Here is a 57,671-nt window from a genome sequence, read left to right on the forward strand (position 1 = left end):
CATGAGCACCACGACCGGACCGGCCGCGTCCGACGCGGCCAAGACGGCACCGGGGCCGGGCGGCAAGCCCGGCCCGCGGGGCCCGTCGACCACGCGCAAGGACGGCGGACGCGGCAAGCCGCGCCTGGGTGTGCAGAACCTCGCCGGCTGGCTGTTCTCCACCCCCTTCCTCGTCCTCTTCACGGTCTTCATGGCCTTCCCGATCCTCGCGACGCTCCTCATGAGCTTCACCGACTTCGGGCTGCGCAATGTGACCAACCCGCTGGACGCCGAGTTCATCGGCTTCGAGAACTACACGAAGCTCTTCAGCGACGAGAAGTTCCTCAAGTCCCTCTTCAACACGGGCTACTTCGTCGTCGTCGGTGTCCCGCTCACCATCGGGCTCGGCCTGCTGGTCGCCGTGCTCCTCAACAACGGGATCGACCGGGCGCGCACCTTCTTCCGGGTCGGCTTCTACGCCCCCGTGGTCACCTCCATCGTGGCCGTCGCCGTGGTGTGGCGCTTCGTCCTCGACCCCGCCGACGGACTGGTCGCCGGGCTCGCCTCCGAGGTCGGGCTCACCGCTCCGGACTTCCTCGGTGACGAGAAGCTCGCGATGCCCTCACTGATCCTGATGGCCGTGTGGCGGAACATGGGCACCGTCATGGTGCTGTTCATCGCCGGACTCCAGGCCATCCCCACCGAGGTGAGGGAAGCGGCGAAGCTGGACGGCGCCGGGCCCTGGCACGAGTTCCGCCGGATCACCCTCCCCCTGCTGCGGCCCACCATGCTGTACGCGACCGTGATCACCACGATCGGCTACCTCAACGTCTTCGAGGAACCCTTCGTGATGACCCAGGGCGGCCCCTCGGACAGCACGCTCACCGTCTCGCTGAACATGTACCGCGAGGGCTTCAACTTCTTCCACATGGGTTATGCGAGCGCGATGGCGTACGTCCTCTTCGTAGTGATCATGGGCATCACCGTGCTCCAGCTCCGGCTGCTGAAGGACAACACCAAATGAGCACCGCGACGCGTCCCCCCGCCGCTCCCCCACCGCCCGCCGCCCCCGGGCCCGGCGCCTCCAAGGCCGCGGGACCCTCCCGGGGGACCGGCTCCCGGCTGAAGAGGCCGCTGCTCTATCTGCTGGTCTCGCTGGGTCTGCTGATCATGGCGGCCCCCTTCCTGTGGATGGCGCTGTCCGCCTTCAAGACCGACCAGGACCTCACGGCGTCCCCGCCGGTGTGGCTGCCCACCGAGTGGACGCTCGGGAACTTCGAGCGGCTGCTCGACCGGCTGGACCTGCCGCGCTACTTCCTGAACTCCCTGCTGGTGGCGACCCTGGTCACCGTCTCCAACCTGGTCTTCTGCTCGATGCTCGGCTACGCGCTGGCCAAGCTGCACTTCGCGGGACGCAACAAGGTCTTCGGGCTGGTCCTCGGCGCGCTGATGGTGCCCGGCAATCTGATGCTGCTGCCGCTGTTCGTCCTCATGAGCAAGCTCCAGCTCATCGACACCTACGCCGCGCTCGTCCTGCCCTTCGCGGCGGGCGCCTTCGGGGTCTTCCTGATGCGGCAGTTCATGCAGTCGATCCCGGACGAGCTGCTCGAAGCGGCCCGGATGGACGGCGCCGGCGAGTGGTACATCTTCTGGCGGATCGTGATGCCGCTGGTGAAGCCCGCCCTCGCGACGCTGACGATCTTCACCTTCCTCGGGTCCTGGAACAACTTCGTGTGGCCGCTGATCGCCACCAACGACCCCGACAAGTACACCCTTCCGGTGGCACTGGCCACCTTCGCCACCGACCCCAACCAGTCGGCGGGCTCCAACGGCATGCTGATGGCCGGGTCCTTCCTGATCGTCCTGCCGGTGCTGCTCGTCTTCGCCGTACTGCAACGCCACTTCACCCAGGGCATCGCGACCGCGGGCATGAAGTAGCCCACCGACCCTTCCCAGCCCCCCGCACACCGGGCTGACGCCCGCCGCCGGCCGGGCCCCGCCCGCTTCCATCAGAGAGACAGGACGATGACGCACGCCCCGACACGGTTCCCCGAAGGCTTTCTCTGGGGGGCGTCCACCGCCGCCCACCAGATCGAAGGCAACAACGTGAACAGCGACTGGTGGCGCAAGGAGCACAGCGGCACCTCCCACATCCAGGAGCCCAGCCTCGACGCCGCCGACAGCTACCACCGCTGGCGCGAGGACATGGACCTGCTCGCGGAACTCGGCTTCACCGACTACCGCTTCAGCATCGAGTGGGCCCGGATCGAGCCCGCGCCCGGCCGCTTCTCGCACGCCGAGCTGGCCCACTACCGGCGCATGGTCGACGGAGCCATCGAGCGCGGGCTGCGCCCGATGGTGACCCTGCACCACTTCACCGTCCCGCAGTGGTTCGAGGACCTGGGCGGCTTCACCGCCGACAGGGCCGTCGAGCTCTTCACCCGCTATGTCGAGGCCACCGCGCCCGTCATCGCCGAGGGTGTCGACCACGTCTGCACCATCAACGAGCCGAACATGATCGCCGTGATGGCCGGAGCGGCGAAGGCCGGGAACACCGGCTTCCCGCCGGCCGGGCTGCCGACCCCGGACGAGGAGACGACCGACGCGATCATCGCCGTCCATCACGCGGCCGTGAAGGCCGTGAAGGCCATCAACCCCGACATCAACGTCGGCTGGACCATTGCCAATCAGGTGTACCAGTCGCTGGTCGGCGCCGAGGAGGTCACCGCGGCCTACCGGCACCCCCGCGAGGACGTCTTCATCGAGGCCGCCCGCGGTGACGACTGGATCGGCGTCCAGTCCTACACCCGCACCCGGATCGGGCTCGACGGCCCGCTCCCCGCGCCCGCGGACGTGGAGCGGACCCTGACTTCCTGGGAGTACTACCCCGCCGCCGTCGGGTACGCGCTGCGTCACACCGCGGCGGTCGTGGGCGACGTACCCCTCATCGTCACCGAGAACGGGATCGCCACGGCCGACGACAGCCGACGGCTGGACTACATGAAGGGCGCGCTCGCGGAGGTCGAGGCCGGGCTGCGCGACGGGCTCGACATCCGTGGCTACCTCCACTGGAGCGCGCTCGACAACTACGAGTGGGGCTCCTTCAAGCCGACGTTCGGGCTGATCTCCTACGACCCGGTAACCTTCGAGCGGACCGCCAAGCCCTCCGCCGAGTGGCTCGGCGGGCTCGGACGCACCCGGGAGTTCCCCTCCGCGTAGTCCCGCGAGGGTCTGCGGGACCCGGGGGCCTTCGCCGCCGGGTGCGGGCGGGACCGCCGCCGCACCCGGGGCGCCGACAGCCCCCGTACCGGCAGGCCCCCGGACATCCGTCGCCCGCCCGCACGGCTCCCCGCACCTCCGAGGTGCGGGGAGCCTGCCGTACCGGCGTCCCCCCGGGCACCTCTCGCCCGCCCGAGCCCCACCCCGCGCCCCCGAAGCAGGGGTGACCCCCGTACCGACCGGCCCCCGGACACCCGCCGGTGGAACCGGTGGTGACGGGCCGTCGGAGGCGCGGCGGGGGCGTAGGCGCTTCAGAAGTTCGTATCCACGCCGCCACCACCTGACCTCAGGAGCTGGAATCGTATGGACCGCATTTCGATGGATCGTCGCTCGTTCCTCACCGCTGCCGGAGGCGGGGCCGCCGCCCTGACCCTGGCCGGCGCCCCGGCCGCGCAGGCCGCCCCGCACCGTCTTCCGTCCCGTGTTCATACCTCTGATACACCGCTGCTCCGCACCTGGTTCCGCGATACGTTCCACTCGATCGAGGCCTTGACAACGGACTTCGGTCTGACGGCCGACAAGGCCGACATCAGCAAGCCCGGCCGCCCGGTGCCCTCCCGCCAGACCTCGCCCACCAACATCGGCTGCGGACTGTGGTCCACGGTCGCCGCCGCCGGACTCGGCGTGATCGGCCGGGGCGCGATGCACCGGAGCCTCGCCCGGACCGTCGCCGCCGTCGAGAAGCTGGAGCGGCACCGCGGCTTCTGGCTCAACTGGTACGACGCGTACGACGGTTCGACGCTCACCCGCTGGCCCGAGACCGGGGACCCCGTCCGCCCGTTCCTCTCCTCCGTCGACAACGCGTGGCTCGTCACCGGACTGCGGATCGCCGCCGACGCCGACCCCTCGCTGCGCCGCCGTGTCGCCAGGCTGCTCTCCACCGCCGACTGGTCGGCCTTCTACACGCCGTACGACGCGGCCGACCCGGCGAAGAACCCCGGCCAGCTGCGCGGCGGCATCTGGACCGACACCGACGAGCCCACCCCGCACCACTACGGCGCCCTGAACACCGAGCCCCGGATGGCGAGCTATCTCGGTATCGCGGACGGCTCGCTGCCCTCGCAGCACTACTGGTGCATGTACCGGACGATGCTGCCGGAGTGGGAGCAGGAGCAGACCCCGAAGGGCGAGTACGTCACCGTCGACGGGGTCCGGGTGTGGAACGGCCACTACACCCACCGGGGCCGCAATCTCGTGCCCACCTGGGGCGGGTCGATGTTCGAGGCGCTGATGGTGCCGCTGTTCGTCCCGGAGTCGCAGTGGTCCCCCCGCGCCTGGGGCGTCACCCACGACCACTACGTACGCAGCCACATCGAGCACGGGCTGATCGAGGAGAAGTACGGGTACTGGGGCTTCTCCCCGGCCAACATCCCCGAGGGTGGTTACCGCGAGTACGGCGTGGACGCGATCGGGATGCAGACCGAGGGCTACCAGTCCCTCGGGGTCGTCACCCCGCACGCCTCCTTCCTCGCGCTGCCGCAGGCGCGCGGCGAGGCGATCGGCAACCTCAAGGCGCTCGCCCGGGACTTCGGCGCGTACCACGAGGGCTACGGCTTCCGCGACACGGTGGACGTCCGGACCGGCCGGGTCAGCGACTTCGTCCTCGCCCTGGACCAGGGCATGATCGTCGCCGCGCTGGCGCAGGAACTGCGTCCCGGGCTGCTCCAGCGGCCCTTCCGGACCGGCGGCTTCGCCTCACGGGTGCGTCCGCTGCTGGCGCGGGAACGCTTCAGCATCTGACCCTACGGGCTGGGGGCCGGGCTGGAGGCTGGGGCCGAGGCCAGGGGACGGAGTCAGGGCCAGGGCCGGGGCGGCGGCCCCCGCCCGAGCCGTGAACCTGACGGCGCGGTGACTGTGCCCATGGCCGTGGCCGGGGCCGTGGCCGGAGCCGGGGCCGTGGCCGGAGCCGGGGCCGTGGCCGGAGCCGGGGCCGTGAACCTCACGGTGACCGTGCCCGTAGGCCGTGCCCGTAGGCCGTATCGACGTCAGTCCCGGCCGTCCTCCACATGGACCGCGTGGAGGGCGGCACCGTCGAGACCCCGCTTGGTGCGCCCGTACAGACCTATGGCCAGCTCCGTGGGCTCGGGGTCGGGCACCTCGTCGGGGAAGACGTACGTGAGGACGTCCGGGTGATGCCCCGTGACCACCCAGCCCTCGGCGGCGTCCGGCGCTATCACCCCGAAGTCACCGGCGACGGAACCCGCGGCCACGGGACCGAACCGGCTCAGCACCTCGACGGCGCCGGCCGTCGGATCACCGGTCGGGTCCGGCAGCACCACACACGTGCCGTGCTCGAACAGCACCCAGGTCTTGCGGGGGTCGGCGAGGAGCCGCCGCCAGACGTCGATCAGCGTCTCGGTGGTCGTCATGACGGCAAGCATGCCCGACCCCACTGACAACGCGGCCGGAACGGCGGCGCCTCCGCTGACAGCGCCCCGGGAACGGGACCACCTCCGGAGCGATCCGGTCGCGGTGGGGCATATCCGGCCATACGCTCCCCCATGTGACGCCGACCCGGGGCTCGGCCCCGTCGCATCCCGTCCGCCGGGAAGGTCACCGGGCGCACCTGGTGACCCCCCGGCCCGTCATGGCGCCCCTGCTCAGGGCGGTGGCGGTGCTCGGCGCGCTGTGCGGGCTGCTGCTGGTGACCGCCGCGTCCGCCCGGGCGGACGAACCCGTACCGCTCTCCCGCACCGGACAGATCACCGACAAGGTCGGCGCCCTCGGCGACCGCACCGGCGAGGTGGCCGACGCGCTGGCCCGGCTCGACCGCTACCAGGGCATCCAGCTCTACGTGGTGTACGTACGGGACTTCTCCGGGCGTTCCCCGCAGGGCTGGGCCGACGCGACCGCGCAACGCGGCGGGCTGGGCCTGGACGACGTACTGCTGGCGGTCGCCACCCACGACCGGCAGTACGCGTACTCGGTGGACCAGGACGTACGTCTCACCGACGCGCAGCTCACCCGGGTGGCCCGCACCGCGGTCGAACCGGCGCTGCGCGAGAACGACTGGGCGGGCGCGGCCGTCGGCGCGGCGAACGGCATGGACGCGGTGCTCGCCGGACAGCCGGTGCCCACCCAGTCCCTCACCCCCGGCGACCCCGACCCCGGCGGGAGCGGGGAGCGGCAGATCGCCACCGGTGACCTGGTCCTGCCGGTGGTCGCGGTGGGCGGCGCGTGCGCGCTGGCCGCGTACGCCGTGATCCGCCGGGGCCGCCGCAGCGGCGGCCCGAAGAGCGGCGGGCGGGTCGAGAGCGCGGCGGGCGGGCCGGGGCCGCTGCCGCTGCCCGAGCTGGACGGGCGGGCCCGCCGACTGCTGGTGGAGACGGACGACGCGGTGCGCACCAGCGCCGAGGAGCTGGGGTTCGCGACGGCGCAGTTCGGCGAGGAGGCCGCCCGTCCGTTCGAGGAGGCGCTGGCGTACGCGCGGGCGGAGCTGACGGCGGCGTTCCGGCTCCGTCAGCAGCTCGACGACGCGTTCCCGGAGGACGACGCCGCCAAGCGCCGCATGCTGGACGAGATCGTCGCCCGGTGCACGGAGGCCGACCGGCGGCTGGACGCCGAGTCGGACGCCTTCGACCGGCTGCGTGCCCTGGAGCGGACCGCGCCCGAGGCGCTGGACCACGCGACCTCGGTGTACGAGCGGGTCAGCGGTCGCACGGAGGCCGCGCGCGGCACCCTGGACGCGCTCACCGCCCGGTACGCCCCCGGGGCCTCGACGCCGGTCGCGGGCCATGTGGAGCAGGCCAAGGACCGGCTGGTGTTCGCGGGGACGAGCCTGACGGCGGCCCGGGAGGCGGTGGCCGCCGGGGACAACGGCCGGGCGGCCGTCCAGCTCAGGGCGGCCGAGGGTGCCGTCGACCAGGCGGGGACGTTCGTGACGGCGGTGGAACGGCTGGCCGGTGAACTCGACGCGGCGGACCGCGCGGTGCCCGCCGCCCTGACGGAGACGACGACGGACCTCGCGGACGCGCGCGGCATGCTCGACGGCACGGTCGCGGGGGTGTCGACGGCGGAGCTGCACGGCCGGATCGCCCGGGCGGAGGCGGTCCTGCGTGATGTGACGGCGGAACGCGCGGCGGGCCCGTACGACCCCATCGACGCGCTGCGCAGGCTGGAGGAGGCCGACGCGGCGTTGGACGAGGCGCTGGCGGGGGCGCGGGAGCGGGAGGCCGCCGACCACCGCGCGCGGTCGCTGCTCGACCAGGCGCTGCTGACCGCGCGCAGCGCGGTGGGCGCCGCCGCGGACTTCGTCAGCACGCACCGCGGCGGGGTCGGCTCCGGCGCGCGGACCCGGCTCGCGGAGGCGCAGCGGCATCTGTCGCTCGCCCAGGGCGCGCCGGGCGCCGCCCCCGCCCCGGCCGACGCGCTCGGGCACGCCCAGCGGGCCGACGCCCTTGCCCGGGAGGCCCGGTCGCTCGCCGAACAGGACGTCAGGGCGTACGGGAACCCGTACGACGGGCGTTCCGGCGGCGGGGGCGGCGGGGCGGTCGGCGCGATGCTCGGCGGCATCATCCTCGGCGGGATGCTCGGCGGATCCGGGCGCCCGGGCGGCGGCCGGGGCGGGTTCGGGGGCTTCGGGGGACTCGGCGGGGGACCCGGACCCGGCAGCTTCGGCGGCGGCTCGACCCGGGGCCGCAGGAGCGGGGGCGGACGGTTCTGACGACACCCGCACCCCGGCCCGCCCCATCCGCTTCCCCTTGGCCCCCACCCACCGGACACCTCACCGGAAGGATCCCGATGACCAGCAAGCAGACCGTGCTCGGCCGAGTCACCCAGCTCGCGAAGGCGAACATCCACGCCCTTCTCGACCAGGCCGAGGACCCGCAGAAGATGATCGACCAGCTCATCCGCGACTACACCGCCAACATCCGCGAGGCCGAGGAGGCCGTCTCGGTGACGATCGGGAATCTGCGGATGCTGGAGCAGGACCACCAGGAGGACGTGGTCGCGGCCGAGGAGTGGGGCGGCAAGGCGCTCGCGGCCAGCCGCAAGGCGGACGAACTGCGCGGCGCGGGCGACACGGCCGAGGCGGACACCTTCGACAATCTGGCGAAGGTCGCCCTGCAACGGCAGTTGGCCGCGGAGCGGGAGGCGAAGGACGCGGAGCCGGTGATCGCCGGGCAGAGCGAGGTCGTCGCACAGCTCAGATCGGGGCTGGACCGGATGCGGGAGAAGCTGGGCGAGCTCCAGTCACGGCGCGATCAGCTGGTGGCCCGCGCGAAGACGGCGCAGGCGCAGAACAAGATGATGGACGCGGCCGGGAGCATCGATGTCCTCGACCCGGCGAGCGAACTGGGCCGCTTCGAGGAGAAGGTGCGCCGCGAGGAGGCCAGGGCGCTCGGCCGTCAGGAGCTGGCCTCGTCGTCGCTGGACGCGCAGTTCGAACGGCTGGACGGGCTCGGGGACACGGCGGAGGTGGAGGCCCGCCTGGCCGCGCTCAAGTCCGGCACATGAGCGCCCCGAGGTGCTGCGCGCAGGCTGGTCGTACGGACGCCGCGGTGAGCGGTGCCGGGTCCGGGGCGGGGCGGGACGGTTCGGCGCAGGCCGGTTCGGCGCTGGGCGGTGAGGCGCAAGGCGGTTCGGCGCTGGGCGGGGCGCCACTCACGTCACGGAGCCACGCGGCACGGGCTCACGCCGCACGAGCACACCGCTCACCGCTCACGGCGAAGAACGCGAGGCGAAGAACGCAAGGCGATGAACACAAGGCGTTCAGAACATGCTCATGAGCGCTTCCGCCACGTCGATCGGGTCGTCGTCACCGTTCGGGAGCGGCAGTTCGAACCAGACGGTCTTGCCCCGGGGGGTCCGCCGGGAGCCCCACGCGGCGCTCAGCAGACCGACGAGCTGGAGTCCCCGGCCGCCCTCGTCGGTGGCGCGGGCGCGGCGGCGGCGCGGCTGGACCAGGCCGGCGTCCCAGACCTCGCAGACGAGGGTGCGGTCCAGCAGCAGCCGTAGCCTGATCTCGCCCTCGCCGTAGCGCAGGGCGTTGGTGACGAGTTCGCTGACGAGCAGTTCGGTGGTGTCGACCAGCGGTTCGAGGTTCCAGGACTGGAGCTGGGCGCGGGCGTACTCACGGGCGCGGCCGACGCTCTGCGGTTCGCGGGGCAGCGACCAGTCGCCGACGGACTCGGCGGGCAGGCCCTGGACCCGGGCCATCAGCAGGGCGATGTCGTCCTCGCCGTGATGGGTGTCGAGCGTGCCGAGGACGTGGTCGCAGACGTCCTCCAGGGGGCGGGCCGGTTCGGTGAGGGCGCCGAGGAACGCCTGGAGGCCCTCGTCCAGCGGCTGGTCGCGGGATTCGACGAGGCCGTCGGTGTAGAGGGCGAGCAGCGCGCCCTCGGGGAGTTCGACCTCGACCTCCTCGAAGGGCTCCCCGCCGACACCGAGCGGCATCCCGGGCGGTACGTCGAGCATCAGGGCCGTCTCGTCGGGCTCCACGATCACGGGCGGCAGATGTCCCGCGTTGGCGAAGGTGCAGCGGCGGGTGACGGAGTCGTAGACGGCGTAGACGCAGGTGGCGAGGTACACCTCGGACAGGTCGGCGTCCCGGGCCTGGCGAGCTGCGACGCGCGTAGCCTGCTGCACGCCGCCGGGGGTGCCGAGGCCGCGCGCGATCTCGTCCAGGGCGGACAGCACCTCGGCCGGTTCGAGGTCGAGCAGGGCGAGGGTGCGTACGGCGGTGCGCAGTTCGCCCATGGCGACGGCGGCGCGCAGCCCGCGTCCCATGACGTCGCCGACGACGAGCGCGGTGCGGTGACCGGGGAGTTCGATGACGTCGAACCAGTCGCCGCCGACCTCGGTGGCCGTGTTGCCGGGAAGGTAGCGGCAGGCGATGTCGAGTCCGGCGGCCACCGGGTTGTCCGGGGGCAGCAGGGAGCGCTGGAGGATGAGCGCGCGCTGGTGCTCGCGCCGGTAGAGGCGCGCGTTGTCCATGGACACGGCGGTCCGCGCGGCGAGTTCACCGGCGAGGGCGCGGTCGCGCTCGTTGAACGGTTCGCTGCCCTTGGTCCGGGTGAACTGGACGAGTCCGATGACCGTGTCATGGGCGACCATCGGCACGGCGAGCGTCGAGCGGACGAGGCCGCCGGGCTCCCCGGGGATGTTGCGGGGGCGCCCGGAGCGCAGCGCTTCGGCGAACGGGGAGGCGAAGCCGTAGTGGTGCATCGCGCCGACCTTGACGGGCGCGGCGGAGCCGTCGCTGAAGGGTGCGTCGGCGACGGCGCTGGCGTAGGCGACCCGGCGCAGTTCGCCGCTGCCGCCGCCGCTGCCGGTGTCGGGGACGCTCCACTGGCCGGGCGGGGTGTCGTCGCCGTCGAGGAGTCCCTGGTAGAGGTCGACGGCGGCGAGGTCGCAGAAGCCGGGGACGGTGACGTCGAGGAGTTCGCGGGCGGTGGCCTCGATGTCGAGGGAGTTCCCGATCCGGGAACCGGCCTCGTTGAGGAGGGCGAGGTTGCGGCGGGCGTGCGCGGCCTCGCGGGCGGCGGCGTGCCTACGGGTGACGTCGGTGCCGAGTCCGGCGACCCCGATGGGGCGTCCGGCGCCGCTGTGGACGCGGTAGAGGTTGATGGACCAGTGGCGGCGGTCGCCGGAGCCGGGCGCGGGGCCGACGATCTGCATGTCGGTGACGGCGTCCCCGGTCTGGAGGACGCGGCGCAGCGCGGCGGCCATCCGGTCGGCCTCCTGGCGCGGCAGGTAGTCGTGGACGGTACGGCCCCGGTGCTCATCGGTACTGCCGCCGAAGACGGCCGCGAACTGCCGGTTGGCGTGCTGTACCCGCAGATCGGTACCGAACAGCGCGAAACCGAAGGGCGATTGACCGAAAATCGCCTGTGAGGCGGCGATATCGGTCTCGATCCGGCGCAGGGCCTGGACATCCACGACGATGCAGACGGCCGCGCGTTCGCCCTTCGCGTTCTCCGTGGGCATGACGTACAACTCGGCGACGCCGACGCTGCCGGGGGCCACGTAGTCCCCGGTGAAGCCGCTGGAGCCGCTGGGACCGGTGGCGCGGGGGGGCCTGGGTCCGGTGGGGCCGGGCCTGGGTCCGGTGGGACCGTTGGGTCCGGGCCTGCCTGACGGTGCGCCGGTGGCGCCCGGGACCGGCAGGGCGGGCGGGGCTGCGGGGGACGCTTCGGGGGGCATCCGGAACGGCACCGAACCGGTCCATTCCCGGCCGTCGAGGATCTGCTTCATGGTCCGCCGGCCGCGCTCGCGCAGCTCGGCGGGGACGAACGCGTCGATGGGGTCCATGCCCACGGCGTGCGCCGCGGCGATCCCGAAGAGCTGTTCGGCGCGGGTGCTCCACTGCTCGATCAGCCCGTCGGGTCCGATCGAGAAGGAGGCCACCTTGATGTAGTCGTAGAGCGAACCGGGCGGACTGATCTGCCAGATCACGTCACCTCGCGTTCCCTCCATCGCGTCCTCCGACGAATGACCGGGCACAGTGGCCTGCGCTGGTATCTCGCTCACGCGAACCGTCCCCTCCAGCTCACCGCGTCCGGTACCGGTCACCGGTGGCGGCTGCCCGCAGTATCCAGCACTACGGCCCCGCAGAACACGGTGTTCACGATCACAGCTCGGTCCCGACAGTTTTCGGCCCGGTCAGGACCGACCGGCACCCTCTCTCCCTTCTAACCCGGGAGGGCCAGCTCGAACCACACCGTCTTCCCCGAGCTGCCGGGGCGTGTGCCCCATCGGCTGGATGTGGAGGCGACCAGTCCGAGCCCCCGTCCGCCCTCGTCGTCGACGTCGGCCTGATGGCCGGGGGGCGGTTTCGGCAGGGCGGCGGGGAGCGGGTCGGAGACCTCGACCAGCAGGGCACCGGAGGGGTGGGAGGGGCGTACGAGGCTTACGCGGATGGGGCCGGAGGCGTATCGCAGGGAGTTGGTCACCAGCTCGCTGACGAGCAGGACGGCGAGGTCGCCCAGGGGTGCGAGGTCCCACGCGCGGAGCTGTCGGCGCACCCGCGTGCGGGCGTCCCGTACGGCACCGGGGTCCGCCGGGAAGCTCCACTCGACCCGGTCGGCTTTGGTGTCCAGCACGCCGCATCACTTCCCTGGTCCCCTGCGGGGCCGTCCGGAACAAAGGGTTCAAAGGGCACATACCCGGTATACGACCTGACCTATCCCGTCGAGGGCGCACAGAAGGAGAAAGAGCGCGCACGGCGCACACGCGGGGCGCACAGAGTGATGACACGCACCCTCAAGGCGCCGTGAACCAGCTCGGCGCCGTGCACCAGCCCGGCGACCTGCCCGGCGACCTGCTCCGCGCCGGCCCGCGGCCCGCCGTCGATCGACCGACCGATCGACCCGTCAACCGGCCCGTCACCCGGCCCGTCAACCGGCCCGTCGCCCGCCCTTTCGGACGGCCCGGGGTCCAGCTCCGGACGCTCCCTCACCCACCGGGGGGAACGGGCTGGATACCGCGTGAGCGCAGCACTTCCCGGACCGCGGGGACGTCCTGTTCCAGCCAGTCGACGGACCAGGTCTCCGCCGGGCCGAGCCAGCGGACCTCGTCGTGGTCCTCCAGTGGGCGCGGTTCCCCGGTGAGCACCCGCGCGGTCCACACCTGAAGGACATAGCCGGGTTTGAGGGGCCATTCGCCGGGCACGCGCGCCAGCAGCGCGACATCCACACCGAGTTCCTCGCGGAGTTCACGGACGAGGGCGTCGGTGGGCGACTCGCCCCGCTCGACCTTGCCGCCCGGCAGTTCCCACCGTCCGGCCAACTCGGCGGGAGCGCTGCGCCGGGCCGCCAGCAACCGCTCACCGTCGTACAGGGCCCCCGCGACCACCACCACGCGCTCACTCATACCGGCGACCCTACGCGGGCGTCCGCCGGGAACGCGGCGCGGCCGGGACGCACCCGCGCGGTGCGTCCGGCGAGGCTCAGGCCAGGGCCGATGCCTACGGGAGCACCGGGCCGCCGTTCGGCGGGACGCGCTCGACCCAGTACATCTGCTGAGGACCGCCCGCGGCGAGGGAGTCGGCGGCTTTCTGGGCCTCCGCGCGGGTGGCGTAGCGCCCCACCCGATAGCGGTTGCCGTTGCCGTCCTCGCGTATCACGACCCAGGGCGAGGTGGCCGTACCTTCGGTCATCGTGCCCCTTCCCGTCCCGTACGCGGCCCGCTCCGTGCTCCGTTCACCAAGGAAACCGCAATCTGCATATGCCTGAGCCTACGCCCGACCTTCACACAGCGGATACGAGTTTTTACGAAGAGGTACGCAACCAGCCAACGCCAAGGGGGCGTGCGCGAACCCGTGCGCCCCCTTGTGGGCGTTCCACCGCCGTGGGCAAGCGCCGGGCGCCACCCGCAGATTCCTTCCGCTGCGTACGTCAGCACAAAATCCCCCATCACCCACACCCCGCCGACGCACCCGCCCCCACCGATCACCACGCGTTCCGGCCCCGGAGAAAGGCCGGAACCCGCCCCCGGCGCGGAGCCGCCCCGGGTCGCGCGGGGCCCGGCAGCGGGCAGGTATGGGGGGCTTCAGGGTGTCTCTGCGGCCCACCCCACCGCACCGGCAGGCCGTCCACCCTCACAGGCGGGCGACCGGCGGTCCGGCCCTACCGCACGGGCAAGTGGTACGAGACCTGGTAGCGGTCCGCCGGGACCACGATGTCCGCCGTCTCCACGGCGAGGCCGGACGCGAAGAACGTGCGGCGGATGACAATCACCGCGTGTCCGGGCACCCCACCGAGCGCGAGGAGCTCCTCGGCCACCCCGGGCCGGGCACCGACCTCCTCCGTGACGTTGTCCACGACCACGTCGATCGCGGCCATCCGCGCCACGACGCCCATCCCTCTCAGCGGCCCCTCCTCGGGCAGCATCACCGGGGTCCGCCCGGTGAGGGCCAGGGGCTCCCAGGAGGTGGACAGCATCATGGCCTCGCCCGCGTCCCGGTAGACGTACTGGGTACGCATCACCCGCTCACCGGGCTTGATCCCGAGCCGGTCGGCGGTCTCGCGCCCCGCCTCGGTCTGCTCGCTGCGGGATTCCCAGGTGCCCCGCGCGGAGCCGTCCGCCTGCTCCTGACGGAACGGGGTGGCCCCGTCGGCCGGGCGGTACCCGGAGCGGGCGATCCGGCGCGGCTCGGACCGCTCCCGCACATACGTCCCCGAACCGGACCGGCCCTCCACCAGGCCCTCGGCCATGAGGACCTTGCGCGCCTCCAGGGCCACGGTGTCCGAGACCCCGTACTCCTCGCGGATACGGGCCTGGGACGGGAGCCGGGTGTGCGGCGGCAGGGAACCGTCGACGATCTTCCTGCGCAGATCACCCGCGACCCGCAGATACGCCGGCTGCTCCCCGAAAGTCACTGGCCACTCCCATCAGATCGACAGACAGCAACAGCGTCGCAACCGTATGTCGCCATCCGCAAGCAGAGGCCAGAGAATCACTCGAAGTGATGACTTGCCTTTACGCAGGGCGTATCCGTGGGTTACGCACGGCGTATCGCCGCACCCGCCCCCCCTGGCCGACCCGGCCTGAACGCCACGCCTGACCGGCCGCACCGCACACCACCGCACCGCACCGCACCGCACCGCACCGCACCGCACCGCACCGCACCGCACCGCACCGCACCGCACCGCACCGCACCGGCGAACCGTCCCCCGCCCGACGGCCTCACCGAGCGCCCAACAAACCGCCGCCCCGTCGGACAGCGCCGTCGGACTGGCACTCCGTCAGACCGCCGCTCCGGAGCCGGAAGAGTCCCCCGAACCACCCGTGGCACCCGCACCCGGTTCCTCGGTGTCCGACAGATCCGGCGGCGGTGTCGTGGTGAGCCCGAGCGACGCCCGGGAAGGTACCGCGCGCTCGTCCTCGATCAGGTTCATGGCCTCGTCGTAGTGGATGTAGAAGGTGTCGGAGTCCTTCGCCCGCGCGGCGCCGTCCCACTCGCCGCGCGCCTTGTCCAGATCCTTGACCAGGGCGGCGACGACGCCGGAGTTCTTCTCCGGCCAGTCGTGGTCGCGCAGCCGGCCGGCCTGCTTCTCCAGTGCGTCCGACACCTCCGTGGCCCACTTCTTGTGACCCGGCAGGTCGTCCTCGACGTACGTCTCCTCGGGCACCGCCTCCAGCGCTTCCTCCAGGTAGCCGGCCGCTTCGAGGTAGACGAACTGGTCGGCGTCCTGCATGGCGGGGTCGTCGCGCAGTGTCCCGGTCAGCCGGTTCTTGCCGTCGGAGCTGCCGAACATGCAGGTGACCTCGCGGTCGCCCAGCTTCCAGCTCTCCGGGGTGGGGGTGAAGTAGTAGATGTCGACGTTCTGCGGGAGCGCCCAGCTGTCCATCACATAGTCAGCGCGCAGCCGGTAGCACTCCTCGTCGGCCTCGGTCGCGATCGGGTCGTCGCCCGGGTAGGGGGCGCTCTTGCCACCGCTCACCAGGTAGTTGCCGTACGCCTCACCGTCGTGCTCCTTCGCGCACGGCACCTTGGTCACGTCGTAGGTGAGCCCTTCGAGACCGCCGTCCGGGGTGACGAAGCACTCGCCCTTGCCGACGGAGAAGGCGTTGTACGACGCCTCGCGCATCCCTTCCCGGAAGCCCTCGGCGAAGTCGCTCCAGGCACCGCTGACCAGCATCAGCAGGTGCAGCACGAGGCCGAGCGTCGACAGGACGATCCCGGAGACGGCCAGGCCCTTGCCACGCCGACCGGAACGGCGGACGCGCGACAGCGCGACCACGCCGAGGATCAGCCCGACCGCGGGCAGGAAGCACAGGATGCCGAAGACCAGCGCGGCGATCGCCGTACCGTCGACCGGCGGCCGCACCGGGGGCCCGTACCCGTACCCGGTCCAGTGCGGAGGCGGACCGCCGGGCGCCCCGGGACCACCGGGCCCGTACGGAGCGCCCGGCATCCCCGGACCACCAGGACCGTACTGGCCGCCCGGGTAACCGGCGGGCGGCTGCTGCGAGTGCTGCGGCTGCCCCGGGTACCCGCCGGGCGCCTGTCCCTGGCCCGGGTGACCACCCGCCGCCGGAGGCGCGAACGGGTTGTCGCTCTGGGGACCTGGCTGCTGCGCCCATGGCTGCTGCGGGCTGCCCGGTCCGGGCGGCGGCGGTATGGACACGGGTACGGTGCTCCTGAGGTGAGGGTCTGCGGGGGCGGCCGTGTCGGCGGCGACCCGCCCCGACGGCCCACGCATCGTATGCGGCGGGGGGACGGGGACGACATGCGGGCCACGACGGCGACGATCCACGCGGTGAACAGCCTGACCTCGCGCTGGGCGGCGGCTTCCCCCGAACTCGGGGCCGGAGCACCGCACACCACACCGGCCCCTCCCGCCCAGGGGACCGAAACCGCCCGGACCGCGGCAGCGTCCGCCGAACCAGGAGCCGCAGCGCCCCACACCACACCGGCCTCCCCCGGACCCGGGACGAAATCCCCCCGCACCGCGCTCCCGAGTCCGGCCCGGCCCACGGGAACCGTCCTCTCCGGGGCCTGTGTCTGGCCCCTGCTCGCGCTGCTCGGCGGCGCGGCGACCGGCCGCGCCCGTACCGAACTCGCCGACGCCACCGGCATACCGCCCGCCGAAGCGGCCACCCGCGCGCGGGAACTGCTCGGGCTGCTCGGCACGGCCCCGGGGCTGCGCGCGGCCGTCGGACTGTGGACGGTACGGACGCTGGGCCTGCGTGACTCCTGGCTGCGCGGCCTGCCGGACCACACGCACGGCGTCCTCACCGGCGACCGCGACGTTCGGGCCGCTGGGGTTCCGGGCGGCGGCGGTCACGGCGTTCAGCGGCGTCGCGGGGGGTGTGCCGCGCACCCGGTACCTGTCCACCGAGGTCCAGGTGGATCTCGACCGGCCCTTCGGCTTTCTGGCCGTGCACCGCGCGACGCGCCTCGTCCTCGCGGCCGGCTGGGTCGGTGACCCGGAGCCGTTCCACGAGGACGAGGAGGAGTACGGGACGGGGCGTGGTGACGGACGGACGGTCACCGGCCGGTCGGCCGGCCGGTGACGTGGAGCCCGTGTGTCACGCGCCCCGTTCGTTCAGGTGTCCGCCGGACGCGTCCGTCAGAACTGGAGCGCCCACGAGTCGATCTTGCCCACGTCGGCGGCGGCGTTGTCGCTCACCCTCAGCCGCCAGGTGCCGTTGGCCACCTCGGAGGAGGCGTTCACGACGTACGTGGTGTTGATGTTGTCCGTCGAACCGCCCTCCCCGTACGCCTTCACGGTGTACGCGGTGCCGTCGGGGGCGACGACCTGGACCTGGAGGTCACCGATGTAGGTGTGCTGGATGACGACCGGGACGGCGAGGGAGGACGGGGCGTTGCCCGCGACCCCGCTCACGGCGAGCGGCGACTCGGCGGTGGCGTTGTCCGCGATGGCGTAGTCGGTCAGGTTCTCGAAGCGCGGACCGGGCGGGACGACGGGGCCGCTGCCGATGTTGAGCAGCCGGTTGGGCGAGCCGGGACCCGGGTTGCCGACCACATTGGGTGTCGCGGCGGAGACCAGCGCGGCGGAGACCTGCGCGGGTGTCGCGTTCGGGTTGGCCTGGAGGTACAGCGCGGCTGCGCCCGCGACGTGCGGGGCGGCCATCGACGTACCGGAGATGGTGTTCGTGGCCGTGTCGGTGGTGTTCCACGCCGAGGTGATCGAGGTGCCCGGCGCGAAGAGGTCCAGCACGGTCCCGTAGTTGGAGAAGCTGGAGCGGGCGTCCGTGTTGGTGGTGGAGCCGACGGTCAGCGCCTCGGTGACCCGCGCGGGCGAGAAGTTGTTGGCGTCGGCGTTGGAGTTGCCCGCGGCGACGGCGACCGTGACACCGGCGGCGACGGCGTTGCGGACGGCCGCGTCGAGGGTCGGGTCGACCCCGCCGCCGAGGCTCAGGTTCGCGACGGCGGGCTTGACGTGGTTACGGGCCACCCAGTCGATACCGGCGACGACCTGCGCGGTGGTGCCGGAACCGGCGTTGTTGAGCACCCGGACGGCGACGATGTGCGCGTTCTTGGCGACACCGTGGGCGTTGCCCGCGACGGTACCGGCGACATGGGTGCCGTGGCCGTGGCCGTCCTGGGCGATGTTGTCGTTGTCGATGGCGTCGTAGCCGTTGCTGGCGGCGCCGCCGAAGTCGCTGTGGGAGATACGTACACCGGTGTCGATGATGTACGCGTTGACGCCCTGACCGGCCGCGTCGGGGTAGGTGTACCGGCTGTCGAGCGGCAGATTGCGCTGGTCGATCCGGTCGAGGCCCCAGGAGGGCGGATTGACCTGGGTGGCGTCGATGGTGAACGTCCGGTTCTGCGAGACGCTGGCCACGGCCGGGTCGGCGGCGAACTTCTTCGCCTGCGCCTCGGAGACCTTGACCGCGTAGCCGTTGAGCGCCTTGGTGTACGTGCGCTCGATGGTCGCCCCGTACTCCTTCGCGAGCGCCTTGCCCGCGGCGGAGTTCGCCCGCTCGCCGGAACGCAGCGTCACGATGTAGCTGTTGTCGATGGTGCCGGGGGCCCCGGCGTTCAGGATGGGTCCCTCCGCCCGGTCGGGTGCGGCGGTCGCCGGAAGCGCGGTGACGGCGCTCAGCAGGAGAGCGGCGGTGACGGCGGTGCCGAGGGCACCGAGGGGGGAGATTCTTCGCCGTGCGCGGTCCTGGGTGCGGAGTCCGGCATCACGAGACAGTGCCATCCGAGGGGTCCTCCTCATCGATGGTGCTCTGGTGGGGGGTTGCGCGTGGTGCGGCGGACGCTCCCGGGGCGCACGGGGGTGCGGGGGTTCCGGGGGTCCGGATGAGCAGCCGTGCGAATTAGCGACAGGGTCATGTCAATTTCTGCCGCCAAGCGAAAGGTTGGCGGTCCCATAGGATTTCCACAAGAGGCACTGTCCGGATGTAACACTCACGCCATGCGCACGCCATGACACTCACGCCCCGGCCACACAGGCGAGGACCCACCCACCGTCCCGCGGTTCGCCGTTCGCCGTTCGCCGTTCGCCGTTCGCCGCTCACCCTCCCGTCCCGGGCGTCCCAGGCGTAGCCGTCCGGATGCCGGTGTCCCGGGCGTTGCCGTCCTGGCGTCGCCGTCATGAGCGTTCGCCGTCGCGGGCGTTCGCCGTCCCGCCCCTCCCCGTCCGGGTCATCCGTGGGACGACACGGCGCGCGCACCCGGGTACGACGGCACGGGCGGCCCATGGTCGGACGGTGACCACGCACCCCGCCCCGGACCCCCGCCGCCCGGTTCCCCGCCGCGACCGCCGCCGTCGCCCCGGGCCAGTACCCCGTACGGCCACCCTCCTCGCGCTGACCCTCCTGCTGCCGTCGGCCCCGGCGGCCGCCCACACCCCGGCCCCGCAACTCCCGCGCACCGCCCCCGACTGCGCCACCGGCTCCCCCGCCTGGACGCCCGCCGTCGCCGAACCCACCGGTCCGGCCGACGCGTACCACCCGTACGTCGGCAACGGCTACCTCGGGGTGCGCGTCCCGCCCTCGGGAAGCGGCTACGCCGAACCGGGCGGGGCCACCGGCTGGCCGCTGTACACCCCGCGCTACGACGGCGCGTTCGTTTCCGGCCTCTACGGACGGGGCCCGGAGAACACGGCGGGGCGCGACGCGATCGCCGCGCTCCCCAACTGGACCGGCCTGGAGGTGACGGCGGGCGGGCACACGTACGACCCGGGGACCGCGGCGGACCGGTCAGGCCGGTCGGGCCGGATCACCGACTACCGGCAGGCCCTCTCCCTGCGCTGCGGATTCCTGCGCACCTCCCTCACCTGGACCGCCCCGGACGGCCGCCGCACCGACCTGGAGTACGACGTCCTGACCGACCGCGCCGAGGCCCGTCTGGGCGCCGTACGGCTGCGGATGACCCCGCACTGGAACGGCCGCGCCGAGGTCACCGACCGGGTCGACGGCCGGGGCGCCCGCCGGATCACCCCGGCCGAGGGCGGCGGCGCGGTCGGCAAGGACTCCCTGGCGGTCACCTTCCGCACGGACGGCGACAACGACGACAGGAACGGGGGCGGAACCAGGGACAACGGGGACGAAGGCGCGGTCGTCTCCACCCTCCGCGCGCCCGGCCCCGTCCACCCCGCCCGCCCGGCGAGCGGACTCACCGCCACCCAGCGCGCCGTGCTCGACGTCCGCGCGGGCGGGACGTACGAGATCACCAAGTACGTCGGCGTCGAAACCACGCTGACCTCCCGGACCCCGCGCGACTCCGCCCGCGAGGTGTCACTGCGCGCCGCCGCGACGGGCTGGGACGCGCTCTTCGAACGGCACACCGCCGCCTGGCGCGAACTGTGGTCCTCGGACATCGAGGTCCCGGCCGACGCCGAGCTGCAACTGTGGCTGCGCTCGGCCCAGTACGGGCTGCTGTCCGCGCTGCGCCCCGGTGCCCGTAACAGCGTCGCGCCCACCGGGCTGAGCAGCGACGACTACGCGGGCATGATCTTCTGGGACGCCGAGACCTGGATGTTCCCGGGGCTGCTCGCCACCCGCCCCGAACTCGCCCGGCCCGTGCTGGACTACCGTGACCGCACCCGCCCGGCCGCCGCCGCCAACGCGTCGAGGACGAGCGTGAAAGGCTTGTTCTACCCCTGGACAAGCGCCCGGCGCGGCGATCTGTGGGCGGAGTGCCAGAGTTGGCGGCCCCCGCACTGCGTCACCCAGAACCATCTCCAGGGCGATATCGCGCTGGCCGCCTGGCAGTACTACCTCGCCACCGGTGACCGTGACTGGCTGCGCGAGCGCGGCGGACCGCTGCTGCGCGGGATCGCCGAGTACTGGGCGTCCCGGGTGACGGCGAACCCGGACGGCAGCTACTCGATCAAGGAGGTCGCGGGCCCCGACGAGTACAGCAACGGCGTCGACGACGGCGCGTACACGAACGCCGTCGCCGCGACCGCCCTGCGCTACGCGGTCCTCGCCGCCCGCGAACTGGGCGGCACGGCCCCCGCCGGCTGGACGGCGATCGCGGACGGGCTGCGCATCCCCTACGACCCCGCACGCAAGGTGTTCCTCCAGTACGACGGCTACACCGGGACCCGGATCAAGCAGGCGGACACCGTCCTGCTCGTCTACCCCCTGGAGTGGCCCATGCCCGAGGGCGCGGCGGCGGCCACCCTCGACTACTACACGGCGCGCACCGATCTGGACGGGCCCGCGATGACCGACTCCGTGTACGCGATCGCCGCCGCCGCGATCGACGAGCCGGGCTGCGCGGCGTACACCTTCCTCCAGCGGGCGTCACGGCCGTACTTCCGCGGTCCGTTCGCGCTGTTCTCGGAGGCGCGCGGGGACAAGGCGGGTGCCGACGACCCGCTGTCGGGCTCGCCCGCGCAGGACTTCCTGACCGGCAAGGGCGGCTTCCTCCAGGTGTTCACCCACGGTCTGACCGGACTGCGGCCCCGGCCGGACGCCGTCCGCCTCGATCCGACCCTGCCGCCGCAACTGGCCGCCGGGGAGCGGGGTGTGACCCTGCGCGGGCTGCGCTGGCGGGGCCGCGTGTACGACGTCGCGATCGGCCCCGAGGAGACCACCGTCCGGCTGCGGTCGGGGGACCCCTTCCCCGTGGACTCCCCGCAGGGCCGCTTCACCGTCACCCGCGACCGGCCCGCCGTCCTCAAGACCCGCCGCCCCGATCTGACCCCCACCGACAACCTCGCCCGCTGCCGTCCCGTGACGGCCGCCTCCGAGGAGCCGGGGCTCTACGCGACGGCCGCCGTGGACGGCAACACGACGACCGAGTGGCGCCCGCAACTCCCGGGCGCAGCCCTGACGGTGGACCTGGGCCGCGTCACCCCCGTACGGGAGGTCCTGGTCCGGGGCACCGAGGCGTTTCACGTGGAACTGTCGGCGGACGGCACGCGATGGACCCCGTACGCCGCGGGCGGCGACGCGACACCCGCCCGCCAGGTGCGGGTGACCCTGACCGGGACCTCGGTGGACACGGGCATCACGGAGGTGGTCGTGCGGTAGGGCACGGGCAGCTTTCATGGCCGCTCCACGGGAAGCGGGCAAGGAACCCGCTGTCGGACCCCGTTGCTACCTTCCGGCCATGACGACGAACCACACGGGAGCGGCACCGGACGCCACCGAACTCCTGCGCCGCATCACCGCGGACCCCGCCCTGACCCGCTTCCTGGACTGGCCCTGCGACTTCGACCTGGGCCGCCGGGACCCGGTGGAACGCCTCGCCCTCCCCTCGGGCCTCCCGCTGCACCCCATAGCGGGCTGCGGAACAGGCGGTACGTACTTCCTGTGCGGCACCACGGAAACGACCGCCGACCGCCCCGTCCTGTACGCCGACTCGGAGGGCGGGGCGACCCTGCTCGGCGAGAACCTGGCCGGGGCCCTGACCTTGCTGATCTCGTTCCCGTACTGGCGCGACCTCGACGCGGGCCACCCCGCCGCCGAGCTCGAATCCGCCCTGCGCGAGGACCACCCCACCCTGGACACCGCCCGGTCCACCGCCCTGACCACCCTGTCCCTCACCCCCCTCCCCCTCCCCGAGGCCCTGACCCACCTCCGCACGATGGCCACCCGCACGACCCCGGACTTCCTCCCCACCTCGGAGGAACACGGCGAACGGTACGACCCCCTGCTGACCCCGCCCGACAGCCGGCCGTAGCACCGACCACCATGAGCGGTAGCAAGGAGTACTCGATCAGCCTGCCCGGGGATCTCGCTGAGGCCGTGCGCGCCCACGTCGGCGCCGACGGCTTCTCCGCCTACGTCACCCAAGCGCTCGAACAATGGGTCGCCATGGAGAAGCTCAGGGAGGTCGTCGCCGACTTCGAGACGGACAACGACGGACTCACCCGAGAAGAGATCGAAGCCGTCCGCGCGCTGCTACGCCATGACCACCCTGGAGGCCGATGCCGAGCGCATCCGCCCCGCACGCGTCAAGCGGGTCCTTTCCCGCATCGGCGTCCAGGGACTCACCAAGGAGACGGCTGATCACGCCGCGACCCTCCTGCGCGGCCACCGACCGCACGGACACAAGTACGCCATCGACGCCGCCTTGGCCCGCACAGCTCCCCCACCGGTGACCGTCCTCACCTCGGACCCTGAGGACCTGACACTTCTGTGCGGTCCCACGGTGGAGATCGTCAAGGTCTGAGCGCCACCTGCCAGCACACTCACACCCGCCGCTCAGCGATCAGTAGTGGTAACGGGCGGCAAGGATGACGACCTCCTTGTCCGTGACAAGGTAGACGAGCCGGTGCTCGTCGTCGATCCGCCGCGACCATGCCCCGGGCAAGTGATACTTCAGCGGCTCAGGCTTGCCGATCCCCGAGAAGGGGTCCCGCCGGACGTCCTCGATGAGCTTGTTGATCCGGGCGAGCATCTTGCGGTCGTTCCTGAGCCAGGACGTGTAGTCCTCCCAGCCCTGATCCTCGAAGACGAGCCTCACGCGGCACCCGCACCCGCGTCCGACGAGTCCGGGTCGATCAGCTCGCGCTCCGACACATCGATGTGGGCCAGGGCATTCTCGTACGCCTTGAGCAGCCGACGAGCGTTCGCCGGGGAACGCAGCAGGTATGAGCCCTCGCGCAGCGCCGCGTAGTCCTCGGCCGAGACAAGCACGGCGTTGCCGTGCTTGGAGACGATCTCGATGGCCTCGTGATTGTCGTTGACCTTCTTGATCAGCGGAAAGAGAGCCTTGCGGGCCTCGCTCGCAGTTATGGACATGACCTAACCTCTCCAGCAAATGGTACCCGATAACGTACCACTCTCACCGCTCCGACACAGGAAGCAACAAAGGGCCGACCCCTGGAAGGAATCGACCCTGTCCGACCTGCACACCCGACAGATCAGCTGACACGCGGTAGCGACCCCGTCACACCACCGCACTCGTCTCCCAGCCCGAACGTCGCCGCCTCCGCGTCGGCGGCTACCGCGTCGTCTGCACGATCGACAACGGAGAACTGGTGATCTGGGTCGTTCACGTCGGACACCGGTCCACCGTTCACGAGACCTGATCCCCATCGGCCCACGCCGAAATATCCAGCACCCATCCAGCACCGTCGGGGTTCACCCAGCACATCCAGCACGTCAGGCTGCGGTGCCGTGGCGTCAGGGTCTCGCGGCGCTTCCGGGCGCATGGCTTGCTGCATGGTGTCACGGCAGCGGTCCCACGCCTCCGGTACGAGGTGGCCATAAATGTCGACCGTGGTCTTGATCGATCTGTGGCCGAGCCGGCGGCTCACCTCGTGGATCGGAACGCCATTCGCCAGGGCGGTCGAGGCGAAGAAGTGCCGCAGCGAACGCGGGGTGCACTTCGGAGATCCATCCGCGCTGACAAGGCCGGCGGCCTTACGCGCCTTCCGCCAGTGATCGCTCGGTTCACCTGCTGGATCTCATCTGAGAACCCTCGGCAGCCCCTCCTTTCCGCTGGAAGCGGGGGCTACCGCGCGCCTATCGGGAAACCAGCCCTACTCGGGCACCCGCACCACGGCCGGCGTTGCCATCTCGTTGTACTCAAGAGCGATCGGGTCCAGCTCCACGCTTTGGACCAGGACACTCGGGAAGTCCTTGAATCGCGCCAGGGCGTCAGCAATGGCCTGCGTCAGTGTCTCCGCCTCGAATGAGCAGGTGAACCAGGAGCGCTCAGGGGACTCGACCAGTGAGATCCTCCCGTCGTGGAAACTGGCCAACTGTGCCAGCGCATCAGACTGCTTCTCAGTAATGACATCCTGCAAGACCAGGTTGAAGTACCAGTTACGCGCAGGCGCGATGCTGCCTGACGAATCCATCGATATACCTCGCTTCTTCGCTCGGGTTCTGCGGCGTGCAGGACACCGTGCGCCGCTGGTTGCACGGACAGCACAGCACGTAACCCCACGCGTGGTTGTTTCCCGTGCGAGTTACTTTGAGCCCGGCCGCCTCCGCCCGCCGGAGCGCGGCCTCCACGTCCTTCTTCTGATGCCGGTCGCCGATTCCCATGGCCATACGTACTACTCGCCGACCGCGAGGAGGGTACGGGCCCAGAGGCGAAACCGCCCGATCGAGCCAACCCGGCCCGCCCGTGGTCATGAGCCCGGAAGGCGTCCAGTGCTTCTAGTGCGTGCTGTCGACCGCCTGTCTACCCGGCGGTTTGACACCCAGAACCGATCCAGCAGGGTGGGGGTGAGCAGGGGTGATGGCAGGTGACGTGGTGTCGGATTTCCCAGCGCCATCCCAGCACGGGAAGAACGCAGGGGCCCGACTCCGAAGAGTCAGACCCCTCCTGACCTGCATGTTTGCCAGATCAGCGACGTGGTGGCATGTCACCCACTACACGTTGAACCGGAACTCCACCACATCCCCGTCCTGCATGACGTACTCCTTGCCTTCCATGCGGGCCTTGCCCTTCGCGCGGGCCTCGGCGACCGAGCCCGTCTCGATGAGGTCGGCGAAGGAGATGACCTCGGCCTTGATGAAGCCCTTCTGGAAGTCCGTGTGGATGACGCCGGCCGCCTCGGGGGCCGTCGCGCCGCGCTTGATGGTCCAGGCGCGGGACTCCTTCGGGCCTGCCGTGAGGTAGGTCTGGAGGCCGAGGGTGTTGAAGCCGACGCGGGCCAGCGTGGCGAGGCCGGGCTCGTCCTGGCCGACGGACTGGAGGAGTTCCAGGGCCTCCTCGTCGTCCAGCTCCGCGAGGTCCTGCTCCAGCTTGGCGTTGAGGAAGATCGCCTCGGCGGGGGCCACCAGGGCGCGCTGCTCGTTCTTGAAGTCCTCGTCGGTCAGCTCGTCCTCGTCGACGTTGAAGACGTACAGGAACGGCTTGCCGGTCAGCAGATGCAGATCGTGCAGCGGCTCGGCGGCCTCCGTGCCCTGGGCGATGCCCGCGGCGAAGAGGGTCTGGCCCGACTCCAGGATCTTCTGCGCCTCCTCGACGGCCTTGACCTTCGGCCCGATGTCCTTCTTGATCCGCGACTCCTTCTGGAGCCGGGGCAGGACCTTCTCGATGGTCTGGAGGTCGGCGAGGATCAGCTCGGTGTTGATCGTCTCGATGTCGTCCTTCGGGGAGACCTTGCCGTCGACGTGGACGACGTTCTCGTCCTTGAACGCGCGGATGACCTGGCAGATCGCGTCGGACTCACGGATGTTCGCGAGGAACTTGTTGCCCAGGCCCTCGCCCTCGCTGGCGCCACGGACGATGCCCGCGATGTCCACGAAATCGACGGTCGCGGGGAGCTGCTTCGCCGAGCCGAAGACCTCGGCGAGCTTCGCCAGCCGGGGGTCGGGGACGCCGACCACACCGACGTTGGGCTCGATCGTGGCGAACGGGTAGTTGGCCGCCAGCACGTCGTTCTTGGTCAGGGCGTTGAACAGGGTCGACTTGCCGACATTGGGCAGACCGACGATTCCGATCGTGAGCGACACGTTGCGACTTCCCGTACGAGAGGCTGGGTGGGGGCCCGGGCCTGATCCCTGACGGGACACCCGGCACACGGGCCGATCCCACAGTCTACGGGGTACCGGTCGCCCCGGACGGGGACCGGTCGGACGGCCGCGGGAAGCCCCGCCGGGGCCTCAGACCGTGCGGCGCCGGGGGCGCTGCGGCTCCGGCTGCTGGGCGCGGCGGGCCCGGGGCGTGAGGGCGCGGGCGGGGGTGTCCTCCGGGTGGGGGCGGCGGGGCCGCTCGGCGCCCGCGGCCCGCTGCTCGGCGCGGACGCGCGCCCGCTGGGCGCCGCGGGCGGCACGGTTCGCCGCGGCCTTGCGGGCGATCAGGCGGACCTTGCGGACGAGGACGATCAGCCCGGCGACCAGGGTGCCGCCGTAGAGCCAGCCCGCGTGCAGCGCGAGGGCGGTGAACACCCCCATGATCCGCCCGGCGAGGCCGTCACCGGTGCTGTCGGCGATCGGCACCACCCCCGCGGTGAACGCGATCGGCGCGCAGATCGGGGCGGTGATCAGGTCGGCACGTCGTACCCAGATCGCGGTCAGCGCGCTGACCAGCAGGAACAGCACGCCGTACACGGCGATGGAGCCGCCGAACAGCAGCTGGTCGAGGCAGCCGAGGAGGAACATCGAACCGGCGCAGAACAGTCCGCTGCCCAGTCCGGTGAGCCGGGGGTTGGGCAGTGCGCGGAGTCTGCGGGCCAGCGGGGAGACCGGCCGGCCGGGGCGGCGGGGCACGGAGGCGTCGGGGCCGTACGCGTCGGACCCGCGGCCATGAGGCCCCGCCTGCGGCGGCAGCGGCGCGGGTCGTCGCGATCGGTTCTGAGAGGGACGCGTCCTGGGTTGCTCCACTGCTCCAACTTAGGTGCGCTTATGTGCTCAAAGGGCAGCGGGACACGCGTTTTGGCCGAGCTTGGCGCTCTGTTCGAACCGTCCGCAGTACGACCGCGGGACCGTTCGGGTGGATCTTCACCCTATTGGTCCTCAAGGCTGTCCGGGTGGGGTGAATGCCCTGAGGGACCCTTCCGCGCCGCCGGTACGGACCGCCCGGTGAAGCTAGGACGGGTGGAGCTCGGCCGCGCGCATCGCCGCGCCCACGATGCCCGCGTTGTTCTCCAGCTGCGCCGGGACGATCTCCGCCCGGATGCCCTCGATCAGCGGCAGGAACTTGTGGGACTTGCGGCTCACCCCGCCGCCGATGATGAACAGCTCCGGCGAGAACAGCATCTCCACATGGGCCAGGTACTTCTGGACGCGGTGCGCCCAGTGCTCCCAGCTCAGGTCGTGATCCTCCTTGGCCTTGGTGGAGGCGTGCTTCTCCGCCTCGTGGCCGTGGAGTTCGAGATGGCCCAGCTCGGTGTTGGGCACAAGGGTCCCGTCGACGAACAGGGCGCTGCCGATGCCGGTGCCGAAGGTGAGCAGGAACACCGTGCCCGCGCGGTCGCGTCCGGCGCCGAAGCGCGTCTCCGCGACCCCGGCGGCGTCCGCGTCGTTCAGCACGACGACCGGGAGGCCCCCGAGGCGGTCGGCGAGCAGGGCGCGCGCGTCGACGCCGATCCAGCTCTTGTCGACGTTCGCCGCCGTACGGACCGTGCCGCCGCCGGTGACGACCCCGGGGTAGGTGATGCCGACCGGGCCCTTCCAGCCGAAGTGGTCCACCACGTCCCGCACCCCGTCGGCCACGGCGTCGGGGGTGGCGGGCTGAGGGGTCAGGACCTTGAACCGCTCGGCCGCCAGGTCGCCGCGGTCCAGGTCGACGGGCGCGCCCTTGATCCCTGAGCCGCCGATGTCCACACCGAAGATCTCCATGCGCCCTACGTTACGACGCGGGACCGGCGGTCACGCCCCGAACGGCGCCGTACCGGCCGCCCACCGCCCAGGTCCGCGGCGTCCGGTCGGGCCGGGCCGGCCTACTGCTCGGCGGTGCCGCCCGCGGCCAGGGCGGCGGCCTCGGCGCGCAGGTCCCGGCGCAGTTCCTTCGGCAGCGAGAAGGTGATCGACTCCTCGGCCGTCTTGACCAGCTCCACGTCCGCGTAGCCACGGGCGGAGAGGTACTCCAGGACCTCCTCGACCAGGATCTCGGGCACCGAGGCGCCGGAGGTCAGTCCGACGGTGGTGACACCGTCGAGCCAGGTCTCGTCGATCTCGCTGGCGAAGTCCACCAGGTACGCGGCCTTGGCGCCCGCGTTCAGGGCGACCTCGACCAGCCGTACGGAGTTGGAGGAGTTGCGCGAGCCGACGACGATGACCAGGTCGGACTCGGCGCCCATCTCCTTCACCGCGACCTGGCGGTTCTGGGTGGCGTAGCAGATGTCGTCGCTGGGGGGCGAGATGAGGTTCGGGAACTTGGTCTTCAGGGCGTCGACGGTCTCCATGGTCTCGTCCACGGAGAGCGTCGTCTGGGAGAGCCACACCACGCGGGACGGGTCGCGGACCTCGACCTTGGCGACGTCCTCGGGGCCGTCGACCAGGGTGATGTGGTCGGGCGCCTCACCGGACGTGCCGATGACCTCCTCGTGGCCCTCGTGGCCGATCAGGAGGATGTCGTAGTCGTCCTGGGCGAACCGGACGGCCTCCTTGTGGACCTTGGTGACCAGCGGGCAGGTGGCGTCGATCGTGGCGAGCTTGCCCTGGGCGGCCTCGTCGTGGACCACGGGGGACACGCCGTGCGCGGAGAACATGACGATGGACCCCTCGGGGACCTCCGCCGTCTTCTCGACGAAGATCGCGCCCTTCCGTTCCAGGGTCTGCACGACGTACTTGTTGTGGACGATCTCGTGGCGGACGTAGATCGGGGCCCCGAACTGTTCCAGGGCCTTCTCGACGGCGATCACGGCTCGGTCCACACCCGCGCAGTACCCACGGGGGGCGGCGAGCAGGACCCGGCGGGCTGGCGAAGCAGTCATGCCACCCATCGTAAGGCCCTGCCCGGCAGGTGGATGATCGGCTTGTTGGGGAAACTGGGTGAGCCGGAGCACGCACCCGTGCGCGGGGCGCCTTCCTGAACTGCTCACGCCCCCCGCGCACGGGTGCTCCCCGTCCGCTCCGGCCCTGTCGGCCCACGGAGGCGCAGCCATGACCGCGAGCGGTGCACCCGGGGGCGACGAGGGGCCGGTGGCCGTCCCCGATCCGGCGGGTCCGGGGCTGCGGCGCACCCTGGGCTTTCGTGACCTGGTCGTCTACGGCCTGCTGTTCATCGCTCCGATGGCCCCGGTGGGTGTGTTCGGCACGCTCGACGCGAAGTCGCACGGGGCGGTCGCGCTGGTCTATGTGGTCGCGACGGTCGCGATGGCGTTCACGGCGTTCAGTTACGCCCAGATGGTGCGGGTGGTCCCGCACGCGGGTTCGGTGTTCGCCTACGCGCGCGTGGGGCTCGGCCGGGGGGCCGGGTTCATCGCGGGCTGGATGGCGATGCTGGACTATCTGCTGATCCCGGCGGTGGCGTACCTGTTCTCGGGGATCGCGATGAACGCGCTGGTCCCGGAGGTGTCCCGGTGGGTGTGGACGGCGATCGCGGTCGTCGTCACCACCTTGCTGAACGTGTGGGGCGTACGGGCCGCCGCGCGTGTGGGCTTCGCCGTGCTGGCGATGGAGATCGTCGTCCTGCTGGTGTTCGTGACGGCCGCCGTGGTGGTGCTGGTGCGGGACGGGGCGCAGCGGGATTTGTGGTCGCCGTTCGCGGGGGACACCACGTTCGCGTTCTCGGCGGTGCTGGGCGCGGTGTCGGTGGCGGTGCTGTCGTACCTCGGGTTCGACGCGATCGCGTCGTTCGCGGAGGAGGTCACCGGCGGGTCGGCGAAGGTGGCGCGGGCGGTGCTGGTGTGTCTGGTGCTCGCGGGCGCGCTGTTCGTGGCGCAGACGTATCTCGTGGCGCTGCTGGAGCCCTTGTCGTCGGCGGAGCTGGCGGCGGACCCGGCGAAGCAGGGGTCCGCGTTCTACGACGCGGTGGACGTGTCGGTGGGCACCTGGCTGCACGACCTGGTGGCGGTGAGCAAGGCGATCGGGGCGGCGTTCGCGGCGCTGGCCGGGCAGGCGGCGGCCGGACGACTGCTGTTCGCGATGGCCCGGGACCGGCGGCTGCCGCGGGTGCTGGCCCGCACCGGCGCGGGTACGCCCCGGGTGGCGCTGCTGGTGGCCGCGGTGATCACGCTGGTGGCGGCGGTGTGGGCGGCGCGGCGGGACGACGGGCTCGACCATCTGGTGTCGGTGGTGGACGTGGGCGCGCTGACGGCGTTCACCCTGCTGCACGCGAGCGTGGTCGGCTGGTTCGTGGTGCGGCGTCTGGGCGGGCCGGTGATCTGGTGGCGGCATCTGCTGCTGCCGGTGGTCGGCGCGGCCGTCACCGTCGCGGTGATCGTGACGGCTTCGGGCACGGCGCAGGTGGTCGGCGCGGCCTGGTTCGCGGTGGGGCTGGTGGTGCTGCTGGCACAGCGGGGGCGGGTGGACACCGGGGAGCCGGACGTACGGGCGGAGGAGCTGCCCCCGAAGGGCCCGGGGGCCGGATAGCGGCGGCGAGGGGCGGGTGCGGGGCGGTCGCGTTGTCGGTGGGTGCCGTTACGCTCGGGCGCATGGCTGTCACCACGTCCGCGGAGAATCCGCTGCCCGTCGGCGATGTGTCCCGACTGATCGGCGGGTGGATCGACCGGCTCGGCGCGGTCTGGGTCGAGGGGCAGATCACCCAGTTGTCGCGTCGTCCGGGCGCCGGGGTGGTGTTCCTGACGCTGCGCGACCCGTCGCACGACATCTCGGTGGGGGTGACGTGCTTCCGCCAGGTGTTCGACACGGTGTCGGACGTCGTCACCGAGGGCGCCCGGGTCGTCGTCCTCGCCAAGCCCGAGTGGTACGCGCCGCGCGGCCAGCTCTCGCTGCGGGCCACCGAGATACGGCCGGTCGGTGTGGGTGAGCTGCTGGCCCGGCTGGAGCGGCTGAAGAAGTCCCTCGCGGCGGAGGGCCTGTTCGCCCTGGACCGCAAGCGGCCGCTGCCGTTCCTGCCCCAGCTGATCGGGCTGGTGTGCGGGCGGGCGTCGGCCGCCGAGCGGGACGTCCTGGAGAACGCCCGGCACCGCTGGCCCGCCGTCCGCTTCGAGGTCCGCAACGTCCCCGTCCAGGGGGTGCACGCGGTGCCGCAGGTCGTGGGCGCGGTGCAGGAGCTGGACGCGCTGGACGAGGTCGATGTGATCGTGGTCGCCCGGGGCGGCGGCAGCGTGGAGGATCTGCTGCCGTTCTCCGACGAGGCGCTGATCCGCGCGGTCGCCGCGTGCCGTACGCCGGTGGTGTCCGCGATCGGGCACGAGCCGGACCAGCCGCTGCTCGACCTGGTCGCGGATCTGCGGGCGTCGACGCCCACCGACGCGGCGAAGAAGGTCGTCCCCGACGTCGGCGAGGAGCTGGAGCGGGTGGCCCAGCTGCGGGACCGGGCGCGGCGGTCCGTCGCGGCGTTCGTGGACCGTGAGGAGCGGGGGCTCGCCCATGCCCTGGCCCGCCCGGTGATGCGGGACCCGCACAAGATGGTGGACGACCGCGCCGAGCAGCTCACCGCCCTGGTGGACCGCTCCCGCCGCACGCTGGGGCATCTCCTCGACCGGGCCTCGTCCGAGCTGACGCACACCCACGCGCGCGTGGTGGCGCTGTCCCCCGCCGCGACCTTGCAGCGCGGGTACGCCGTCCTCCAGCGCGACGACGGCCATGTGGTGCGGGCACCCGCCGACGCGCCTGACGGGGCGCGGCTGCGCGCGCGGGTCGCCGAGGGGGAGTTCGAGGTACAGGTGGTGGCCGATCAGACGCGGAAGGTGGAGACATGAGCGGGACGACGACGGGGGCCGAGGGGGCCGCGCTCGGCTACGAGCAGGCTCGCGACGAGCTGATCGACGTGGTGCGCAGACTGGAGACCGGGGGCACCACGCTGGAGGAGTCCCTGGCCCTGTGGGAACGCGGCGAGGAACTCGCGAAGGTGTGCCGCCGCTGGCTGGACGGCGCCCGCGCCCGGCTTGACGCGGCCCTCGCGGAACCCGGCGACGAGCCGACACCGTCGGGCTGACCCCTCCGGGGCGCCCCGGGTTCCCCCGGCTTCCGGGACCTCGGTGGCTTCCCGGGCTTACCGGGCTTCCAGGTCTCCCGTCCGGTCGGTGATCCGCCCTCGTGGTGCCCGTCACGAGCCTCTGACGTGCGACGAAAGCTCGTCGCACGTGCTTCGCCATGTCCGCCTTCTTTGACACGGCTGCAACACTCCGTTAATTGAAACTTCAACCTTGGGGTTGTACAGTTATCAACGAAATCAGGGCCGGACACCCCTGTCCGCCGCCCCGTCCAGCAACGCGAAGGTTCACATGTCCCTCGTCCTCGCCCCCACCGCACAGGACCTCCTCTTCCGTGAGGCCCGCACCGCGAACACGTTCACCGACGAGCCGGTGACCGAGGAGCAGGTGCAGGCGATCTACGACCTGGTGAAGTTCGGCCCCACGGCCTTCAACCAGACCCCCCTGCGCGTCACCCTGGTCCGCTCCGCCGAGGCGCGTGAGCGACTGGTGGCCCATATGTCCGAGGGCAACCAGGCCAAGACCGCCACCGCGCCCCTCGTCGCGATCCTCTCCGCGGACAACGAGTTCCACGAGGAGCTGCCGCAGTTGCTGCCGCACTTCCCGCAGGCCAAGGACGCGTTCTTCGCGGAGCGGCCGGTACGGGAGAACAGCGCGCAGGTGAACGCGGCGCTCCAGGCCGGGTACTTCATCATCGGGGTGCGCGCCGCGGGGCTCGCCGCCGGGCCGATGACCGGGTTCGACTTCGCCGGGGTCCAGAAGGAGTTTTTGGACGAGGACCACTCGCCGCTGATGGTGGTCAACATCGGGCGGCCGGGGGACGACGCGTGGTTCCCGCGGTCGCCGCGGCTGGGGTACGAGCAGGTCATCACCACGGTCTGACGGGTCTCCCCCCTCTCGGGCTCCGGTCCGCCGGTGGCCGTACGTGCCCCCGTGCGGGTCGCCCGGTCCCTGGCGCCCTTTCGGTCGTCCCGGCCGGGCCCACCTGTTCCCGTGCCGGTCGCTCGGTGGGTGCGCGGTTCCTCGCGCCCCTGAGGTCCGTCCGGCTGGGCGCACTTGTTCCTGCGCCGGTCGCTCGTGGGTGCGCAGTTCCCCGCGCCCCTTGCGTCGTCCCGGCTGAGCGCGCTTGTTCCTGTGCCGTCGCTCGGTGGGTGCGCGGTTCCCCGCGCCCCTGGGTTCCACACCTGGGCGTACTTGTTCCCGTGCGGGTCGTTCATGGGTGCGCAGTTCCCCGCGCCCCTTGAGTCGTCCCGGCTGAGCGCACTTGTTCCTGTGCCGTCGCTCGGTGGGTGCGCAGTTCCCCGCGCCCCTGAGGTCGCCCCGGCTGGGCGTACTTGTCCCTGTGCGGGGCGTCCGTGGTGCGCGGTTCCTCGCGGCCCTGGGTGGTGCCCCATTGCTGTCGCTCTTCGAGTGCGGGGCGGTTCTCGTCTTCGCGCAGTTCCCCGCGCCCCTTTCGGGGCTCTTGACCCGTCGCTGGTCAAGAGCCGGACCCGACCGCCCAGGCCAGGCGGCACCCCCAGGGGCGCGAGGAACCGCGCAAAACCACCGGATACCCGCGCGGAAACACGTAGGCCCACCCGGGACGACCCAAGGGGCGCGAGGAACCGCGCACCCCCGGAGTACCCGCACGGGAAACAGAACGCCCAGGTGGGGAACCCAAAGGGGCGCGGGGAACTGCGCACCCACGAACGACCCGCACAGGAACACGTACGTTCAGGTGGGGAACCCCAGCACGGGGAACCGCGCGTCCACCGGGCGACCCGCGCAGGAACAAGTGCGCCCACCTGGGGAACCCCAGGGGCGCGAGGAACCGCGCATCCCGCGGGCGACCCGCACCGGGACAAGTGGGCCCGGCCGGGACGGCCTCAGGGGCGCGGGGAACTGCGCACCCACGGACGGGGGCACAGGGGCAAGTGCGTCCCGGTGTCGGGACCCGGTTCCGGCCAGGCATCCCGCACGGGAACATGTGCGGGACCGACCACACCCCGTAGCCCCGGCGGGGCTCACGCCTTCGTGGTCAGTGCCCCGGCCATCATCGCGAGCCGGGTGAACGACGCCGAGCCGGTGATCACGGTGGTCGCGTCGCCCTCCGTGAGGACGAGCGCGTCGTACCGCTCCCCCTCGTACTTCTCCCACACACGGCCGTCGATCGTCTGGGTCGCGTCCGTCCTGCGGGCTCCCCTGCTCGCCTGCTCGGCGAAGACCCGGGGCTTCTCGGTGGACTGCTCGATCGCGACGTACTTGCCGTCCGGCGACCGGAATCCCAGGTGCCAGCGGCTGGCCTCGGCGGAGCGGTAGCGCACGGAGGTCGGCTTCCACTCCTTGGAGAGCCCCTCGGGCGCGGCGATGGGGTACGGCGCGGCGCGACGGGCCGTGATGAGTTCGATGCGGTAGTCGATCGCCTTCACCGGGTCGCCGTCCTCGTCGTGCGGGAGGAACAGCCAGATGACTCCCGCGAAGAGGACCGTCACCCCCAGCGACAGCACCATGTTCCGTACGCTCTGCTTGCCGAGTCTGCCTGCCACGCGCACCATCGTCGCAGGTCCGCTTCCCGCCCCCGGCACCGGGCCCACGCCGGCGCCCGCCGAGGACCCCGCGGCCCGCGCGAACGACGACCCCTCCGCCACCGGCCCGCGGCCACCCGCCCCCACCTGCGACGGGGTGCCCGCGCGGACCGCGGGGGCACCCTCCGCGCTCATCCGTGGGCCCCCCTGCTCATTCCGGTGACCTGCGGATAGAGTCGGAACACACCCTCATCCGGCCGTCGTCGTATCAGAAAGGTGCGTCTCGATGACCGAACATCATCAGTTGCCGACCGAACTCGAAGTCCCGTCGGAGGCCCCCGACCGCAACCTGGCCCTGGAGCTCGTCCGGGTGACCGAGGCCGCGGCCATGGCCGCGGGCCGCTGGGTCGGCCTCGGCGACAAGAACAGGGCCGACGGCGCGGCCGTGCGGGCCATGCGCACCCTCGTCTCCACCGTGTCGATGAACGGCGTCGTCGTCATCGGCGAGGGCGAGAAGGACGAAGCGCCCATGCTCTTCAACGGGGAGCGGGTCGGGGACGGCACCGGCGCGGAGTGCGACATCGCCGTCGACCCGATCGACGGGACCACCCTGACCGCCAAGGGCATGCCGAACGCGGTCGCGGTCCTCGCGGCGGCCGACCGGGGCACCATGTTCGACCCGTCCGCCGTGTTCTACATGGACAAGCTCGTGACCGGCCCCGAAGCCGCCGACTACGTCGACATCGACGCCCCGGTCTCGGTCAACATCCGCCGGGTCGCGAAGGCCAAGCGCTCCTCCCCCGAGGACGTCACCGTCGTCATCCTCGACCGGCCCCGGCACGACGGGATCATCAGGGAGATCCGTGAGACGGGCGCCCGGATCAAGCTGATCTCCGACGGCGATGTCGCGGGCTCGGTGCTCGCCGTCCGCGAGGGCACCGGCGTCGATCTGCTGCTCGGGATCGGCGGCACCCCGGAGGGCATCATCTCCGCGTGTGCCATCAAGTGCCTCGGCGGCACGATCCAGGGCAAGCTCTGGCCCAAGGACGACGAGGAGCGGGAACGCGCCCTCGCCGCGGGCCATGACCTCGACCGGGTGCTCGCCACGAACGATCTGGTCTCCGGGGACAACGTCTTCTTCGTGGCGACAGGTATCACCGACGGCGAGCTGCTGCGCGGGGTGCGCTACCGCTCGGAGACGGCGACCACGTCGTCGCTGGTGATGCGCTCCAAGTCGGGCACGATCCGCCAGATCGACTCCGAGCACCGGCTGTCGAAGCTGCGCGCGTACAGCGCCATCGACTTCGACCGCGCGAAGTAGCCGGACGCCACCCGGCGGTCGCCCGGTTCCGGGCAGCCGTCGCCGGGTACGGCCACGGGGGCGCCCCGCTGTGCGGGTGGGCGTCCCCGTCGCCGTACCGGAGAAGGGTGTACGGGCGGGCGGTTCAGCCGGCCGCGGCGATCGGGTCGGCCACGTGGGCCGCCTTCTTCAGCTCGACGTCCCGCCTGCGGCGGCGCGCGAGGACCACCCGGCGCTCGGCGGCGGTGAGTCCGCCCCAGACCCCGTACGGCTCGGGCTGGAGCAGTGCGTGTTCACGGCATTCGATCATCACGGGGCAGCCCCCGCAGACCCGCTTGGCGGCTTCCTCCCGGGACAGCCGGGCCGCTGTGGGTTCCTTGGAGGGAGCGAAGAAGAGCCCGGCCTCGTCGCGGCGGCAGACCGCTTCCGTGTGCCATGGGGCGTCCTGATCCCGATCCTGTGTTGGTACCCGCTGTGGTGGGACGGCGGCTACCTGCAAGGACTGATGCGGCGGATGCAGCACGGTCTACTCCTGACGACGGCTTCGCAAGGGAGCGGCGATGCAGCAAGCCCTACCCGCTGTGCGCGTTCCTATGCACTGAGTCCCCATGCCCGAAGCTTCCCGTCCGGTCGCGGACCCGTCCCGCCAGGGGCCGGACAGGGTGCCGACCGGGCCGCTGAACTCCCGTCAGAACCGCAGGTACTTGCGCATCCGGTCGCTGGTGGCCGGGTTCGCCAGGGCGTTGGCGACCCGGCGGCCCTTGCGCGCCCTGGCCTCGATGTTGCCGAGGGCGGAGATCCCGTCGACGTAGACCACCGGCGCGTCCGGGTCGGGCGAATCGAGGCTGTCCACCTCGAAGTTGCCGAGCACACCGCCCCCGTTGCCGCGCAGCGAGATGTTCTCCGGGACGGTTATCTCGACATTGCCGAAGAGGCAGAACGCCTTGACGACGACCTGCCGGTGCTCGAAGACCGCCTCGCTCAGGTCGATCTCGACGCTGCCGAAGACCGCGTACGCGTGGGTGCGCCGGGAGACGCGCCAGCGGCCCCGGCGGACACTGCTGCTGAACACCGCGACGAGGTTCTCGTCCGGCGCGGGCGGCACGGCCCCGGAGTCCGGGCGGTTGGGGGCGGGGTGCGCGGGCCGGACGTGCGGGTGTCCGGCGCCGTCCGGGGAGGGCAGGTCCCGTACGTACGGTTCGAGTTCGGTGACGGTCTTGGCGCGGTACACGCCCTCGACCCGCTCGGCGTGCTCGTCGGAGGTGATCCGCCCCTCGCCCAGCGCGTCACGGAGGATGTCGGCGATCCGGTCCCGGTCGGCGTCCGAGGCGCGGAGCTCCACGGGCGGCGGATCGGCGGTCGGTTCCTGGCGGCGCTTTTCGAGGTCCACGGCCTCAGATTACCCAGACGCGATAGATCGCGACTAGGGGGCCGCGCCGGTCGGATGCCCCGGCGCACGACCACTTCGGCCGAACCCGCCGACAGCCCCGTCCCCGTACGGCATGCTGTCCGGCACCCCGGCACCCCCGTACGGAGTCCGGGCGCGTCCCGTACGGCGTCCGGCGGCCGGTCCTTGAGCCGAAAGCCACGGTCAGACAGACGCACCCACCCCCACCACGGTTGTCCGGGGCCCCGGATTACGCTGTAGGGTGCGCCGCCGACGGAGGTGCGCCGCTTGTCTTTTAGTGAGGAATAGGCGTTATGCCAGAGTTTGCGTACTCCGATCTGCTCCCGCTGGGAGCGGACACCACGCCGTACCGCCTGGTGACCGCCGAAGGTGTCTCCACCTTCGAGGCGGACGGGCGCACCTTCCTCAAGGTCGACCCGGAGGCGCTGCGCAAGCTGGCCGCCGAGGCGATCCACGACATCCAGCACTATCTGCGGCCCGCGCACCTGGCCCAGCTGCGCCGGATCATCGACGACCCGGCGGCCTCCGGCAACGACAAGTTCGTCGCGCTGGACCTGCTCAAGAACGCGAACATCGCCGCCGCGGGCGTGCTGCCCATGTGCCAGGACACGGGCACCGCGATCGTCATGGGCAAGCGCGGCCAGCAGGTCCTCACCGAGGGCGGCGACGAGGAAGCCCTGTCGCGCGGGATCTACGACGCGTACACCGAGCTCAATCTGCGCTACTCCCAGATGGCCCCGCTGACCATGTGGGAGGAGAAGAACACCGGCTCCAACCTGCCCGCGCAGATCGAGCTGTACGCGACCGACGGCGGCGCCTACAAGTTCCTCTTCATGGCCAAGGGCGGCGGCTCGGCCAACAAGTCCTTCCTCTACCAGGAGACCAAGGCCGTCCTCAACGAGACCTCGATGATGAGGTTCCTGGAGGAGAAGATCCGTTCGCTCGGCACGGCCGCCTGCCCGCCGTACCACCTGGCGATCGTCGTCGGCGGCACCTCCGCCGAGTTCGCGCTCAAGACCGCCAAGTACGCCTCCGCGCACTACCTGGACGAGCTGCCCGCCGAGGGTTCACCGCTCGGCCACGGCTTCCGGGACAAGGAGCTGGAGGAGAAGGTCTTCGAGCTCACCCAGCGGATCGGGATCGGCGCGCAGTTCGGCGGCAAGTACTTCTGCCATGACGTCCGGGTGGTACGGCTGCCCCGGCACGGCGCGTCGCTGCCCGTCGCCATCGCCGTGTCCTGCTCCGCCGACCGGCAGGCCGTCGCGAAGATCACCGCCGAGGGCGTGTTCCTGGAGCAGCTGGAGACCGACCCGGCCCGCTTCCTGCCCGACACCACCGACGACCACCTCGACGAGTCCGGCGACGTGGTCCGGATCGACCTCAACCAGCCCATGGACGACATCCTCGCCGCGCTGAGCGAGCACCCGGTCAAGACCCGGCTGTCGCTGTCCGGTCCGCTGGTCGTCGCCCGCGACATCGCCCACGCCAAGATCAAGGAACGTCTCGACGCGGGCGAGGACATGCCGCAGTACCTCAAGGACCACCCGGTCTACTACGCGGGCCCGGCCAAGACCCCCGAGGGCTACGCCTCCGGTTCCTTCGGCCCGACCACCGCCGGCCGGATGGACAGCTATGTCGAGCAGTTCCAGGCGGCGGGCGGCTCCAAGGTGATGCTCGCCAAGGGCAACCGCTCCCAGCAGGTCACCGACGCGTGCGGCACGCACGGCGGCTTCTACCTCGGCTCCATCGGCGGCCCCGCCGCCCGCCTCGCCCAGGACTGCATCAAGAAGGTCGAGGTCGTGGAGTACGAGGAGCTGGGCATGGAGGCCGTCTGGCGGATCGAGGTCGAGGACTTCCCGGCGTTCATCGTCGTCGACGACAAGGGCAACGACTTCTTCAAGGACCCGGCCCCCGCGCCGACCTTCACGAGCATCCCGGTACGGGGCCCCGGCCTCGGCTGAGCCGCCGCACGGGGGAGCGCCGGCTCCCCCGCCCGGGGCATCTCCGGTGTCCGCCGGCGGTCGGGGGGCAGGGGAATAGCGGGAACAGGACAACCGCTCACCCTTGCGGGAACTCTGACCGACCGGCTCTGGAGGTAGTACCACGATGGCGAGCGCGCACGACGGCGACAAGGGCACGACCAGCGGTGACGACGGCGGGTACCGCGTCGAACACGACTCCATGGGCGAGGTGCGGGTCCCCTCCGGCGCGAAGTGGCGGGCGCAGACCCAGCGGGCCGTGGAGAACTTCCCCATCTCGGGGCAGCGGCTGGAACGCGCCCATATCGAGGCGCTGGCCCGGATCAAGGCCGCCGCGGCGAAGGTCAACGCGGACCTCGGGGTCCTGGAGCGGGACACCGCCGACGCGATCGTGGCCGCCGCGGCGGAGGTCGCCGAGGGCCGCTGGGACGACCAGTTCCCCGTCGATGTGTTCCAGACCGGGTCGGGCACCTCGTCCAACATGAACACCAACGAGGTGCTGGCGACCCTCGCGAGCGAGCGGCTCGGCCGGTCCGTCCATCCGAACGACCATGTGAACGCCTCGCAGTCGTCGAACGACGTGTTCCCGTCCTCGATCCATATCGCCGCCACCGCGGCCGTCACCCGGGACCTGATCCCCGCGCTCGACCATCTCGCCGCCGCGCTGGAGCGCAAGGCGGAGGAGTTCGCGGATGTCGTGAAGTCGGGCCGGACCCACCTCATGGACGCCACCCCCGTCACCCTCGGCCAGGAGTTCGCCGGGTACGCGGCCCAGGTCCGCTACGGCGTGGAGCGGCTGCGGGCCTCGCTGCCGAGGCTCGCGGAGCTGCCGCTGGGCGGTACGGCGGTCGGTACCGGGATCAACACCCCGCCCGGGTTCTCGGCCGCGGTGATCTCCGAGGTCGCCGCCGCGACCGGGCTGCCGCTGACGGAGGCCCGGGACCACTTCGAGGCGCAGGGCGCGCGGGACGGGATCGTCGAGACCAGCGGACAGCTGAAGACCATCGCGGTGGGGCTGACGAAGATCTCCAACGATCTGCGCTGGATGGCCAGCGGGCCCCGGACCGGGCTCGCGGAGATCGTCCTGCCCGATCTCCAGCCCGGGTCGTCGATCATGCCCGGCAAGGTGAACCCGGTGGTCCCCGAGGCGGTGCTGATGGTCGCCGCGCAGGTCATCGGCAACGACACGGCGATCACCGTGGCCGGGGCGTCCGGGAACTTCGAGCTGAACGTGATGCTGCCGGTCATCGCGAAGAACGTGCTGGAGTCCGTGCGGCTGCTGGCCAACGCGGGGCGGCTGCTCGCCGACCGGACGGTCGACGGGATCGTCGCGGACCGGGAGCGGGCGCTGGAGTACGCGGAGTCCTCGCCGTCCGTGGTCACCCCGCTGAACAAGTACCTCGGGTACGAGGAGGCGGCGAAGGTGGCGAAGCGGGCGCTGGCCGCGCGGCGGACGATTCGTGAGGTGGTGCTGGAGGGGGGGTATGTCGAGCGGGGCGTTCTCACGCTCGACCAGTTGGACGCCGCGCTGGACGTCCTCCGCATGACCCGCCCCTGACCCCACCCGACCCCTACCCGGGCCCGCCCCTGCGGTTCCCCGCGCCGGACGCACTCGTTCCTGTGCGGGTCGCTCGTGGGATGCGCAGTTCCCCGCGCCCCTGGGTCTGTCCGGGCGGGCGTACGTGTTCCCTGTGCCGTCGCTCGCTGGGTGCGCAGTTCCCCGCGCCCCTAGGGTTCCCCACCTGGACGTACTTGTTCCCGTGCAGGTACTCCGGGGGTGCGCAGTTCCCCGCGCCCCTGGGGTTCCCCACCTGGACGTACTTGTTCCCGTGCAGGTACTCCGGGGGTGCGCAGTTCCTCGCGCCCCTGGGTTTGTCCGGCTGGGCGTACTTGTTCCCGTGCGGGTACTCCGGGGGTGCGCAGTTCCCCGCGCCCCTGGGTTTGTCCGGGTGAGCGAAATTGTTCCTGTGCGGGTCGCTTGTGGAGTGCGCAGTTCCCCGCGCCCCTAGGGTCGCCTGTGCTGGGCGGACTCGTTCCTGTGCCGTCGCTCGGTGGGTGCGCGGTTCCTCGCGCCCCTGGGGGTGCCGCCTGGTCTGGGGCGGTCGGGTGCGGGCGGCAGCTGACCGGCGACGGATCGAGAGCCCCGAAAGGGGCGCGGGGAACTGCGCGAAGACGAGAGCAGCCCCGCACCCGAAGAGCAACGGATCGGGGCAGCATCCAGGGGCGCGGGGAACGGCGCAAAACCACGGAGTACCTGCACGGGGAACAAGTACGTCCCCCGGGCAGACCCAGGGGCGCGAGGAACCGCGCACCCCACGAGCGACCCGCACAGGAACAGGTACGCCCGGCACAGGAAACCCAGGGGCGCGGGGAACTGCGCACCCACCGGGTGACGGCACGGGAACAAGTACGTCCAGGTGGGGAACCCTAAGGGGCGCGAGGAACCGCGCATCCCACGGGCGACCCGCACGGGAACAAGTACGACCACCCGGGCAGACCCAGGGGCGCGGGGACGGGTGGGTGTGCGGGCGTATCTGGGGCGCGGGCCGCCGGACGCGGGCGCCGGGGCGGGGCGGGACGTGGGGCTCGGGCCTCCCCGGACGGGGGTTCGTGGGGGATTTCCCGCGCGCCGCGCGAGGGCGGCTCCTAGTATCTGGGCATGGCAGGCGAGAACGAGGTACGTGGGCGGGGGGAGCCGTGGCGTGCGGGGACCCGGATCCTGTGGCGGTACCGGGCGAACGGCGGGGACGGTTTCCACATCTGCCGGCCGGTCACCGTCGTCCAGGACACCCCCGACCTGCTGGCCGCGTGGATGGCCCCCGGCACGGAATGCGTCCGTCCGGTGCTCACCGACGGCACCCCCCTGCACGCGGAACCGCTGGCCACCCGCTACACCAAGCCCCGTACCGTCCGCCGGGACCACTGGTCGGGCGCCGGGGTGCTGAAGCTGGCCCGGCCCGGGGAACCCTGGTCGGTGTGGCTGTTCTGGTACCCCGACTGGCGGTTCAAGAACTGGTACGTGAATCTGGAGGAGCCACGGGTCCGCTGGGACGGCGGGGTGGATTCGGAGGACCATTTCCTGGACATCTCCGTACGCCCCGACCGAAGCTGGCAGTGGCACGACGAGGACGAGTTCGCGCAGGCACAGCGGGCCGGGCTGATGGGCCCGCGGCAGGCGCGGCGGGTGAGGGAGGCGGGAGACGCGGCGGTCGAGGTGATCAGGAGCTGGGGTCCGCCGTTCGCGGACGGCTGGCCCGGCTGGCGGCCCGATCCGGCATGGCCGATTCCGGCCTTGCCGGACAACTGGGATCGCACCCCCGCGCAAGTGTCCTCATGAGACCCTTGATGTGCCCCCATGGTTCAAACGTAGGATCGTCCTCCGCAAGGGCGCACAGCAGCAACTCCTTGGGCTTGCGCGAGGGCTGACAGGATGTCATCGAGGGGTGGCCAGAGCGTGAGCGAGCGCGACGAGGCGTACGACGGGTTCGGCGATGCCGCACCCGACCGCACAGGTCAGGCCGAGGCGTTCGACGCCATCGGTGGACGGTACGACGACGCGTTCCCCCATAAGGAGGGGCAGGTCACCGCGGTGGGACGGCTGCTGGCCGAGCTGCCGGACAAGGCGCGCGTCCTGGACGTGGGCTGCGGCACCGGCGTGCCGACGGCCCGCCAGCTGATGGACGCGGGACACTCCGTGACCGGGGTGGACCTCTCCGAGGGGATGCTGGAGCTCGCGAGGGCCCATGTCCCGGAGGCCGAGTTCCTGCACCGGGACCTGGCCTCGCTGCGCGTCGAGGGGCCGGGCGGACTGGGCCGCTTCGACGGGATCACCTGCTTCTTCACACTGCTGATGCTGCCCCGCGCCGAAATACCCTATGCGCTGAGGCAGTTCCACCGGCTCCTCAAGCCGGACGGTGTCCTGGCGCTGTCGATGGTCGAGGCCGACCTCGACGACGCCGAGATCCCGTTCATGAGCCACTACATCCGCGTGTCCGGCTTCCTGCGCGACGAGCTGCGCGAGGTGGTGCGGGAGGCGGGCTTCGAGATCACCGCGGAGGAGCTGCACTCGTACGCGCCCGCCAGGGCGGACGCACCACCCGAGCACCAACTGTTCCTCAACTGCCGACGCACCTGATCACCGTGTGCCGCGCGGTTCCACCCGGCACCCGCCAGGTGACCGCTTGACCGCGTGGCGCGCAGCCCCGGACGGACGGATTCGACACGCGTGACGGAGCATCCACTGCCCTCAGAGGGCCGCCAGTACGGTACGGCCGGTCCTCCCGCCCCCGTGGACCCCCGCGGGGCACTGCTGCGTGCCCAGGCGTCGCCGGACCCGAGCGTTCCGGGGACGGCGTCCGCGATGCCGTCCCAGCCCCGCTCCGGCGGGGCCCGCGGCGGCGCGGACCCCGAACCCGCCTCCGGCGCGGAACACGCCCAGCCGAGCCCCGAGGGGTCCGGCGGGCGGGTCCGGTCCGGGCCCCGCCCCGACCCCGGCGGGCTGCCCGCCGAGGAGGGCCCGGCGCGGCACGACGGCGCCCGCGCGGAGCCGCAGACCACCCGCAGCGACCCGGAGGGCCCCACGGAACACGGTGAGAGCGTGCCGCGCGACCCGAAGGACGCGGCGGCCCCCGGGCCGCCCGGTGGGGTGGAGCGCCGGGGCGGCGCGCCGTCCGGCGGGCCCGCCGGGGTGACGCATATGCGGCGGGACGGTGACCGGCTGCGGTTCGTGGGCGCGGCGACCCGGCGGATCGCCCGCGGGCTGGACCTGGACGAGATCGTGATGGGGCTGTGCCGGGCGACCGTGCCGACCTTCTCCGACGCGATCCTGGTCTATCTGCGGGACCCGCTGCCCGTGGGTGACGAGCGGCCGACCGGCCCGGTGGTGCTGCGGCTGCGCCGGACCGACCGTATCCCCGAGGACCGGGACACCGAGGCGGGCACCCTGCCCGCCATCCAGCTCGACCTGGAGGCCACCGGGACCACGGAGCTGTGCACCGTACGGCCGGGCGGGGCGCTCGCCGAGGTGCTGCGCGGGGTGCGGCCGGTGTTCGCGGACGCCGCGCAGGACGCGCTGCCCGAGCTGCTCGGTGAGGCCCGTACCGTGCCGAACGGCCGGCACACGATCCTCGCGCCGCTGCGCGGACGCCGCCGGGTGATCGGCGCGGCGATCTTCCTGCGCCGCCCCGACCGTCCCGCGTTCGACTCCGAGGACCTGCTGGTGGCGGCGCAGCTCGCCACGCACAGCGCGCTCGGTATCGACAAGGCGGTGCTGTACGGGCGGGAGGCGTACATCGCGGACGAGCTCCAGCGGACGATGCTGCCGGAGACCCTGCCCCGGCCGACGGGGGTGCGGCTCGCGTCGCGCTATCTCCCGGCCGCGGAGACGGCCCGGGTGGGCGGTGACTGGTACGACGCGATCCCGCTGCCCGGCAGCCGGGTCGCGCTGGTCGTCGGTGATGTGATGGGTCACTCCATGACATCGGCGGCGATCATGGGGCAGCTGCGGACGACCGCGCAGACCCTGGCGGGTCTGGATCTGCCGCCGCAGGAGGTGCTGCACCATCTGGACGAACAGGCGCAGCGGCTCGGGCACGACCGGATGGCGACGTGTCTCTACGCGGTGTACGACCCGGTATCGCACCGGATCACGATCGCCAACGCGGGCCATCCGCCGCCGGTGCTGCTGCATCTGGGCGGGAAGGCCGAGGTGCTGCGGGTGCCCGCCGGTGCGCCGATCGGGGTCGGCGGGGTCGACTTCGAGGCGGTGGAGCTGGACGCGCCGGCCGGGGCGACGCTGCTGCTGTACACGGACGGGCTGGTGGAGTCGCGGCTGCGGGACGTGGTCGCGGGCATCGAGCAGCTGCGGGCCCGGCTGGAGGCGACCGCGCAGCTCACGGGTCCCGATCACGCGCCGCCGCTGGAAGCGCTGTGCGACGAGGTCCTGGACATGCTGGGGCCCGGGGACCGCGACGACGACATCGCGCTGCTGGCGGCCCGTTTCGACGGGATCGCGCCGAGCGACGTGGCGTACTGGTTCCTCGAACCGGAGGACCGGGCGCCCAGCCGGGCCCGGCGCCTCGCCCGGGGCGCCCTGAAGCGGTGGGGCCTGGAGGATCTGTCGGACTCGGTGGAGCTGCTGGTCAGTGAGGTGGTGACGAACGCGGTGCGGTACGCGTCGCGGCCGGTGACGCTGCGGCTGCTGCGGACCGATGTGCTGCGCTGCGAGGTCGGTGACGACGTACCGCAGCTGCCCCGGCTGCGGCAGGCGCGGGCGACCGACGAGGGCGGCCGTGGGCTGTACCTGGTGAACAAGCTGGCGCGGCGGTGGGGCGCGACCCGGCTGAGCACGGGCAAGGTCGTGTGGTTCGAGCTGGCGCGGAACCAGTCCCCGCCCGGCTGACCGCCGGTCCCGTGGCCGTGGGAGGGGTCCCACGGCCACGGGAGCCCTCCCACCGCCGGAGCGTGGCCAAATGCCACCGTCGGAGCGTGGCCAAATGTTGCCGACAGCCCGTCGGCGGAGTTGACTGGCGTGGTGGACGAAGCGCCCACACCCCGGGGGACATCCCCCCGTGTCCCCCGGCACCCTCACGCATGGGAGGACGCTCGTGACCGAGGCACCGAAACCCGCCCCGTACACGACGAACAACGCCGGTATCCCCGTCGAGAGCGACGAGCACTCGCTGACCGTGGGCCCGGACGGCCCGGTACTGCTCCAGGACCACTATCTGATCGAGAAGATGGCCCAGTTCAACCGGGAGCGGGTCCCGGAGCGGGTCGTGCACGCCAAGGGCAGCGGCGCGTACGGGTTCTTCGAGGTCACCAATGACGTCAGCCAGTTCACCAAGGCCGATCTGTTCCAGCCGGGCAAGCGGACTCAGATGCTGGCGCGGTTCTCCACGGTCGCCGGTGAGCAGGGCTCGCCCGACACCTGGCGCGACCCCCGGGGCTTCGCGCTGAAGTTCTACACCGAGCACGGCAACTACGACCTGGTCGGCAACAACACGCCGGTGTTCTTCGTGCGGGACTCGCAGAAGTTCCAGGACTTCATCCGCTCGCAGAAACGCCATCCGCGGACCGGGCTGCGCAACAACGACATGCAGTGGGACTTCTGGACGCTCTCCCCGGAGACGGCCCACCAGGTCACCTGGCTGATGGGCGACCGGGGCGTCCCGAAGACGTACCGCCACATGAACGGCTACAGCTCGCACACGTACATGTGGGTGAACGCGGGCGGGGAACGGTTCTGGGTCAAGTACCACATGAAGACCGACCAGGGCATCGACTTCCTGACCCAGGAGGAGGCCGACGAGCTGGCGGGCACCGACGCGGACAAGCACCGCCGGGACCTGTACGAGTCGATCGAGTCCGGTGACGCGCCGTCGTGGACGATGCACGTCCAGATCATGCCGTTCGAGGACGCGGCGGACTACCGCTTCAACCCGTTCGACCTGACCAAGGTGTGGCCGCACGGCGACTACCCGCTGATCGAGGTCGGCCGGATGACGCTGGACCGCAACCCGGAGGACTACTTCGTCCATATCGAGCAGGCCGCGTTCGAGCCGTCGAACATGGTGCCCGGGATCGGTCCGTCGCCCGACAAGATGCTGCTCGGCCGGCTCTTCTCGTACCCGGACACCCACCGGTACCGGATCGGCCCGAACTACGCGCAGCTCCCGCCGAACCGGCCGCACTCGCCGGTCGCCTCGTACGCGAAGGACGGTCCGATGCGTTACGCGCCCGCCCGGGTGGGCGCGGTGTACGCGCCCAACTCGTACGGCGGTCCGGCGGCGGACACGGAGCGGTTCGGGGAGGTCGCGGGCTGGGCGTCGGCCGGGGAGATGGTCCGGGAGGCGTACGCGCTGCACCGCGAGGACGACGACTGGGGCCAGGCGGGCACGATGGTCCGTGAGGTGCTGGACGACGCGGCCCGGGACCGGCTGGTGTCGAACATCAGCGGGCATCTGAAGGCCGGGGTGAGCCGTCCGGTGCTGGACCGGGCGATCCAGTACTGGCGCAATGTCGACAAGGACCTGGGCGACCGGGTCGCGGCCAACGTCAACGGCGGCTGACGGACCCACCGCCGCGCGAACCCCCTCGGCAGGAGGGACAGCAAGGCGCCCGGTCCCGTGTCCGGTGTTCCGGTACGGGTCCGGGCGCTCTGGCGTGCCGTGCGGCCGGGGCTCAGCCCTCGTCGGCGGCGGTGCCGGGTTCGGCGGGCTCCTCCGGGGACTGGCTGGTGGTGGGGGGCGGGCTGGTCGTGGTGGAGGGGGGGCCCGGCGATTCCCCGCCCGGTTCCTCCGGCTCGGTCCCCGGGTCGGTGCTGGGGCTGGTCGGCGGCGCGCTGCTGCTGGACCGCGCGGGCTCCTCCGGCTCCTGGCTGGTCTCGGTCTCCGGCTCTTCCTCCTCCTGCGTCCGCGAGGGCGCCGGAGTGGTCGGCGGCTGCGACGAGGGGGTCTCGCTGGGCTCGGCGGGCGGGGAGAACGCCTGCTCCTGCTCGATGTCCAGGTCGAACTCGGACGGCTGGCCGATCGCGCCGAAGGTGTAGTCGGCCCAGATCCGGGCGGGGAAGCCGCCGCCGCTGATCCGGCCGCCGCCGGTGGCGCCCTTGAGGCTGGTCTGCGATCCGCGGGCGACCTTGTCGCCGTTCTTGTCCTCGCGGTCCTTGGGCACCTCGCCGAAGAGGCCGACCGAGGTGACGAGGTCCGGGGTGTAGCCGGTGAACCACGCGGAGCGGTTCTCGTCGGAGGTGCCGGTCTTGCCCGCCACGTCCTGGTCGGGGTCGCGCACGGCGCTGCCGGTGCCGTCGTCGACCACTCCGGTGAGGACCGAGGTGACGGCGTCGGCGGTGGTGCGCTTGACGACCTGGCCGCCGACCGGGTCGGGGAGGTCGACCGTGCGGTCCTTGTGGGTCGCGGACCTCAGCACCGCCGGGGTGACCTTCTTGCCGTGGTTGTCGAGGGTCGCGTAGACCCCGGCCATCTCCAGCGGGCTGGCGCCCATGGTGCCGAGTGTCTGCGCGGGCACCGCCTCAAGACCCTTGACGTCCATCCCGAGGACGCCCGCCATCCGCATCACCTCGGGCATCCCCACATCGACGCCCATCTGTGCGAAAACGGAGTTGACCGACTTGTTCATCGCCTTCTGCACGGTGACGTCGCCGTAGTCGACATCGTCCTCGTTGGGCGGTGCGAAGCCGATGTCGCTGCCCACCACGGGGCGCTTGCTGTCGCCGTCGTAGACGGTGTTCGCGGTGATCGGGTCGCCGTCCTGGGTCTCGGCGTCCTTCTCCAGCGCGGCGGCGTAGATCAGCGGCTTGAACGTCGAGGCGGGCTGGTAGTCCCGGCGGGTCGCGTTGTTGGTGAAGTGCTTGAAGTAGTCCACGCCGCCGTACATCGCGACGACCGCGCCGCTCTTCGGGTCCACGGACGCGGCGCCCGCCTGGACGTCCCCGTCCACGGGCCGCTTCTTGGGATCGAGCTTGCTGGTGAGCTGCGTCTTGACGGCCTTCTCCAGCAGCTCCTGCTTCTTCTTGTCGATGTTCAGCGTGAAGGTCCAGCCACCCGCCTGGACCTGCGACTCGGCCTGCGACTGGGTCAGCCCCTCGGCGACGAAGCGCTTCTCCAGCTCGGCGTCGGCGGCCTGCACCAGATATCCGGTCTGGCCGCTCTGGCCGGGCGCGGGACGCGGCTCCTTCGGCACGGGGAACTTCTGCTTCTCGCGCTCCGCCGCGTCCAGCCAGCCCTTCTCGACCATGTTGTCCAGGGTCTTGTTCCAGCGGAAGGAGACCAGTCCCTTGCCCCGCTTCGAGGCGGTGGCCCAGTCGTACGAGCTGGGGGCCTGGAGCAGGGAGGCGAGATACGCGCCCTGGGCGACGGTGAGGTCCTTGGCGTCGACGCGGTAGTACGCCTGGGCGGCGGCCTGGATGCCGTGCGCGCCGCGACCGTAGTAGCTGGTGTTGATGTACCCGGCGAGGATGTACTCCTTGGAGCGCTCCCGGTCGACCTTCAGCGAGATGACCAGTTCGTTCAGCTTGCGCGTGACGGTCTGTTCCTGCGTCAGGTAGTAGTTCTTGACGTACTGCTGGGTGATCGTGGAGCCGCCCTGCTTGCCCTTGCCGGACAGGGTGTTGAGCACACCCCGGGCGGTGCCCTTCAGATCGACGCCCTTGTCGTTGTAGAACGACTTGTTCTCGATCGCGACGAAGGTCCGCTGCACATCCTGCGGGACCTGCTCCAGATCCACGATCTCGCGGTTCACCTCACCGGTGCGGGCGAGGATCGAGCCGTCCCGGTACTTGTAGACGTTGCTCTGCTTCTTGGCCTGGGCGTTGCCCTCGGGGACGTCGACCACGAGGTAGAGCACGACGAAGGCGGCCATGCCCAGCAGGATGAATCCGAAGAACGTGCCGAGCAGCTTCCGCCAGGTGAGGAACCGGCGTATGCCGGTGCGTCCGCCCCGGGCCGGGCGCCCGCGCCGCGTACGCCGCCCGGCGCGCTGGCGCGCCCGTCGTTCCTCCGCTCGCCCCATGGGTCCGCTCGCTCCGCTTCTCGCTCGTGTCCGGTCGCTCACCTGAGGTCAGCTCTGAAAACTAACACCGCACGTCGGGACAGATTCCGGCAGACCAGGTCATTTAGTGCCGTGACAAAGAGCACCCGTCCCACCGGAACCGACGACCTGGGGATGCGGAAGGTTGCCCTTTCCGATAAAGTGATATCACTTTGCTAGAACGGTTCCGGGCCTCCGATGCCCGGGACCCCTCACGGAACGGGGGCTTCCATGTCCGACGAAGGCTTGGCGGCGGCACGGAACGGCGGACCGGTGGACCGGGTGGGCGGCGGAGCGGATCTCCCGGACATGCCCGCGCCACGGGTCACCGAGTTCCCCGCGCACAGCATCGGCGGCGGACTCGCCCTGCTGCTGGGGCTGCTCGGCACGGCGGCCGGTGCGGTGCTGATCGTCGCCGGGGCGGTCAGCGCCTCGACCGGCGTCAAGGTCGCGCTGATCATCCTGGGCATCACGGTGGCCGTCCTCGCGCTCTTCGCGATGAGCGGACTGAACATGGTCGCGCCCGGTGAGGCCCGGGTCGTGCAGCTCTTCGGCCGCTACCGGGGCACCATCCGCACCGACGGGCTGCGCTGGGTCAATCCGCTGACCACCCGGGAGAAGATCTCCACCCGGGTGCGCAACCACGAGACCGCCGTCCTCAAGGTCAACGACGCGTACGGCAACCCCATCGAGCTGGCGGCGGTCGTGGTGTGGCGGGTCGAGGACACCGCGCAGGCCAGCTTCGAGGTGGACGACTTCCTGGAGTTCGTCTCCACCCAGACCGAGGCGGCCGTCCGGCACATCGCCATCGAGTACCCGTACGACGCGCACGACGAGAACGGGCTCTCGCTGCGGGGCAACTCCGAGGAGATCACCGAGAAGCTCGGTGTCGAGCTGCACGCCCGGGTCGAGGCGGCCGGGGTCCAGATCATCGAGTCCCGCTTCACCCATCTCGCGTACGCGCCGGAGATCGCGTCCGCGATGCTCCAGCGCCAGCAGGCCGGGGCCGTGGTCGCCGCGCGGCGGCAGATCGTCGACGGCGCGGTCGGGATGGTCGAGGCGGCGATCGAGCGGATCACCGAGCACGACCTGGTCGAGCTGGACCAGGAACGGAAGGCGACGATGGTGTCCAACCTGATGGTGGTGCTCTGCGGTGAGCGGGCGGTCCAGCCCGTACTCAACACGGGGTCGCTGTACCAGTGAGCCCCGACGAGGGACGGGAGCGCCGGGGGGACGACGGGGGTGTCCCCCCGGCGCGGCCCGACGACGGGACCGCCGAAGGCGGCGCCCCCGGCGCCCGGGACACCGGGAGCGCCGGGACGCGCGCGGCCCGGGCGGCGCGCAAGCAGGTACTGCTGCGGCTCGACCCGCTGGTGTACGACGCGCTGGCCCGGTGGGCGGGGGACGAGCTGCGGAGCGCCAACGCGCAGATCGAGTTCCTGCTGCGAAGGGCGCTGCGGGAGGCCGGGCGACTGCCCGGCGGAGCCAAGCCGATCCCCCGTCGGGGACGGCCTCCCGGCGGGGACGACTGACCCTCCGGGATCTCGGCGTACACGGACACATCCGGGGGCGCGGGGTCCACGCGGATTCGCGTGGACCCCGCGCCCCCGAGCTCCGCCAGCCCGGGGCGGGCCTGGATCGGAGCCGAGGCGCCGGCCGGTCGCACACGGTCGCCCACGCCTGTCGAGAAACTGTGACAAACACCCTTTGAACTGCGGAGACACCGCATTCAAGGGGCGGTCCCGCACAGCTATGCACCCCGCGTATACCTGCGGTGTATACGCCCTGTGTACAGTTCTCGTCATGTCCATCGGTCACACATTGCTAGGGCTCCTGGAATCCGGTCCCCGTCATGGGTACGACCTGAAGCGGGCCTTCGACGAGAAGTTCGGGCAGGACCGCCCCCTGCACTACGGGCAGGTCTACTCGACCATGTCCAGGCTGCTGAAGCACGGACTCGTCGAGGTCGACGGGATCGAGGCGGGGGACGGCCCCGACCGCAAGCGGTACGCGATCACCGACGCCGGCGTCACCGACGTACAGCGCTGGCTCGCGACCCCGGAGAAGCCCGAGCCGTATCTCCAGTCCGCGCTGTACACGAAGGTCGTCCTCGCGCTGCTCACCCACCGGGACGCGGCCGACATCCTCGACACCCAGCGCTCGGAGCATCTGCGGATGATGCGTGTCCTCACCGACCGCAAACGCAAGGGCGACCTCGCCGACCAGCTCATCTGCGACCACGCCCTGTTCCATCTCGAAGCCGATCTGCGCTGGCTCGAACTCACCGCCGCGCGTCTCGACAAGCTCGCCCAGGAGGTGCGCCCATGACCCCCGCCGGTTCCCTGCTGATCGCGACGGATCTGCGCAAGACGTACGGCCCCACGCCCGCGCTCGACGGAGCGCACTTCTCCATCCATCCCGGCGAGGTCGTCGCGATCATGGGCCCCTCCGGCTCGGGCAAGTCCACCCTGCTGCACTGCCTCGCCGGGATCGTCACCCCCGACTCCGGCTCGATCCTGTACCAGGGCCGGGAGATGCACGGCATGTCCGACGCGCACCGCAGCGCGCTGCGGCGCAGCGACTTCGGGTTCGTGTTCCAGTTCGGACAGCTCGTCCCCGAGCTGAGCTGTGTGGAGAACGTCGCGCTGCCGCTGCGGCTGAACGGCACCCCGCGCAAGCACGCCGAGGCCACCGCGCTCGACTGGATGCGCAGGCTGGAGGTCGACGACCTCAAGGACAAACGGCCCGGCGAGGTGTCCGGCGGTCAGGGCCAGCGGGTCGCGGTGGCGCGCTCGCTGGTGACCGGCCCCCGGGTGCTGTTCGCGGACGAGCCCACCGGCGCCCTGGACTCGTTCAACGGCGAGCGGGTCATGGAGCTGCTCACCGAGGCGGCCCGCTCCACCCAGGCGGCCGTCGTCCTGGTCACCCATGAGGCGCGGGTCGCCGCGTACTCCGACCGCGAGATCGTCGTCCGCGACGGCAAGTCCCGTGACATGGAGCGCGCCGTATGACCGGTACGCGGACACCCGCCCGGCCCGCGGTGGCGCGGTCGGCCGCCCCGCCCGCGCGCGGGGGCCTGGTGAGCGGATGGACCCGTGATCTGGGGATGGGGGTGAAGTTCGCCTTCACCGGCGGCCGGGAGTCCTGGGTCCGGACACTCCTCACCGCGATCGGGGTGGGCCTCGGGGCGGCCATGCTGCTGCTCACCACGTCCGTGCCGGAGGCCCTGGCCGAGCGCACCGCCCGCGGTGACGCCCGGTTGGACACGTCGTACTCCGGCAAGCCGCTGGCCAAGGCGGACAACACCCTGCTGACGGCCCCGGCCGACACGTCCTTCCGGGACAGGGACGTCCGCGGACGGCTCCTCAAGGCGGAGGGGCCGCGAGCCCCGCTGCCGCCCGGGCTCGGCGCGTTCCCGGCCGTGGGCGAGATGCACGTCTCCCCCGCCCTGCGCGAGCTGCTGGCCTCGCCGGACGGAAAGCTGCTGAAGGACCGCCTTCCGTACCGGATCAGCGGCACCGTCGCCGACGAGGGGCTGATCGGCCCGGCCGAACTCCTCTACTACGCGGGGTCCGGCGAGCTCGACGGCCTCACGGCCGACGAATCCCTCGCGACACGGATCGACAGCTTCGGCGCCAAGACGCTCAAAGAGCCGCTGGACCCCATCCTGATGCTGCTGGTCGTGATCATCCTGGTGGTCCTGCTGATGCCGGTCATGGTGTTCATCGCCACGGCCGTCCGCTTCGGCGGGGAACGGCGGGACCGGCGGCTGGCCGCGCTGCGCCTGGTCGGCTCGGACGCGCGGATGACCCGCCGGATCGCCGCGGGCGAGACGGTCGCGGGCGCGCTGCTCGGACTCCTCTTCGGCGTCGGGATGTTCCTCGCCGGCCGGCAGCTGGCCGAGCGGGTCACCGTCGAGCGGATCTCCGTCTTCCCCGAGGACCTCAGCCCCACCCCCGCGCTCGTCGCGCTGGTACTGGTGTCCGTGCCGGTCGCCGCGGTGGCCGTGACGCTGTTCGCGCTGCGCGGGGTCGTCATCGAGCCGCTCGGTGTCGTCCGGACGTCCGCGCCCAAACCGCGCAAGCTGTGGTGGCGGCTGCTGGTGCCGTTCCTCGGACTGCTGATGCTCGTCCCGATGTTCGGACAGGGCTCGGAGGGCGGGTTCTTCAACACGTACCTCGTCGTCGGCGGTACGGTCCTGCTGCTCGTCGGGATCACCGCGCTGCTGCCCTGGGCCGTCGAGGCCCTGGTCGGCAGGCTCGGGGCCGGGCCGGTGGCCTGGCAGCTGGCCGTCCGGCGGCTCCAGCTCAGCAGCGGGAACGCCGCCCGGATGGTCAACGGCATCGCCGTGGCCGTCGCCGGAGCGGTCGCCCTCCAGATGCTGTTCGCCGGGATCGAGGACGACTACACGATTCCCGGCCAGGGCCCGGTCCGCGCCCAGATGGACGTCTATCTGCCCGAGTCGGTGTCCGTGTCCGACGCCGAGCGCAAGCTGTCGGGCACGACCGGGGTGGAGCGGACCGTCGCGATGGCCATGGGCTGGGCCGGGGGGCACCGGAAGGACTCCGACAGCTCGGTGCCGATCACGGTCGGCGGATGCGAGGTGCTGCGCGAGGTGGCGAAGCTGCCGTCGTGCCGTGACGGTGACACCTTCCTGATCGACTCCGCCACCGACAGCGGCAAGCGGGCCAAGAAGCTGGCGGACCGGGGCGGCACGCTCTATCTGGACCCCTCGTCCGAGATGTTCAAGGGCGCGGAGGCCCCGTGGCGGCTGCCCGGACGGCTCACCAGGGCCGAACCGGCGCCCGACCCCACCGGATACAGCCGGGACGGGTTCCTCGTGACCCCCGGGGCGTTCCCGGACGACACGGCCGGCGCGCTCCACCCGAGGGTGTTCATCCAGATCGACGAGGACCAGCCGGACGCGTACGAGTACGCGCGTACGGCGACGGCCCAGCTGAGCCCGTTCGCCTCCCCCTCGACGTACAACGCGCCGCAGAGGGCCGAGCCGTTCGAGAACATCCGCACCGGACTGTCCATCGGGGCGTCCTGTGTGCTGATGCTGATCGGCGCGAGTCTGCTGATCTCCCAGATCGAGCAGTTGCGGGAGCGCAAGAAGCTGCTGTCGGTGCTGGTCGCGTTCGGGACGCGGCGGCGGACCCTGGCGTGGTCCGTGATGTGGCAGGCGGCGGTCCCGATCGCGCTGGGGCTGGTGCTGGCGGTGATCGTGGGACTGGGTCTCGGCGCGGTGCTGCTCACGATGACGCGGGAGAGCATCCGGGTCGACTGGGACAGTCTGTGGGCGATGACCGGGATCGCGGCGGGGGTGGTGTTCCTGGTGACTGCGCTGAGCATGCCGGCGTTGTTCCGCCTGATGCGGCCGGAGGGCCTCCGCACGGAGTAGCCCTCCGGGTCCCCCTTTCCCGGGGCCCCGGGTTCCCTCCAGGAGCCCGGGGCCCCTCAGCCCGTCCTTGTCCCCGTACTGGTTGTCCGGGGTGCGCGGTTCCCCGCGGGTCGCCTTCGCTTGCGCTTGCGAGGTTTGTCCGGCTGGGCGCACTTGTCCCGTGCGGGTCGCTCGTGGGGTGCGCAGTTCCCCGCGGGTCGCCTTCGCTTGCGCTTGCGAGGTCTGTCCGGCTGGGCGCACGTGTTCCCGTGCGGGTCGCTCGTGGGGTGCGCAGTTCCCCGCGCCCCTGGGGTTCCCCACCTGGGCGGACTTGTTCCTGCACAGGTTGTCCGGGGGTGCGCAGTTCCCCGCGCCCCTGGGTGGTGCCCCATTGCGGTTGCCCTTCGGGTGCGGGCCGTCCTCGTTGGTGCGCAGTTCCCCGCGCCCCTGGGTGGTGCCCCGTTGCGGTTGCTCTTCGGGTGCGGGCCGTCCTCGTCTTCGCGCAGTTCCCCGCGCCCCTTTGGGGGCGCCCGCCTGGGGCTTTCGTCCGGCTGCGGGCTGTCAGCGACCGGGGTCGGGGTTCAAACCACCCTCCTCCCGCACTCGCGCTGCTGCGGGAGGGGGTGGGCGGGAATCTCTGCTCGCAGACTCCGATGCTCTTCAGTCGGGCAACGAAACGAATTACCGAGCGTGTCGGATCGAGGACGGAGAATCCCGACCGGCACCGACCCGAAGAACGGCAGAACGCGCCCCAAAGGGGCGCGGGGAACTGCGCGAAACCACCGAACGACGGCACAGGAACAAGCGCGCCCACCCGGACAGACCTAGGAAGCGCAAGCGAAGGCGACCCGCGGGGAACTGCGCACCCCACGAACGACGGCACAGGAACGAAGTACGCCCAGCCGGGCAGACCTCGAAGGCGCGAGCGGCGGGGGCTAACGGAGGACCCGGACCGGCAGTCCCGCGAGGCGTTCGCGCAACGCGTGCGCCAGCTCGCCGTACTCGGCACCCCGCGCGGCCCCCGTCCGCATCACCAGCGCGACCCGCCGGCTGGGCGCCGGCTCCGCGAACCGCCCCGTCCGCAGCCGCACGTCCCGCGCGGTCTCCACCGGCACCGCCGTCCGCGGCAGCAGCGTGACCCCCAGCCCCCCGGCGACCAGCTGGACCAGGGTCGACAGCCCGGCGGCGGTCGTCGTCACCGGACCGTCCGCCCGCCCCGCGTGCCGGCACACCTCCAGCGCCTGGTCCCGCAGACAGTGGCCCTCGTCGAGCAGCAGCAGATCGAGCCCGCGCAGCGCGTCCCGGGCGATCCCCTCGCGCCCCGCGAGCTCGTGCTCGGCCGGGGTGACGAGCACGAAGTCCTCCTCGAAGAGGGGCAGCTCGGTCACCCCGGGCACCCCGAGCGGCACCGCGAGCAGCAGCAGGTCGAGCCGTCCGCCGGTGAGTCCGTCGACGAGGGAGGCCGTCTGCTCCTCGTGGACCTCCAGCTCCAGCGACGGATAGGTGTCGTGGGCGAGCCGCAGCACCGTCGGCAGCAGATAGGGCGCGACCGTGGGGATCACCCCGAGCCGCAGTGTCCCGGTGAACGGCGCGCGGACGGCCGCGGCCTCCTCCAGGAGGTCACCGACCGCGTCCAGCACGCCCTTGGCACGCCAGGCGAGCCGTTCCCCGGCGGGCGAGAGCAGCACCTTGCGGGTGGTGCGTTCGAGGAGCTGGACCCCGAGCACGTCCTCCAGCGCGGAGACCGCGCCGGACAGCGCGGGCTGGCTCATCCCGATGGCCGCCGCCGCGTCCCGGAAGTGCAGATGCTCGGCGACCGCGGCGAAGGCCCGGAGCTGGGCGATACTGGGCTGCTTGCCCCGGCTGACAGCGCCCGCTCGCAGGGCGCCCGGCTTCCCGGCCACTGATTCGTTCCTCCGATCACGGCCCGGCCCCGGGGGCCG

General features: G+C 71.8%; 45 protein-coding genes and 3 pseudogenes. 27 read left to right on the forward strand and 21 right to left on the reverse strand.

The window, feature by feature from the left end; all coding sequences use genetic code 11:
• The first annotated feature begins 1 nt into the window (after position 1).
• The 4 genes from OG711_RS13785 to OG711_RS13800 all read left to right on the forward strand — a co-directional run bounded on the left by OG711_RS13785 (position 2) and on the right by OG711_RS13800 (position 4,998).
• The gene (locus OG711_RS13785) at positions 2-1,003 is read left to right on the forward strand and encodes a carbohydrate ABC transporter permease (RefSeq protein ID WP_266508179.1); all 1,002 of its coding nucleotides are present in this window, start codon (positions 2-4) and stop codon (positions 1,001-1,003) included.
• Positions 1,000-1,917, forward strand: a complete 918-nt coding sequence (locus OG711_RS13790; RefSeq protein ID WP_329559360.1) for a carbohydrate ABC transporter permease — start codon at positions 1,000-1,002, stop codon at positions 1,915-1,917. Before OG711_RS13785 ends, OG711_RS13790 begins: the two co-directional genes overlap by 4 nt.
• 87 nt (positions 1,918-2,004) lie before the next feature.
• On the forward strand, positions 2,005-3,198 hold the full coding sequence (locus tag OG711_RS13795; RefSeq protein ID WP_329559361.1) for a glycoside hydrolase family 1 protein: 1,194 nt from the start codon (positions 2,005-2,007) through the stop codon (positions 3,196-3,198).
• Between the two features lie 378 nt (positions 3,199-3,576).
• Positions 3,577-4,998 carry a glucoamylase family protein gene (locus OG711_RS13800; protein WP_073785572.1) on the forward strand — a complete coding sequence of 474 codons (1,422 nt, stop codon included), beginning with the start codon at positions 3,577-3,579 and terminating at the stop codon, positions 4,996-4,998.
• Positions 4,999-5,243: 245 nt separating this feature from the next.
• Here OG711_RS13800 and OG711_RS13805 read toward each other — a convergent pair whose 3' ends face one another.
• On the reverse strand, positions 5,244-5,627 hold the full coding sequence (locus OG711_RS13805; RefSeq protein ID WP_073785570.1) for a hypothetical protein: 384 nt from the start codon (positions 5,625-5,627) through the stop codon (positions 5,244-5,246).
• A gap of 218 nt (positions 5,628-5,845) precedes the next feature.
• On the opposite strand from OG711_RS13805, the gene OG711_RS13810 reads away from it, so the two are divergent.
• Positions 5,846-7,921, forward strand: a complete 2,076-nt coding sequence (locus OG711_RS13810; protein WP_329563796.1) for a TPM domain-containing protein — start codon at positions 5,846-5,848, stop codon at positions 7,919-7,921.
• Between the two features lie 77 nt (positions 7,922-7,998).
• Positions 7,999-8,715 carry a PspA/IM30 family protein gene (locus tag OG711_RS13815; RefSeq protein WP_266508186.1) on the forward strand — a complete coding sequence of 239 codons (717 nt, stop codon included), beginning with the start codon at positions 7,999-8,001 and terminating at the stop codon, positions 8,713-8,715.
• Positions 8,716-8,970: 255 nt separating this feature from the next.
• On the opposite strand, the gene OG711_RS13820 is transcribed toward OG711_RS13815, so the two are convergent.
• From OG711_RS13820 to OG711_RS13845, 6 genes are all read right to left on the reverse strand, one after another.
• Positions 8,971-11,772: a SpoIIE family protein phosphatase gene (locus OG711_RS13820; protein ID WP_405673426.1), complete on the reverse strand. Its 2,802-nt coding sequence runs from the start codon at positions 11,770-11,772 to the stop codon at positions 8,971-8,973.
• Between the two features lie 119 nt (positions 11,773-11,891).
• The gene (locus OG711_RS13825) at positions 11,892-12,302 is read right to left on the reverse strand and encodes an ATP-binding protein (protein ID WP_329559363.1); all 411 of its coding nucleotides are present in this window, start codon (positions 12,300-12,302) and stop codon (positions 11,892-11,894) included.
• Positions 12,303-12,654: 352 nt separating this feature from the next.
• Entirely contained in the window at positions 12,655-13,071 is a 417-nt protein-coding gene (locus OG711_RS13830) for a (deoxy)nucleoside triphosphate pyrophosphohydrolase (RefSeq protein ID WP_073784557.1), read from the reverse strand.
• A gap of 94 nt (positions 13,072-13,165) precedes the next feature.
• Positions 13,166-13,357 (reverse strand): SPOR domain-containing protein, encoded by a 192-nt coding sequence (locus tag OG711_RS13835; protein ID WP_073784556.1) that lies wholly within the window; start codon positions 13,355-13,357, stop codon positions 13,166-13,168.
• Positions 13,358-13,826: 469 nt separating this feature from the next.
• Entirely contained in the window at positions 13,827-14,579 is a 753-nt protein-coding gene (locus OG711_RS13840; protein WP_073784555.1) for a GntR family transcriptional regulator, read from the reverse strand.
• 366 nt (positions 14,580-14,945) lie between these two features.
• Positions 14,946-16,331, reverse strand: a complete 1,386-nt coding sequence (locus OG711_RS13845) for a DUF4190 domain-containing protein (protein ID WP_329559364.1) — start codon at positions 16,329-16,331, stop codon at positions 14,946-14,948.
• A 562-nt stretch (positions 16,332-16,893) separates the two neighbouring features.
• Between OG711_RS13845 and OG711_RS13850 the strand changes: the two genes are divergently transcribed.
• Positions 16,894-17,220, forward strand: a complete 327-nt coding sequence (locus OG711_RS13850) for a hypothetical protein (protein WP_329559365.1) — start codon at positions 16,894-16,896, stop codon at positions 17,218-17,220.
• Positions 17,221-17,276: 56 nt separating this feature from the next.
• Here OG711_RS13850 and OG711_RS13855 read toward each other — a convergent pair whose 3' ends face one another.
• Positions 17,277-18,881: a S8 family peptidase gene (locus OG711_RS13855; protein ID WP_073784552.1), complete on the reverse strand. Its 1,605-nt coding sequence runs from the start codon at positions 18,879-18,881 to the stop codon at positions 17,277-17,279.
• 610 nt (positions 18,882-19,491) lie between these two features.
• On the opposite strand from OG711_RS13855, the gene OG711_RS13860 reads away from it, so the two are divergent.
• The 3 genes and pseudogenes from OG711_RS13860 to OG711_RS13870 all read left to right on the forward strand — a co-directional run.
• Positions 19,492-22,167, forward strand: a complete 2,676-nt coding sequence (locus tag OG711_RS13860; protein ID WP_329563798.1) for a glycosyl hydrolase family 65 protein — start codon at positions 19,492-19,494, stop codon at positions 22,165-22,167.
• Positions 22,168-22,246: 79 nt separating this feature from the next.
• Positions 22,247-22,819, forward strand: coding sequence for a hypothetical protein (locus OG711_RS13865; protein ID WP_329559366.1), 573 nt, complete (start codon positions 22,247-22,249; stop codon positions 22,817-22,819).
• A gap of 225 nt (positions 22,820-23,044) precedes the next feature.
• Positions 23,045-23,311 (forward strand): annotated as a pseudogene (locus OG711_RS13870) (DNA-binding protein); the annotation flags it as partial.
• 39 nt (positions 23,312-23,350) lie between these two features.
• On the opposite strand, the gene OG711_RS13875 reads toward OG711_RS13870, so the two are convergent.
• Both OG711_RS13875 and OG711_RS13880 read right to left on the reverse strand, forming a co-directional pair.
• Positions 23,351-23,605, reverse strand: coding sequence for a Txe/YoeB family addiction module toxin (locus tag OG711_RS13875; RefSeq protein ID WP_329559368.1), 255 nt, complete (start codon positions 23,603-23,605; stop codon positions 23,351-23,353).
• Positions 23,602-23,883, reverse strand: coding sequence for a type II toxin-antitoxin system Phd/YefM family antitoxin (locus tag OG711_RS13880; protein WP_329559369.1), 282 nt, complete (start codon positions 23,881-23,883; stop codon positions 23,602-23,604). The genes OG711_RS13875 and OG711_RS13880 overlap by 4 nt, the downstream gene beginning before the upstream one ends.
• 149 nt (positions 23,884-24,032) lie before the next feature.
• Here OG711_RS13880 and OG711_RS13885 point away from each other — a divergent pair.
• Positions 24,033-24,173 (forward strand): annotated as a pseudogene (locus tag OG711_RS13885) (type II toxin-antitoxin system RelE family toxin); the annotation flags it as partial.
• Positions 24,174-24,353: 180 nt separating this feature from the next.
• Here the strand turns inward: OG711_RS13885 and OG711_RS13890 are convergent.
• The 6 genes and pseudogenes from OG711_RS13890 to OG711_RS13915 all read right to left on the reverse strand — a co-directional run.
• A pseudogene (locus OG711_RS13890) lies at positions 24,354-24,521 on the reverse strand (tyrosine-type recombinase/integrase); the annotation flags it as partial.
• 105 nt (positions 24,522-24,626) lie between these two features.
• Positions 24,627-24,947 (reverse strand): hypothetical protein, encoded by a 321-nt coding sequence (locus OG711_RS13895; protein WP_329559370.1) that lies wholly within the window; start codon positions 24,945-24,947, stop codon positions 24,627-24,629.
• Between the two features lie 520 nt (positions 24,948-25,467).
• Positions 25,468-26,556 (reverse strand): redox-regulated ATPase YchF, encoded by a 1,089-nt coding sequence (gene ychF / locus OG711_RS13900; RefSeq protein WP_073784544.1) that lies wholly within the window; start codon positions 26,554-26,556, stop codon positions 25,468-25,470.
• A 150-nt stretch (positions 26,557-26,706) separates the two neighbouring features.
• Positions 26,707-27,312 carry a DUF6542 domain-containing protein gene (locus tag OG711_RS13905; RefSeq protein ID WP_266508215.1) on the reverse strand — a complete coding sequence of 202 codons (606 nt, stop codon included), beginning with the start codon at positions 27,310-27,312 and terminating at the stop codon, positions 26,707-26,709.
• Between the two features lie 318 nt (positions 27,313-27,630).
• On the reverse strand, positions 27,631-28,383 hold the full coding sequence (gene ppgK / locus OG711_RS13910; RefSeq protein WP_073784543.1) for a polyphosphate--glucose phosphotransferase: 753 nt from the start codon (positions 28,381-28,383) through the stop codon (positions 27,631-27,633).
• 101 nt (positions 28,384-28,484) lie between these two features.
• The gene (locus tag OG711_RS13915) at positions 28,485-29,489 is read right to left on the reverse strand and encodes a 4-hydroxy-3-methylbut-2-enyl diphosphate reductase (RefSeq protein ID WP_329559371.1); all 1,005 of its coding nucleotides are present in this window, start codon (positions 29,487-29,489) and stop codon (positions 28,485-28,487) included.
• Positions 29,490-29,649: 160 nt separating this feature from the next.
• Here OG711_RS13915 and OG711_RS13920 point away from each other — a divergent pair, with 160 nt between their 5' ends.
• The 4 genes from OG711_RS13920 to OG711_RS13935 all read left to right on the forward strand — a co-directional run bounded on the left by OG711_RS13920 (position 29,650) and on the right by OG711_RS13935 (position 33,491).
• Positions 29,650-31,080, forward strand: a complete 1,431-nt coding sequence (locus OG711_RS13920; RefSeq protein WP_329559372.1) for an APC family permease — start codon at positions 29,650-29,652, stop codon at positions 31,078-31,080.
• A gap of 62 nt (positions 31,081-31,142) precedes the next feature.
• The gene (xseA, locus tag OG711_RS13925) at positions 31,143-32,375 is read left to right on the forward strand and encodes an exodeoxyribonuclease VII large subunit (RefSeq protein ID WP_099284687.1); all 1,233 of its coding nucleotides are present in this window, start codon (positions 31,143-31,145) and stop codon (positions 32,373-32,375) included.
• On the forward strand, positions 32,372-32,611 hold the full coding sequence (locus tag OG711_RS13930) for an exodeoxyribonuclease VII small subunit (RefSeq protein ID WP_073784536.1): 240 nt from the start codon (positions 32,372-32,374) through the stop codon (positions 32,609-32,611). Before xseA ends, OG711_RS13930 begins: the two co-directional genes overlap by 4 nt.
• 289 nt (positions 32,612-32,900) lie before the next feature.
• Positions 32,901-33,491 (forward strand): malonic semialdehyde reductase, encoded by a 591-nt coding sequence (locus OG711_RS13935; protein WP_073784534.1) that lies wholly within the window; start codon positions 32,901-32,903, stop codon positions 33,489-33,491.
• Between the two features lie 1,121 nt (positions 33,492-34,612).
• Here the strand turns inward: OG711_RS13935 and OG711_RS13940 are convergent.
• Positions 34,613-35,134: a DUF4245 domain-containing protein gene (locus OG711_RS13940; protein WP_438272579.1), complete on the reverse strand. Its 522-nt coding sequence runs from the start codon at positions 35,132-35,134 to the stop codon at positions 34,613-34,615.
• A gap of 265 nt (positions 35,135-35,399) precedes the next feature.
• Here OG711_RS13940 and glpX point away from each other — a divergent pair, with 265 nt between their 5' ends.
• Positions 35,400-36,434 carry a class II fructose-bisphosphatase gene (gene glpX, locus OG711_RS13945; protein ID WP_073784532.1) on the forward strand — a complete coding sequence of 345 codons (1,035 nt, stop codon included), beginning with the start codon at positions 35,400-35,402 and terminating at the stop codon, positions 36,432-36,434.
• A 124-nt stretch (positions 36,435-36,558) separates the two neighbouring features.
• Here the strand turns inward: glpX and OG711_RS13950 are convergent, their stop codons facing one another.
• Positions 36,559-36,936 (reverse strand): WhiB family transcriptional regulator, encoded by a 378-nt coding sequence (locus OG711_RS13950; RefSeq protein ID WP_073784530.1) that lies wholly within the window; start codon positions 36,934-36,936, stop codon positions 36,559-36,561.
• A 165-nt stretch (positions 36,937-37,101) separates the two neighbouring features.
• On the reverse strand, positions 37,102-37,803 hold the full coding sequence (locus tag OG711_RS13955; protein ID WP_329559373.1) for a DUF1707 SHOCT-like domain-containing protein: 702 nt from the start codon (positions 37,801-37,803) through the stop codon (positions 37,102-37,104).
• Positions 37,804-38,114: 311 nt separating this feature from the next.
• On the opposite strand from OG711_RS13955, the gene OG711_RS13960 reads away from it, so the two are divergent.
• The 6 genes from OG711_RS13960 (at position 38,115) to OG711_RS13985 (ending at position 47,869) form a co-directional block, all read left to right on the forward strand.
• A complete protein-coding gene (locus tag OG711_RS13960) occupies positions 38,115-39,782 on the forward strand; it encodes a fumarate hydratase (protein ID WP_073784526.1) in 1,668 nt (555 codons plus the stop codon).
• A 145-nt stretch (positions 39,783-39,927) separates the two neighbouring features.
• Positions 39,928-41,358 carry a class II fumarate hydratase gene (locus tag OG711_RS13965; RefSeq protein ID WP_329559374.1) on the forward strand — a complete coding sequence of 477 codons (1,431 nt, stop codon included), beginning with the start codon at positions 39,928-39,930 and terminating at the stop codon, positions 41,356-41,358.
• Positions 41,359-42,459: 1,101 nt separating this feature from the next.
• Positions 42,460-43,137, forward strand: a complete 678-nt coding sequence (gene fomD, locus OG711_RS13970) for a cytidylyl-2-hydroxypropylphosphonate hydrolase (RefSeq protein ID WP_073784522.1) — start codon at positions 42,460-42,462, stop codon at positions 43,135-43,137.
• A gap of 93 nt (positions 43,138-43,230) precedes the next feature.
• Positions 43,231-43,935, forward strand: a complete 705-nt coding sequence (locus OG711_RS13975) for a class I SAM-dependent DNA methyltransferase (RefSeq protein ID WP_329559375.1) — start codon at positions 43,231-43,233, stop codon at positions 43,933-43,935.
• Between the two features lie 90 nt (positions 43,936-44,025).
• Entirely contained in the window at positions 44,026-46,200 is a 2,175-nt protein-coding gene (locus tag OG711_RS13980) for an ATP-binding SpoIIE family protein phosphatase (RefSeq protein WP_399505509.1), read from the forward strand.
• A 205-nt stretch (positions 46,201-46,405) separates the two neighbouring features.
• Entirely contained in the window at positions 46,406-47,869 is a 1,464-nt protein-coding gene (locus tag OG711_RS13985; RefSeq protein ID WP_329559376.1) for a catalase, read from the forward strand.
• 112 nt (positions 47,870-47,981) lie between these two features.
• Here the strand turns inward: OG711_RS13985 and OG711_RS13990 are convergent, their stop codons facing one another.
• The gene (locus OG711_RS13990; protein ID WP_329559377.1) at positions 47,982-50,327 is read right to left on the reverse strand and encodes a transglycosylase domain-containing protein; all 2,346 of its coding nucleotides are present in this window, start codon (positions 50,325-50,327) and stop codon (positions 47,982-47,984) included.
• 327 nt (positions 50,328-50,654) lie between these two features.
• Between OG711_RS13990 and OG711_RS13995 the strand changes: the two genes are divergently transcribed.
• From OG711_RS13995 to OG711_RS14015, 5 genes are all read left to right on the forward strand, one after another.
• Positions 50,655-51,548: an SPFH domain-containing protein gene (locus OG711_RS13995; RefSeq protein ID WP_073785556.1), complete on the forward strand. Its 894-nt coding sequence runs from the start codon at positions 50,655-50,657 to the stop codon at positions 51,546-51,548.
• Positions 51,545-51,877, forward strand: a complete 333-nt coding sequence (locus OG711_RS39120) for an AT hook motif protein (RefSeq protein WP_399505506.1) — start codon at positions 51,545-51,547, stop codon at positions 51,875-51,877. The genes OG711_RS13995 and OG711_RS39120 overlap by 4 nt, the downstream gene beginning before the upstream one ends.
• 271 nt (positions 51,878-52,148) lie before the next feature.
• Entirely contained in the window at positions 52,149-52,673 is a 525-nt protein-coding gene (locus OG711_RS14005) for a PadR family transcriptional regulator (protein ID WP_073784514.1), read from the forward strand.
• Complete coding sequence (locus OG711_RS14010) at positions 52,670-53,356, forward strand: ABC transporter ATP-binding protein (RefSeq protein WP_073784512.1); 687 nt, start codon at positions 52,670-52,672, stop codon at positions 53,354-53,356. Before OG711_RS14005 ends, OG711_RS14010 begins: the two co-directional genes overlap by 4 nt.
• Positions 53,353-55,749, forward strand: coding sequence for an ABC transporter permease (locus OG711_RS14015; RefSeq protein WP_405673439.1), 2,397 nt, complete (start codon positions 53,353-53,355; stop codon positions 55,747-55,749). The genes OG711_RS14010 and OG711_RS14015 overlap by 4 nt, the downstream gene beginning before the upstream one ends.
• A gap of 914 nt (positions 55,750-56,663) precedes the next feature.
• Here the strand turns inward: OG711_RS14015 and OG711_RS14020 are convergent.
• Positions 56,664-57,632 (reverse strand): LysR substrate-binding domain-containing protein, encoded by a 969-nt coding sequence (locus OG711_RS14020; protein WP_329559378.1) that lies wholly within the window; start codon positions 57,630-57,632, stop codon positions 56,664-56,666.
• Positions 57,633-57,671: the final 39 nt, after the last annotated feature.

It is taken from the genome of Streptomyces uncialis (assembly GCF_036250755.1).
In the GTDB taxonomy this organism is placed as follows: Bacteria; Actinomycetota; Actinomycetes; order Streptomycetales; family Streptomycetaceae; genus Streptomyces; species Streptomyces uncialis.

Coding starts and splice junctions, on each gene's coding strand:
- xseA (WP_099284687.1), top strand. CDS start 31,143: ATGGCTGTCACCACGTCCGCGGAGAATCCGCTGCCCGTCGGCGATGTG.
- OG711_RS13920 (WP_329559372.1), top strand. CDS start 29,650: ATGACCGCGAGCGGTGCACCCGGGGGCGACGAGGGGCCGGTGGCCGTC.
- OG711_RS13880 (WP_329559369.1), bottom strand. CDS start 23,883: ATGTCCATAACTGCGAGCGAGGCCCGCAAGGCTCTCTTTCCGCTGATC.
- OG711_RS13865 (WP_329559366.1), top strand. CDS start 22,247: ATGACGACGAACCACACGGGAGCGGCACCGGACGCCACCGAACTCCTG.
- fomD (WP_073784522.1), top strand. CDS start 42,460: ATGGCAGGCGAGAACGAGGTACGTGGGCGGGGGGAGCCGTGGCGTGCG.
- OG711_RS13795 (WP_329559361.1), top strand. CDS start 2,005: ATGACGCACGCCCCGACACGGTTCCCCGAAGGCTTTCTCTGGGGGGCG.
- OG711_RS13790 (WP_329559360.1), top strand. CDS start 1,000: ATGAGCACCGCGACGCGTCCCCCCGCCGCTCCCCCACCGCCCGCCGCC.
- OG711_RS13785 (WP_266508179.1), top strand. CDS start 2: ATGAGCACCACGACCGGACCGGCCGCGTCCGACGCGGCCAAGACGGCA.
- OG711_RS13815 (WP_266508186.1), top strand. CDS start 7,999: ATGACCAGCAAGCAGACCGTGCTCGGCCGAGTCACCCAGCTCGCGAAG.
- OG711_RS13810 (WP_329563796.1), top strand. CDS start 5,846: ATGGCGCCCCTGCTCAGGGCGGTGGCGGTGCTCGGCGCGCTGTGCGGG.
- OG711_RS14005 (WP_073784514.1), top strand. CDS start 52,149: ATGTCCATCGGTCACACATTGCTAGGGCTCCTGGAATCCGGTCCCCGT.
- ppgK (WP_073784543.1), bottom strand. CDS start 28,383: ATGGAGATCTTCGGTGTGGACATCGGCGGCTCAGGGATCAAGGGCGCG.
- OG711_RS13895 (WP_329559370.1), bottom strand. CDS start 24,947: ATGGATTCGTCAGGCAGCATCGCGCCTGCGCGTAACTGGTACTTCAAC.
- OG711_RS13830 (WP_073784557.1), bottom strand. CDS start 13,071: ATGAGTGAGCGCGTGGTGGTGGTCGCGGGGGCCCTGTACGACGGTGAG.
- OG711_RS13930 (WP_073784536.1), top strand. CDS start 32,372: ATGAGCGGGACGACGACGGGGGCCGAGGGGGCCGCGCTCGGCTACGAG.
- OG711_RS13995 (WP_073785556.1), top strand. CDS start 50,655: ATGCCCGCGCCACGGGTCACCGAGTTCCCCGCGCACAGCATCGGCGGC.
- OG711_RS13990 (WP_329559377.1), bottom strand. CDS start 50,327: ATGGGGCGAGCGGAGGAACGACGGGCGCGCCAGCGCGCCGGGCGGCGT.
- glpX (WP_073784532.1), top strand. CDS start 35,400: ATGACCGAACATCATCAGTTGCCGACCGAACTCGAAGTCCCGTCGGAG.
- OG711_RS13960 (WP_073784526.1), top strand. CDS start 38,115: ATGCCAGAGTTTGCGTACTCCGATCTGCTCCCGCTGGGAGCGGACACC.
- OG711_RS14010 (WP_073784512.1), top strand. CDS start 52,670: ATGACCCCCGCCGGTTCCCTGCTGATCGCGACGGATCTGCGCAAGACG.
- OG711_RS13915 (WP_329559371.1), bottom strand. CDS start 29,489: ATGGGTGGCATGACTGCTTCGCCAGCCCGCCGGGTCCTGCTCGCCGCC.
- OG711_RS13805 (WP_073785570.1), bottom strand. CDS start 5,627: ATGACGACCACCGAGACGCTGATCGACGTCTGGCGGCGGCTCCTCGCC.
- OG711_RS13975 (WP_329559375.1), top strand. CDS start 43,231: ATGTCATCGAGGGGTGGCCAGAGCGTGAGCGAGCGCGACGAGGCGTAC.
- OG711_RS14015 (WP_405673439.1), top strand. CDS start 53,353: ATGACCGGTACGCGGACACCCGCCCGGCCCGCGGTGGCGCGGTCGGCC.
- OG711_RS13800 (WP_073785572.1), top strand. CDS start 3,577: ATGGATCGTCGCTCGTTCCTCACCGCTGCCGGAGGCGGGGCCGCCGCC.
- OG711_RS13935 (WP_073784534.1), top strand. CDS start 32,901: ATGTCCCTCGTCCTCGCCCCCACCGCACAGGACCTCCTCTTCCGTGAG.
- OG711_RS13855 (WP_073784552.1), bottom strand. CDS start 18,881: ATGGCACTGTCTCGTGATGCCGGACTCCGCACCCAGGACCGCGCACGG.
- OG711_RS13835 (WP_073784556.1), bottom strand. CDS start 13,357: ATGACCGAAGGTACGGCCACCTCGCCCTGGGTCGTGATACGCGAGGAC.
- OG711_RS13965 (WP_329559374.1), top strand. CDS start 39,928: ATGGCGAGCGCGCACGACGGCGACAAGGGCACGACCAGCGGTGACGAC.